Origin of the sequence: Amycolatopsis sp. NPDC004625 (assembly GCF_040609695.1) — a bacterium.
In the GTDB taxonomy this organism is placed as follows: Bacteria; Actinomycetota; Actinomycetes; order Mycobacteriales; family Pseudonocardiaceae; genus Amycolatopsis.
Map to the genome: position 1 here is coordinate 111,783 of NZ_JBEXKX010000001.1, position 55,245 is coordinate 167,027.

Annotated in this window: 55 protein-coding genes (1 of these 55 cut by a window edge); 34 read left to right on the plus strand and 21 right to left on the minus strand. The window is 70.9% G+C overall.

The window, feature by feature from the left end; genetic code table 11:
• Positions 1 to 13: 13 nt before the first annotated feature.
• A complete protein-coding gene (locus tag ABZW17_RS00525; protein ID WP_354808179.1) occupies positions 14 to 2,893 on the minus strand; it encodes a S8 family serine peptidase in 2,880 nt (959 codons plus the stop codon).
• A 140-nt stretch (positions 2,894 to 3,033) separates the two neighbouring features.
• On the opposite strand from ABZW17_RS00525, the gene ABZW17_RS00530 reads away from it, so the two are divergent.
• Both ABZW17_RS00530 and ABZW17_RS00535 read left to right on the plus strand, forming a co-directional pair.
• A complete protein-coding gene (locus ABZW17_RS00530; protein WP_354808180.1) occupies positions 3,034 to 3,525 on the plus strand; it encodes a SigE family RNA polymerase sigma factor in 492 nt (163 codons plus the stop codon).
• A 10-nt stretch (positions 3,526 to 3,535) separates the two neighbouring features.
• Positions 3,536 to 4,393, plus strand: coding sequence for a hypothetical protein (locus ABZW17_RS00535; RefSeq protein WP_354808181.1), 858 nt, complete (start codon positions 3,536 to 3,538; stop codon positions 4,391 to 4,393).
• Here ABZW17_RS00535 and ABZW17_RS00540 read toward each other — a convergent pair.
• Complete coding sequence (locus ABZW17_RS00540) at positions 4,384 to 4,917, minus strand: helix-turn-helix domain-containing protein (RefSeq protein ID WP_354808182.1); 534 nt, start codon at positions 4,915 to 4,917, stop codon at positions 4,384 to 4,386. The genes ABZW17_RS00535 and ABZW17_RS00540 overlap by 10 nt on opposite strands.
• Before the next feature lie 90 nt (positions 4,918 to 5,007).
• On the opposite strand from ABZW17_RS00540, the gene ABZW17_RS00545 reads away from it, so the two are divergent.
• The 3 genes from ABZW17_RS00545 to ABZW17_RS00555 all read left to right on the plus strand — a co-directional run bounded on the left by ABZW17_RS00545 (position 5,008) and on the right by ABZW17_RS00555 (position 6,551).
• On the plus strand, positions 5,008 to 5,466 hold the full coding sequence (locus ABZW17_RS00545) for a nuclear transport factor 2 family protein (protein WP_354808183.1): 459 nt from the start codon (positions 5,008 to 5,010) through the stop codon (positions 5,464 to 5,466).
• A 56-nt stretch (positions 5,467 to 5,522) separates the two neighbouring features.
• On the plus strand, positions 5,523 to 6,302 hold the full coding sequence (locus ABZW17_RS00550) for a class I SAM-dependent methyltransferase (RefSeq protein WP_354808184.1): 780 nt from the start codon (positions 5,523 to 5,525) through the stop codon (positions 6,300 to 6,302).
• A gap of 120 nt (positions 6,303 to 6,422) precedes the next feature.
• Complete coding sequence (locus ABZW17_RS00555; protein WP_354808185.1) at positions 6,423 to 6,551, plus strand: hypothetical protein; 129 nt, start codon at positions 6,423 to 6,425, stop codon at positions 6,549 to 6,551.
• A 13-nt stretch (positions 6,552 to 6,564) separates the two neighbouring features.
• On the opposite strand, the gene ABZW17_RS00560 is transcribed toward ABZW17_RS00555, so the two are convergent.
• Positions 6,565 to 7,842, minus strand: a complete 1,278-nt coding sequence (locus ABZW17_RS00560) for a glycosyltransferase family 4 protein (protein WP_354808186.1) — start codon at positions 7,840 to 7,842, stop codon at positions 6,565 to 6,567.
• A 104-nt stretch (positions 7,843 to 7,946) separates the two neighbouring features.
• Here ABZW17_RS00560 and ABZW17_RS00565 point away from each other — a divergent pair, with 104 nt between their 5' ends.
• Complete coding sequence (locus tag ABZW17_RS00565; RefSeq protein WP_354808187.1) at positions 7,947 to 9,698, plus strand: sugar-binding domain-containing protein; 1,752 nt, start codon at positions 7,947 to 7,949, stop codon at positions 9,696 to 9,698.
• A 58-nt stretch (positions 9,699 to 9,756) separates the two neighbouring features.
• Here ABZW17_RS00565 and ABZW17_RS00570 read toward each other — a convergent pair whose 3' ends face one another.
• From ABZW17_RS00570 to ABZW17_RS00580, 3 genes are read right to left on the minus strand one after another with little or no spacing between them, the layout of a single operon-like run.
• Complete coding sequence (locus ABZW17_RS00570; protein ID WP_354808188.1) at positions 9,757 to 10,245, minus strand: glutathione peroxidase; 489 nt, start codon at positions 10,243 to 10,245, stop codon at positions 9,757 to 9,759.
• A gap of 10 nt (positions 10,246 to 10,255) precedes the next feature.
• Positions 10,256 to 11,761: a glycoside hydrolase family 57 protein gene (locus ABZW17_RS00575; RefSeq protein WP_354808189.1), complete on the minus strand. Its 1,506-nt coding sequence runs from the start codon at positions 11,759 to 11,761 to the stop codon at positions 10,256 to 10,258.
• Complete coding sequence (locus tag ABZW17_RS00580; RefSeq protein WP_354808190.1) at positions 11,758 to 12,531, minus strand: methyltransferase domain-containing protein; 774 nt, start codon at positions 12,529 to 12,531, stop codon at positions 11,758 to 11,760. The genes ABZW17_RS00575 and ABZW17_RS00580 overlap by 4 nt, the downstream gene beginning before the upstream one ends.
• Positions 12,532 to 12,584: 53 nt before the next feature.
• On the opposite strand from ABZW17_RS00580, the gene ABZW17_RS00585 reads away from it, so the two are divergent.
• Positions 12,585 to 13,010 carry a hypothetical protein gene (locus ABZW17_RS00585; RefSeq protein ID WP_354808191.1) on the plus strand — a complete coding sequence of 142 codons (426 nt, stop codon included), beginning with the start codon at positions 12,585 to 12,587 and terminating at the stop codon, positions 13,008 to 13,010.
• Here the strand turns inward: ABZW17_RS00585 and ABZW17_RS00590 are convergent.
• Positions 12,988 to 13,833, minus strand: coding sequence for a DegV family protein (locus ABZW17_RS00590; protein WP_354808192.1), 846 nt, complete (start codon positions 13,831 to 13,833; stop codon positions 12,988 to 12,990). The genes ABZW17_RS00585 and ABZW17_RS00590 overlap by 23 nt on opposite strands.
• Before the next feature lie 243 nt (positions 13,834 to 14,076).
• Here ABZW17_RS00590 and ABZW17_RS00595 point away from each other — a divergent pair, with 243 nt between their 5' ends.
• From ABZW17_RS00595 to ABZW17_RS00610, 4 genes are all read left to right on the plus strand, one after another.
• Positions 14,077 to 14,862, plus strand: coding sequence for an electron transfer flavoprotein subunit beta/FixA family protein (locus ABZW17_RS00595; RefSeq protein WP_354808193.1), 786 nt, complete (start codon positions 14,077 to 14,079; stop codon positions 14,860 to 14,862).
• 28 nt (positions 14,863 to 14,890) lie between these two features.
• A complete protein-coding gene (locus ABZW17_RS00600; RefSeq protein WP_354808194.1) occupies positions 14,891 to 15,850 on the plus strand; it encodes an electron transfer flavoprotein subunit alpha/FixB family protein in 960 nt (319 codons plus the stop codon).
• Positions 15,851 to 16,007: 157 nt separating this feature from the next.
• Positions 16,008 to 16,790, plus strand: a complete 783-nt coding sequence (locus ABZW17_RS00605) for a GNAT family N-acyltransferase (RefSeq protein WP_354808195.1) — start codon at positions 16,008 to 16,010, stop codon at positions 16,788 to 16,790.
• A complete protein-coding gene (locus ABZW17_RS00610) occupies positions 16,787 to 17,671 on the plus strand; it encodes a lysophospholipid acyltransferase family protein (protein ID WP_354808196.1) in 885 nt (294 codons plus the stop codon). The genes ABZW17_RS00605 and ABZW17_RS00610 overlap by 4 nt, the downstream gene beginning before the upstream one ends.
• A gap of 197 nt (positions 17,672 to 17,868) precedes the next feature.
• Here the strand turns inward: ABZW17_RS00610 and ABZW17_RS00615 are convergent, their stop codons facing one another.
• Complete coding sequence (locus ABZW17_RS00615; protein WP_354808197.1) at positions 17,869 to 18,771, minus strand: NADP-dependent oxidoreductase; 903 nt, start codon at positions 18,769 to 18,771, stop codon at positions 17,869 to 17,871.
• A 151-nt stretch (positions 18,772 to 18,922) separates the two neighbouring features.
• On the opposite strand from ABZW17_RS00615, the gene ABZW17_RS00620 reads away from it, so the two are divergent.
• From ABZW17_RS00620 to mnmA, 4 genes are all read left to right on the plus strand, one after another.
• Positions 18,923 to 20,206: a LuxR C-terminal-related transcriptional regulator gene (locus tag ABZW17_RS00620; RefSeq protein WP_354808198.1), complete on the plus strand. Its 1,284-nt coding sequence runs from the start codon at positions 18,923 to 18,925 to the stop codon at positions 20,204 to 20,206.
• A 44-nt stretch (positions 20,207 to 20,250) separates the two neighbouring features.
• The gene (locus ABZW17_RS00625) at positions 20,251 to 21,618 is read left to right on the plus strand and encodes an MFS transporter (RefSeq protein ID WP_354808199.1); all 1,368 of its coding nucleotides are present in this window, start codon (positions 20,251 to 20,253) and stop codon (positions 21,616 to 21,618) included.
• A gap of 64 nt (positions 21,619 to 21,682) precedes the next feature.
• Positions 21,683 to 22,879 (plus strand): cysteine desulfurase family protein, encoded by a 1,197-nt coding sequence (locus ABZW17_RS00630; RefSeq protein ID WP_354808200.1) that lies wholly within the window; start codon positions 21,683 to 21,685, stop codon positions 22,877 to 22,879.
• 4 nt (positions 22,880 to 22,883) lie between these two features.
• Positions 22,884 to 23,975 (plus strand): tRNA 2-thiouridine(34) synthase MnmA, encoded by a 1,092-nt coding sequence (mnmA, locus tag ABZW17_RS00635; protein ID WP_354808201.1) that lies wholly within the window; start codon positions 22,884 to 22,886, stop codon positions 23,973 to 23,975.
• A gap of 7 nt (positions 23,976 to 23,982) precedes the next feature.
• Here mnmA and ABZW17_RS00640 read toward each other — a convergent pair whose 3' ends face one another.
• The 5 genes from ABZW17_RS00640 to ABZW17_RS00660 all read right to left on the minus strand — a co-directional run bounded on the left by ABZW17_RS00640 (position 23,983) and on the right by ABZW17_RS00660 (position 28,365).
• On the minus strand, positions 23,983 to 25,257 hold the full coding sequence (locus ABZW17_RS00640; protein WP_354808202.1) for a DUF222 domain-containing protein: 1,275 nt from the start codon (positions 25,255 to 25,257) through the stop codon (positions 23,983 to 23,985).
• Between the two features lie 192 nt (positions 25,258 to 25,449).
• Positions 25,450 to 25,902, minus strand: a complete 453-nt coding sequence (locus ABZW17_RS00645) for a GNAT family N-acetyltransferase (protein ID WP_354808203.1) — start codon at positions 25,900 to 25,902, stop codon at positions 25,450 to 25,452.
• Positions 25,903 to 25,912: 10 nt separating this feature from the next.
• Positions 25,913 to 26,314 (minus strand): GNAT family N-acetyltransferase, encoded by a 402-nt coding sequence (locus ABZW17_RS00650; RefSeq protein WP_354808204.1) that lies wholly within the window; start codon positions 26,312 to 26,314, stop codon positions 25,913 to 25,915.
• Positions 26,315 to 26,392: 78 nt separating this feature from the next.
• A complete protein-coding gene (locus ABZW17_RS00655) occupies positions 26,393 to 27,436 on the minus strand; it encodes an MBL fold metallo-hydrolase (protein WP_354808205.1) in 1,044 nt (347 codons plus the stop codon).
• Positions 27,437 to 27,540: 104 nt separating this feature from the next.
• On the minus strand, positions 27,541 to 28,365 hold the full coding sequence (locus ABZW17_RS00660; RefSeq protein ID WP_354808206.1) for a phospholipid scramblase-related protein: 825 nt from the start codon (positions 28,363 to 28,365) through the stop codon (positions 27,541 to 27,543).
• 134 nt (positions 28,366 to 28,499) lie between these two features.
• On the opposite strand from ABZW17_RS00660, the gene ABZW17_RS00665 reads away from it, so the two are divergent.
• From ABZW17_RS00665 to ABZW17_RS00680, 4 genes are all read left to right on the plus strand, one after another.
• Positions 28,500 to 29,537 (plus strand): methionine synthase, encoded by a 1,038-nt coding sequence (locus tag ABZW17_RS00665; protein ID WP_354808207.1) that lies wholly within the window; start codon positions 28,500 to 28,502, stop codon positions 29,535 to 29,537.
• A gap of 83 nt (positions 29,538 to 29,620) precedes the next feature.
• The gene (locus tag ABZW17_RS00670; protein WP_354808208.1) at positions 29,621 to 30,325 is read left to right on the plus strand and encodes a hypothetical protein; all 705 of its coding nucleotides are present in this window, start codon (positions 29,621 to 29,623) and stop codon (positions 30,323 to 30,325) included.
• Positions 30,326 to 30,336: 11 nt separating this feature from the next.
• Positions 30,337 to 32,493 (plus strand): NAD-dependent DNA ligase LigA, encoded by a 2,157-nt coding sequence (gene ligA, locus ABZW17_RS00675; protein ID WP_354808209.1) that lies wholly within the window; start codon positions 30,337 to 30,339, stop codon positions 32,491 to 32,493.
• Positions 32,486 to 32,980 carry a GNAT family N-acetyltransferase gene (locus tag ABZW17_RS00680; protein WP_354808210.1) on the plus strand — a complete coding sequence of 165 codons (495 nt, stop codon included), beginning with the start codon at positions 32,486 to 32,488 and terminating at the stop codon, positions 32,978 to 32,980. The genes ligA and ABZW17_RS00680 overlap by 8 nt, the downstream gene beginning before the upstream one ends.
• A gap of 71 nt (positions 32,981 to 33,051) precedes the next feature.
• Here ABZW17_RS00680 and ABZW17_RS00685 read toward each other — a convergent pair whose 3' ends face one another.
• Positions 33,052 to 33,705 (minus strand): amino acid-binding protein, encoded by a 654-nt coding sequence (locus ABZW17_RS00685; RefSeq protein WP_354808603.1) that lies wholly within the window; start codon positions 33,703 to 33,705, stop codon positions 33,052 to 33,054.
• Between the two features lie 236 nt (positions 33,706 to 33,941).
• On the opposite strand from ABZW17_RS00685, the gene gatC reads away from it, so the two are divergent.
• The 8 genes from gatC to ABZW17_RS00725 all read left to right on the plus strand — a co-directional run bounded on the left by gatC (position 33,942) and on the right by ABZW17_RS00725 (position 42,075).
• Positions 33,942 to 34,241, plus strand: a complete 300-nt coding sequence (gatC, locus tag ABZW17_RS00690) for an Asp-tRNA(Asn)/Glu-tRNA(Gln) amidotransferase subunit GatC (RefSeq protein ID WP_354808211.1) — start codon at positions 33,942 to 33,944, stop codon at positions 34,239 to 34,241.
• The gene (gatA, locus tag ABZW17_RS00695) at positions 34,238 to 35,755 is read left to right on the plus strand and encodes an Asp-tRNA(Asn)/Glu-tRNA(Gln) amidotransferase subunit GatA (protein ID WP_354808212.1); all 1,518 of its coding nucleotides are present in this window, start codon (positions 34,238 to 34,240) and stop codon (positions 35,753 to 35,755) included. The genes gatC and gatA overlap by 4 nt, the downstream gene beginning before the upstream one ends.
• On the plus strand, positions 35,752 to 37,257 hold the full coding sequence (gene gatB / locus ABZW17_RS00700) for an Asp-tRNA(Asn)/Glu-tRNA(Gln) amidotransferase subunit GatB (protein ID WP_354808213.1): 1,506 nt from the start codon (positions 35,752 to 35,754) through the stop codon (positions 37,255 to 37,257). Before gatA ends, gatB begins: the two co-directional genes overlap by 4 nt.
• Before the next feature lie 8 nt (positions 37,258 to 37,265).
• On the plus strand, positions 37,266 to 37,796 hold the full coding sequence (locus tag ABZW17_RS00705; RefSeq protein ID WP_354808214.1) for a hypothetical protein: 531 nt from the start codon (positions 37,266 to 37,268) through the stop codon (positions 37,794 to 37,796).
• Between the two features lie 421 nt (positions 37,797 to 38,217).
• Positions 38,218 to 39,300 carry a Gfo/Idh/MocA family oxidoreductase gene (locus ABZW17_RS00710; protein WP_354808215.1) on the plus strand — a complete coding sequence of 361 codons (1,083 nt, stop codon included), beginning with the start codon at positions 38,218 to 38,220 and terminating at the stop codon, positions 39,298 to 39,300.
• On the plus strand, positions 39,297 to 40,217 hold the full coding sequence (locus ABZW17_RS00715) for a PmoA family protein (protein WP_354808216.1): 921 nt from the start codon (positions 39,297 to 39,299) through the stop codon (positions 40,215 to 40,217). Before ABZW17_RS00710 ends, ABZW17_RS00715 begins: the two co-directional genes overlap by 4 nt.
• Positions 40,214 to 40,933 carry a cupin gene (locus tag ABZW17_RS00720; protein WP_354808217.1) on the plus strand — a complete coding sequence of 240 codons (720 nt, stop codon included), beginning with the start codon at positions 40,214 to 40,216 and terminating at the stop codon, positions 40,931 to 40,933. Before ABZW17_RS00715 ends, ABZW17_RS00720 begins: the two co-directional genes overlap by 4 nt.
• A complete protein-coding gene (locus ABZW17_RS00725) occupies positions 40,933 to 42,075 on the plus strand; it encodes a Gfo/Idh/MocA family oxidoreductase (RefSeq protein WP_354808218.1) in 1,143 nt (380 codons plus the stop codon). Before ABZW17_RS00720 ends, ABZW17_RS00725 begins: the two co-directional genes overlap by 1 nt.
• Before the next feature lie 231 nt (positions 42,076 to 42,306).
• Here ABZW17_RS00725 and ABZW17_RS00730 read toward each other — a convergent pair whose 3' ends face one another.
• Positions 42,307 to 43,515: a PQQ-dependent sugar dehydrogenase gene (locus ABZW17_RS00730; RefSeq protein WP_354808219.1), complete on the minus strand. Its 1,209-nt coding sequence runs from the start codon at positions 43,513 to 43,515 to the stop codon at positions 42,307 to 42,309.
• A gap of 65 nt (positions 43,516 to 43,580) precedes the next feature.
• On the opposite strand from ABZW17_RS00730, the gene ABZW17_RS00735 reads away from it, so the two are divergent.
• A complete protein-coding gene (locus ABZW17_RS00735) occupies positions 43,581 to 44,489 on the plus strand; it encodes a 2-hydroxyacid dehydrogenase (RefSeq protein WP_354808220.1) in 909 nt (302 codons plus the stop codon).
• A gap of 82 nt (positions 44,490 to 44,571) precedes the next feature.
• Positions 44,572 to 45,147, plus strand: a complete 576-nt coding sequence (locus ABZW17_RS00740) for a DoxX family membrane protein (RefSeq protein WP_354808221.1) — start codon at positions 44,572 to 44,574, stop codon at positions 45,145 to 45,147.
• A gap of 187 nt (positions 45,148 to 45,334) precedes the next feature.
• Here ABZW17_RS00740 and ABZW17_RS00745 read toward each other — a convergent pair whose 3' ends face one another.
• Positions 45,335 to 45,778: a MarR family transcriptional regulator gene (locus ABZW17_RS00745; protein ID WP_354808222.1), complete on the minus strand. Its 444-nt coding sequence runs from the start codon at positions 45,776 to 45,778 to the stop codon at positions 45,335 to 45,337.
• A 64-nt stretch (positions 45,779 to 45,842) separates the two neighbouring features.
• On the opposite strand from ABZW17_RS00745, the gene ABZW17_RS00750 reads away from it, so the two are divergent.
• The gene (locus ABZW17_RS00750) at positions 45,843 to 46,205 is read left to right on the plus strand and encodes a VOC family protein (protein WP_354808223.1); all 363 of its coding nucleotides are present in this window, start codon (positions 45,843 to 45,845) and stop codon (positions 46,203 to 46,205) included.
• Between the two features lie 59 nt (positions 46,206 to 46,264).
• On the opposite strand, the gene ilvD is transcribed toward ABZW17_RS00750, so the two are convergent.
• Both ilvD and ABZW17_RS00760 read right to left on the minus strand, forming a co-directional pair.
• Positions 46,265 to 48,109: a dihydroxy-acid dehydratase gene (gene ilvD, locus ABZW17_RS00755; protein ID WP_354808224.1), complete on the minus strand. Its 1,845-nt coding sequence runs from the start codon at positions 48,107 to 48,109 to the stop codon at positions 46,265 to 46,267.
• A gap of 47 nt (positions 48,110 to 48,156) precedes the next feature.
• Positions 48,157 to 48,606 carry a PH domain-containing protein gene (locus tag ABZW17_RS00760; RefSeq protein WP_354808225.1) on the minus strand — a complete coding sequence of 150 codons (450 nt, stop codon included), beginning with the start codon at positions 48,604 to 48,606 and terminating at the stop codon, positions 48,157 to 48,159.
• Positions 48,607 to 48,941: 335 nt separating this feature from the next.
• On the opposite strand from ABZW17_RS00760, the gene ABZW17_RS00765 reads away from it, so the two are divergent.
• The 4 genes from ABZW17_RS00765 (at position 48,942) to ABZW17_RS00780 (ending at position 52,752) form a co-directional block, all read left to right on the plus strand.
• Positions 48,942 to 50,834, plus strand: a complete 1,893-nt coding sequence (locus ABZW17_RS00765; protein ID WP_354808226.1) for an acetolactate synthase large subunit — start codon at positions 48,942 to 48,944, stop codon at positions 50,832 to 50,834.
• 1 nt (position 50,835) lies between these two features.
• The gene (gene ilvN, locus ABZW17_RS00770; RefSeq protein WP_003080760.1) at positions 50,836 to 51,342 is read left to right on the plus strand and encodes an acetolactate synthase small subunit; all 507 of its coding nucleotides are present in this window, start codon (positions 50,836 to 50,838) and stop codon (positions 51,340 to 51,342) included.
• Between the two features lie 35 nt (positions 51,343 to 51,377).
• The gene (gene ilvC, locus ABZW17_RS00775; RefSeq protein WP_026469083.1) at positions 51,378 to 52,391 is read left to right on the plus strand and encodes a ketol-acid reductoisomerase; all 1,014 of its coding nucleotides are present in this window, start codon (positions 51,378 to 51,380) and stop codon (positions 52,389 to 52,391) included.
• 82 nt (positions 52,392 to 52,473) lie between these two features.
• Entirely contained in the window at positions 52,474 to 52,752 is a 279-nt protein-coding gene (locus tag ABZW17_RS00780; protein ID WP_257925890.1) for a DUF397 domain-containing protein, read from the plus strand.
• On the opposite strand, the gene ABZW17_RS00785 is transcribed toward ABZW17_RS00780, so the two are convergent.
• The 3 genes from ABZW17_RS00785 to ABZW17_RS00795 all read right to left on the minus strand — a co-directional run.
• Positions 52,749 to 53,612, minus strand: coding sequence for a nuclear transport factor 2 family protein (locus ABZW17_RS00785; protein ID WP_354808227.1), 864 nt, complete (start codon positions 53,610 to 53,612; stop codon positions 52,749 to 52,751). The two genes, ABZW17_RS00780 and ABZW17_RS00785, sit on opposite strands and share 4 nt — an antisense overlap.
• 71 nt (positions 53,613 to 53,683) lie before the next feature.
• The gene (locus ABZW17_RS00790) at positions 53,684 to 54,991 is read right to left on the minus strand and encodes an ankyrin repeat domain-containing protein (protein WP_354808228.1); all 1,308 of its coding nucleotides are present in this window, start codon (positions 54,989 to 54,991) and stop codon (positions 53,684 to 53,686) included.
• 148 nt (positions 54,992 to 55,139) lie between these two features.
• Positions 55,140 to 55,245, minus strand: partial view of a TIGR03620 family F420-dependent LLM class oxidoreductase gene (locus ABZW17_RS00795; RefSeq protein WP_354808229.1) — the final stretch only. It continues 707 nt past the right edge of the window; only the last 106 of its 813 coding nucleotides appear in the window; its start codon lies off the right edge, out of view; its stop codon occupies positions 55,140 to 55,142.

Sequence of the window (55,245 nt, forward strand, 5' to 3'; positions counted from 1 at the left end):
TCGAGCTGCTCGCTCAGGTCGCCGAGCAAGCCGGCGGTCCACACGGTGTCCCACCGGCCCGGTGAGTAGTACTCGGTGCGTTCGTGCTGGTCAGGGGCGGCTTCGGTGTAGCCGTAGCCGACCAGCCGGCCGAAGAACTCGCGCCCGGCGACGTAGCGGACGTCCGCGGGAACGCCGTCGTGGTAGGCGGTCCGGACCTCGGCGAGGTCGCGGGTTTTCGGCCGCTGCACGCGGGCGGCCGTGACCGCCCGCTCGACGCCGTCGCCGAGTTCGTAGCGGAAGTCCGGCGACGGACGGCTGACCACCGTCGCCGTGCCGCCGGTCTTCGCCAGCTCCGCCAGCCGCCGGCCGTCACCGACACGCCGCTCCAGATCGTCGGCATGGTGAGCGCCGGGGCCCCGCCGCCGAGCACCGTGGTCGCGGCCGCGTCGCCGGCCAGGGAGACCAGGCCGAGCTTCGCCCCGGCGTGCTCGACGTTCGCGAGCCGCTGGTACGTCTCCGTGAACGACGTCCCCAGCGGCAGCCGGATGACGACGAGCTTGCCGCGGGCGTCGATCCCGGCCAGGTCCGCCGGGGTCCCGGCCCCGCCGGACACCACCGGCAGCGTGCTGCGGCCGGCCGGTGCGGGCGGGGTCAGCCAGGTGCCCCGGACCGCGAACGGCGTCCCGTCGTCCGCGGTCAGCTCCAGGTCCGGTTCGGTGGCCCGGCGCTGCTGGCTGAAGGCGAAGGCGGCCGACGACGTTCCCGGCACCGTCGCGGCGAAGGCATCGTGGAAGCGCGGGTCGAGGTCCGTGCCGTCCGCGAACACGCAGGAGCAGGCGGTGATCCGGCTCAGCCGCTCGATGCCGTGCGTGCCGCCGCGCGCCGCGGGGTTGTCCGGCTCGAGCGATACCGGCTTGCCGTCGCGCGCGTCGAGGGTCTGCGTGACGTCGTGGTCGAGCAGCAGCTCCGGCTGGCTGATGAAGCTGTACGACGGTTCCCGGCCCGGCCGCGGCGTCTCGATGACGCCGTTGACGACGTACCGGCCGCGCGGCAGCCGGTAGGTGCCCGGCTCGGCGTCGGTGACCGCGCCGGTGTCGAGGTCGAAGATCGCCACCGGCGCGTACCCGGTCGGCGCCCACGGATGGCCGTCGCGGTCGGCCAGGCCGACGGTGAGGTCGTACATCTCGCCCTCCTGCCGGACCGACAACGCGGTCCGGGTGCGCACGCCGTCGCCGTGCGCGGTGAGGATGCCGGCGTGGGTGCCCGGCGTGCCGTCCTGGGCGGTGAAGGTGAGTTCCACGGCGGTGCTGCCACCCGCGGGCACCGTCACGTTCGGCGGAAAGGTGACCAGGTCGCCGAGGTCGCTCGCGAGCGACAGTGTCACCGGCGCGGCGCCCGAGTTGTACCAGGTGACCGTCGCCTTCTTGGCCGTCCCGCGGTTGGGCCAGGGGAGGTACGCCGAAACGGCGCCGGTCGCGGTGACCGCCGTGGTCGTCGCGCGGGCGACGTCGACGCGGCCGGTGCCGACCGCGGCCGGCCCCGCGTCGACGGGGGTGGCGCTGCTGGTCAGCGCGGCCTTGAGCCGCTCGGCGGGCCAGTCAGGGTGCTGCTGGGCGAGGATCGCGGCCGAACCCGCGACGTGCGGCGTCGCCATCGACGTGCCGCTGAGTGTCTGGTAGCCGTCGCCGACGGGCTCGCCGAGGGGCGGGATCCCGGCCGGCCGCGCCGCGGTGATCGACTCGCCCGGCGCCGCGACGTCCGGCTTGGCCGCGCCGTCGCCGGGCCGCGGACCACGGCTGGAGAACGGGCTCAGAACGTCCTTTTTGGACACGCTGGCCACGGCGAGCGCGGCGTCGGCCGCGGCCGGGCTCTCGACGGATTCGTCCTGGCCGGAGTTGCCCGCGGCGACGACGAACAGCGTGCCGTACTGGCGGGACAGGCTGTTCACGGCCTCGGACACCGGATCGGTCCCGTCCGACGGCCCGCCACCGAGGCTCAGGTTGACGACGCGGGCGTGCGCCTCGGTGACGGCCCACTGCAGGCCGGCCAGCACGGCGTCGAACGTGCCCTGGCCGGAGTCGTCGAGAACCTTGCCGACGGCCAGGGTCGCGTCCGGCGCCACGCCCCGGTACCTGCCGCCGGACGCCGCGCCGGAGCCGGCGATCGTCGAGGCCACGTGCGTGCCGTGCCCCTGGGCGTCCTCGACGCTGCCCTTGCCGGTGAAGTCCCGGCTCGGGCCCACGCGGCCGGCGAAGTCCGGGTGGGCGGTGGCGATGCCGGTGTCGAGCACCGCGACGGCCACGCCCCGGCCGGTCAGGCCCGCCTGCCACGCCGCGGGCGCGCCGATCTGCGGCACGCTCTCGTCGAGGCTCGCGTGCACCTTCGCGTTCAGCCACACCTTCGCCCCGCCCGCGGCGAGCGTGGCGGGTGCCGTGGCGAGCCGGTTCCAGAACGCCGCCGCGTCGGACTTGGGCTCGTCGAGGGCGCTGTAGCCCAGCGCGCCCGGCCGGGTGGCCACGCCGGTCCGGGCCGCGACCGCCGGGCCCGCCTGCCGGACCAGCAGCGGCACGTGCGGCGTGCGGGCGTCGTCGTAACCCTGGCGCAGCAGGCCGGTGACGTTGAACAGCTGCTCGTCGAGCCGCCCGGCGCGGACCAGCCCGGCGGCGTCGCCGGGCACGACGTAGCTGTCGCCGTGCCGGGTGTACTGCCGGAAGGGCACCGGGCGGTCGCGGCGGGCGGGCAGCACCCGCACGTCGCCGCCACCGACCAGCACCTGGTCGCCGGTGACCAGCGTGATCCGGCTCGGCGCGTCCGGTGTCCGGCCGGGTGCCGGGGCCGCCGCGGCGGTGGGTGCGGTCAGCACGCCCGCGGCCAGGGTCACCGCGACGGCCGCGGTGATCGGTTTTCTCATGGAATGGTTCCTCCCAGTCGGTCCCCCGGTCCGTGGAACGGGTCCGCGCGGCGGCGGGTTGCCGCGGATTCCGATCTCCGGGCAACCCGGGGCGCCGCCCACCCCGTTCGACAGGTGTGGGGGCACGGAGGAGGAACCTGGTGAAACGGCCGGAAGAAGCGGGGTACCGCGACTACGTCACGACCCGGATGGACGTCATGCGCCGCACGGCGTACCTCCTGTGCCGGGACTGGCACCTCGCCGACGACCTGGTGTCGATCACCATCGGCAAGCTGTACCGGCACTGGCCGCGGGCCCGGCAGGTCGAGCACCTCGACGCCTACGTGCGCCGGATCCTGGTGCGGACTTGGCTGGACGAGAAGGCGCGGGCGTGGCGGCGCGAAGAGCCGGCGGAGACGCTGCCGGAGCCGCCGGTGCTGCCGTCCGACGACGTCGTGGAACGGATCGGCCTGCTGGAACTGCTCGACGCGCTGCCGCCGCGGCGCCGGGCCGCGGTGGTGCTGCGCTACTACTGCGACCTTTCGATCGAAGAGACGGCCGAGATCCTCGAGTGCTCGGCCGGGACCGTGAAGAGCCAGACCGCGCGCGGGCTCGAGTCGCTGCGCGCGCTCGTCGCCGCGAGCCGGAACTGACGGAGGGACCATGAGCAAGGACCAGTTCGACGCGGCGATCGGTGTCGTCCCGCCGTCCACAGTGGACATCGAGGCGGTGCTGCACCGCGAACACCGCCGGGCGCGCGTGCGCCGCGTGGCGAACCCGTGGACCGCGGCGGGCGCGTGCGTCGCGGCGGTGGCCGCCGGCGCGGTGCTCGTCCTCACCCCGGGCGATCCCGCACCGGCCGTGGTGACGCCCGCCGCGGCCCCGCCGCCTTCGCCGGCCGATGCCTGCAAGGACGCCCCGCGGCCGACCACTCCGCCGCTGCGGGAGAAGGCGTCGGTGGTGGCGGGCCGGTTGACGACGGTGCTCACCGACGCCGTCCGGCAGCGCGTCGCCGCGGGGACGACGCTGGGCGTCCACACGATGGGCCAGTACCCCAAGGGCACCCAGCACGGGCCGCTGGCCTTCTTCCACGTCTTCTCCGCGTTCGTGTCGCACGAAGGCGGCGAGTGCAGCGGCGGCGAGGACTACTTCATGGCCGCGGCCTCGACGACGGAAAAGGCGCACCGGGGCAACGTCTGGGCCATCGTCACCCGGCTCGGCGGCAACGCCGGCCCCGCGGCCGAATGCGTCCCGGCGCCCCAGGACACGCAGGGGACGTGCGACCGCCGGACCGGCCCCCACGGCGAAACGATCGTCGAGGAGGTGTTGACCATGCCGGGCGGCCCGACGGTCAACCGGGTGAACGTCACCAAGCCCGATGGCACCGGCATCATCGTCGAGGCCCAGAACACGGCCCGGGACGCGAAGCTGGGTGACGCGCCGGACATGCCGGCACCGCCGTTGAGCCTGGCCCAGCTGGCGGAGGTCGGCCTCGACCCGGGGCTGACGCTCTACCCCTGAGCGGCCAGCAGCACCTTCGCGGCTTCGCGAGCCGTGTCCGCTTCGCCCGGGTCGCCGGTGATCGCGGCGAGTACGGTCGCGCCTTCGACGAGGGCGAAGAGCTGGTCGGCCGTGTCCCGCCCGGGCAGGAGGCTGCGCAGGTAGGCCCGGACCTCGTCCTTGTGCTTGCGGATGGCGGCGGCGATGCCCGGCGCGGGCTCGCCGAACTCGCCGAAGGAGTTGATGAACGCGCAGCCGCGGAAGCCCGGCTCGGCGAACCAGTTCTTCAGCCACGCGAAGACGGCCAGGGGGTCGTCGCCGCGGGCGTGGACGAATTCGCGCAACGAGCCGCGCCAGCGTTCGTCGCGGCGGAGCAGGTACGCCTCGACCAGGTCGTTCTTCGCCGGGAAGCACTGGTAGAGCCGCTTGAGCGAGACGCCGGAGCGTTCGCGGACGGCGTCCATCCCGACCGCCTGCACGCCGTGGGCGTAGAAGAGGTCTTCGGCGGCCTCCAGCAGCCGCCCGGTCGCCTCCGTGGAATCCATGTCACCTGCCCCTGGCGCTGAGAATGAACGTTCTCTAGTCTAGCGGCAGCCTTGGAGAACGCACGTTCTCCGCCGTGGAAGGAGCCCGTCATGACCCCGCGCCCGCCGTTCCCGCCGTTCGACGAAGACACCGCCCGCCAGAAGGTCCAGGCCGCCGAGGACGCGTGGAACACCCGCGATCCCGAGCGGGTGTCGCTGGCGTACACGGCGGATTCGGTGTGGCGCAACCGCGACCGGTACGTCGTCGGGCGCGCGCAGATCGTCGGGTTCCTGACCGAAAAGTGGACGCGCGAGCTGGACTACGCGCTGCGCAAGGAACTGTGGGGGTTCCGCGGCAACCGCATCGGCGTCCGGTTCCAGTACGAGTCGCGCACCTCCGGCGGCCAGTGGTTCCGCAGCTACGGCAACGAGCTGTGGGAGTTCAGCGACGAGGGCCTGATGCGCCGGCGCGAAGCGAGCATCAACGACGTCCCGATCGCGGAAACCGACCGCCGCATCTTCGGCCCGCGGCCGGAATCGGACCACGGCGTCCTGCTGCCGGTCTTCTGAGTCCGCTCTCGGCGGAACGGTCCCTGGCCGTCCTCGGGCGTGGTCATGCTGCGGTCATGACGACATCGGGGTTCGGCGGGGAAGTGAGCGAGTACTACCAGCGGTTCCGCCGCGGCTACCCGCCCGAGGTGGCGGACGCGCTGGCCGCGGCGTTCGCCCTGACCCGCGACGACGTCGTCCTCGACCTCGGCTGCGGCACCGGCCAGCTCACCCGCGTCCTGGCGCCCCGGGCCGGCGCGGTCCTCGGCATGGACCCGGAACCGGCGATGCTCGCCCAGGCCCGGCGGGCGACGGCCGAGTCGAACGTCACCTGGCTGCTCGGCGAGGACTCCGACGTCGGCGCGCTGACGCCGCTGCTCGGTCGGGGCCGGCTGGCCGCGGTGTCGGTGGCGCAGGCGTTGCACTGGATGGACCACGAGCGGCTCTTCGCGGCGGTCCGCCCGCTGCTGCGGCCCGGCGGCGGGATCGCGGTGGTGACCAACGGCGAGCCGCTGTGGCTGCAGGACACGGCGTGGTCGGCGGCGCTGCGGGAGGTCGTGTCGGCCTACCTCGGGACCCCGGTGCACCGGACGTGCGGCACGGACGACGCGAGCCAGCAGCGGTACGCGGCGGCCCTGGCGGCCGCCGGGTACGCCGTGACCTCGGCGGTCGTCGAGTACTCCGCGCCGCTGAGCGTCGAGGAGATCACCGGTGGCGTTTTTTCGGCGATGAGCCCGGAGCAGCTGCCCGGCCCGGACGCGAGGCCGGCGTTCACCGAGCGCGTCCGGGAGGCGGTGGCCCCGCACGGACCGTTGCGGGAACGCGTCCGGGTCCGGCTGCTGACCGGAACCCGGTGAACCGGACACGGAAGGCGAATACGTACCGGCCCGTGGTGTTCCGCTTATTGTTTCCCGGCGGCGCGGCGCGGATGCTCGCTGCGAGGCGCCGATCGCGCCGCCGTCCCCCGAGGAGTCCCCATGACCAGCCGGTTGAGAGCTGCCGTCGCCACCCTCTTCGTCGTGCTTTCGCTCGCCTTCGTCGTCGACGCGACCACGGCCACGCCCACCGCGGCGCGCCCGGACTGCATGCGGCCCTGCCGGTTCTGAAACCGGCGGCTACCTACAGTTCCGGGATCCCGGCCGGCACCGGCTCGAAGGCGTTGCCGGTGGCGATCTTGGGCCGGGGTAACTCGACCGGCTCGCCCGGCTTCGCCCGCCGGTAGACCTCGGCGGTCGCTTCGGCGATGCGGCCCCAGTCGAAGTCCGCGGCCAGCCGCGACTGCGCGGCCCGCGCCCGCGCGGCGGCGGCGTCCGCGTCGGAGAGCACGGCTGTCACGGCGTTGGCCAGTTCCGCGACATCGCCGGGGCTGAACGCCAGCCCGGTCTCGCCGTGCACGACGACCTCGCCGAGCCCGCCGGCCGTCGACGCGACCAGCGGCGCCTTCGCGGCCGCGGCCTCCAGCGCGACGATGCCGAACGGCTCATACCGGCTGGGCAGCACCACGGCGTCGGCCGCGGCCAGCGCCGCGCGCAGGTCGCGGTCGGAGAGGTGCCCGACGAAGTCGACCGCGCGCCGCACCCGCAGCTTCCGCGACTGCTCGACCAGCTCGTCGAAGTGTCGTCCTTTTCCGGCCACGACCACGCGCGTGCCGGGGTGGCGTCGCCGGATGCGGGGGAGAGCGGCGAGCAGGTCCTGCACGCCCTTCTCCCACTCGAGCCGTCCGAAATAGAGCAACAGCGGCGCCCCGGCCGGGCTGTAGACCTCCCGGGCGCGCGCGATCTCGCCGGCCGGCACCTGCCAACCGCGCTCCTCGATGCCGTTGTGGATGACGGTGACGTCGGCCGCCTCGACCTCGAAGAGGTGCGCGACCTCGCGGCGCATGGCCTGCGAGCAGGTGATCAGCGCGTCGGCGCGGTTCGCCAGCCACCACTCGACCGAGTGGACCTGCTGGTTCAGCGGGTGCGAAAGCCAGCCGGAGTGCCGCCCCGCCTCGGTGGCGTGGATGGTGCCGACCAACGGCACCCGCGCGGCCTCGGCGATCGCGATGGCCGGGTGCGCGACGAGCCAGTCGTGCGCGTGGACGACCTGGGGCTGCCAGGTGCGCAGCAGGTCCTGGGCGGCGCGGATCATGGCGTGCCCCATGGCCAGCGTCCAGGCGACGAGGTCGCGTTCGAAGGTCACGTGCATCGGGTCCTCGGCGACCCGGACGACCCGCACGCCCTCGACGACGCGGTCGGTGCGCGGGTGCGTCCCGGCGTCGGTGCCGGCGGCGTGCCGGCAGAGCACCACGACGTCGTGGCCCTGGCGGGCGAGGTGCGTGGCGAGCGCGTGGACGTGCCGGGCCAGGCCCCCGATGGCCACGGGCGGGTACTCCCAGGACAGCATCAGCACACGCATGCGCAGAGGTTACTCGCGAGTCGGAAAGCCCCGGCGGGCCCGTGGTGGCGGACCGTCCACATGTGACGTCGATCACTGATGCCGGTCTGTCACCATGGGCCGGGATGACTTCCCACTGGCGCCGGCTCGACCCGCCCCTGTCCACACCGTGGAGCGGCGAGGTCGCCCCGGACAACGCGCTGCCCGAATACCCGCGGCCCCAGCTGACCCGCCCGCGCTGGCTGAACCTCAACGGCGTCTGGGAGTACGCGGGCTGGCCTTCGTCACCGGACGAGCCACGCCCGTCGGGCTACGCCGAGCGGATCCTGGTCCCGTTCCCACCGGAGTCGGCGTTGTCGGGAATCGGCCGGCGCGACGAGGTCCTCTGGTACCGGCGCCTGTTCGAGGTCCCGGACGACTGGCGCGGCTCGCGCGTGCTGCTGCACTTCGGCGCGGTCGACCAGACGGCGAAGGTCTGGGTGAACAACCAGCTCGTCGCCACGCACGAAGGCGGCTACACGGCGTTCAGCGCGGACGTCACCGACGTCCTGCGCGCGGAGGGGCCGCAGGAGCTGACGGTGCGGGCCGAGGACCGCACCGACATCGAGCCGTTCCCGGTGGGCAAGCAGCGCAACACGCCCGGCGGGATCTGGTACACGGCGTCGTCGGGGATCTGGCAGACGGTGTGGCTGGAGCCGGTCCCGGAGACCCGCATCGAACGCCTGACCCTCACGCCGGACCTGACCGGAGTGACGGTGTTCCCGCAGGTCACCGGCGGTGTCGAAGTCGTGGTCGTCGTTTCGACGAAAGACGGCGAGGTGGCCCGCGCGTCAGCCGCGGCCGGCGATCCGGTGCGCGTGGACGTTCCGTCGCCACGCCTCTGGACGCCCTCGGACCCGCACCTGTACAAGCTGCGCGTCGAGCTCCGTGACGGGCGTGGCGCGGTTTCGGACGACGTCGGCAGCTACGCGGGCCTGCGGACGATCGGCCTGCTCCCGGACTCGAACGGCCGTCCGCGGATCGCGCTCAACGGCCGCGTGACGTTCCTGCACGGCCCGCTCGACCAGGGCTACTGGCCGGACGGCATCTCGACCGCGCCGACGGACGACGCCCTGCGTTCCGACCTCGAAAGGACGAAGGAGTTCGGCTTCAACTTCGTCCGCAAGCACGTCAAGGTGGAGCCGGCCCGCTGGTACTTCTGGGCGGACACGCTGGGCTTGGTCGTCTGGCAGGACATGCCGTCCCTGACGGCGTCGTTCGACGGCCCGCCGGGGGTGGCCCCGGACCCGGTCCCGCGGGCCCGCGAGCGGTTCGAGGCGGAGCTGGCCGAGATGGTGACGCAGCTGCAGGGGGTCCCGTCGATCGTGGGCTGGGTCCCGTTCAACGAGGGCTGGGGCGAGTTCGACACGGCCCGTGTCGCGGAACTGGTCAAAACCCTGGACCCGACGCGCCTGGTGATCGCGAACAGCGGCGTGAACTGCTGTTTTTCCCGCCCGGACACCGGCGCCGGTGACGTCTACGACGACCACACGTACGTAGGCCCGGGAACACCGTCGCCGACGGACGCCCGCGCGATCGTCGACGGCGAGTACGGCGGCCTCGGCTTGGTGCTGGACGACCACCGCTGGCCGGGCCCGCCGAACGCGTACGAAATGACGCCGAACCGCGAGCGCCTCACCGAGCGCTACGCGGAGGTGAGCGCGGCCCTGGCCCGGGTGGTGCGGGAGAGCGGCCTGTCCGCGGCGGTGTACACGCAGACGACGGACGTCGAGAACGAGGTCAACGGCCTGCTGACGTACGACCGCCGCGTGGTCAAGGCGGACCCGGCGGTGATCGCGAGGTGCGCGCAAGCGGTGATCGAGGCCGGCTCGTCTTGAGCGCATCCCGCGGGTAACGGGCCGCGCCGGGCGCAGAGCCCGGCGCGACACGCTCGTCTCAGGCCGGCAGCGCGGCCTCGATGGCCTTGACGACCTTCTCGTCCTCGGGCTCGGTCCGCGGCCGGAACCGGGCGAGGACCTCGCCGTCCGCGCCGATCAGGAACTTCTCGAAGTTCCACTGGACGTCACCGGTCTCACCGTCGGCGTCGGCCGTCTTGGTCAGTTCCGCGTACAAGGGGTGCCGGCCCTCGCCGTTGACGTCGATCTTCTCGAACAGCGGGAAGGTCACGCCGTAGGTCGTCGAGCAGAACGTCTGGATCTCCTCCGCGCTGCCCGGCTCCTGCCCGGCGAACTGGTTGCACGGAAAACCGACCACGGAGAAGCCCTGGCCGCCGAAGCGTTCCTGGAGCCGCTCGAGGCCGGAGTACTGCGGGGTCAGGCCGCATTTCGACGCGACGTTGACCACGAGCAGCGCCTGCCCGGCGAGTGAGCCCAGCGAACTGTTCTGCCCGTCGAGGGTCTTGACCGGAATTTCGTGGATCCCCATGAAGGTCCCTTCAGTCGTGCTTCAGCGCCCGGGCGTCGAGGTGCCCGAACGGTCCGTCGTCGGCGCGGTAGGTCGCGGCCAGCTCCGCGGCCCGCGCGCGGTCGCCGCGTCGCAGCAAATCGGCCAACGCGTCGAAGCGCTCGGTGTGGACCGCCGCGCGACGACGCGCGTAGTCCGCGGCCGAGTCCTTCGTGACCATGAACGCCCAGTCGCTCTCCAGCGCCAGCATCGCTTCGGCGACGGCCTGGTCGGCGACGGTGTCGCGGGCCGTGGTCGCCAAACCGGCAACGAGGTCGAGCAGCCGCTCCTGCAGGGCCGCGTTGGCGGCGACCATGTCCTTGACCTGCTCGCCGTCCCAGACGCGCCAGTCCTTGCCCGAACCCCACGACGACGACGGCAGCTCGATCGGCTCGCCGACGTGCCCGGCTTCCAGCGCGCCCTTCAGCGTCGTCACCCGCACGCCGGCCTCGGGCAGCGCGCGCAGCACACCTTCGAGCCACGCCGGTCCTTCGTGCCACCAGTGCCCGAACAGCTCCGTGTCGTACGCGGCGACCACGAGCGCCTCACGCCCGTGTCGCTGCTTCAGCGAGCGAAGGCGCATCACGACCGTCTCGACGAAGTCCTTGACGTGCGTCCCCAGGACGTCCGCGGCGAGCGCCGGGTCGTAGGGCGCCTTGTCCTGCGGCTCGACCGTCTTGCCGGTGACGCGCGCGGCCTTGAGCCCGACCTCGTGCTGCCAGGTGTGGAAGTCGCGGTAGGCGGCGTGACCGGGGTAGCCGGCCTTCGGCGACCAGACGCGGTAGGTGACTTCGAGGTCTCGTCCGAAAGCGACCACGTCGCTGTCGCCGACCGGGCGCGCCGCCCACGTCTCGCCGCGCAGCGACGGCCCGTCGACCATGAACCGCCGCACGCCCGCCGCCGCGTAGTCGTTTTCCATCCCAGGCGCGTAGCCGCACTCCGGCGCCCAGATTCCCTCGGGTCGTGTCCCGAGCCGCAACGCCGTGTCGGCGAGACCGGCGTTCAGCGCGAACTCCCGCACCCGCGGGTCCAGCAGCGGCTGGAACGGGTGGGCCAGCGGGCCGCCGAGCAGCTCGATCGTCGAGTTGTCGACCAACGAACGAAGGATCGGCGAGAACCCGTGCCGCCAGCGCGAACCGAGTTCTTCGGCCGCGCGGACCGCGGTCCGGTGTTCGGCCGCGGCGAGTTCGCGCAGCAGCGGGTCGCCGCCCCAGAGCGTCGACGCGTGCTGGGCGCGCAGCTGCCAGTGGCCGAGCCAGTCGTGGAACGCGCGGATGCTGTACGGATCGTCGAGCTGCGCGGCGAGCACCGGCGTCACCCCGAGCGTCAGGACGTCTCGGCGGCCTTCGTCGGCGAAGCGCTCCAGCAGCTCCACCATCGGCAGGTAAGAATGTGCCCACGCCTGGTACAGCCATTCCTCGCCGACCGGCCAGGTCCCGTGGTGCGGCAGCCACGGCAGGTGGCTGTGCACGACCAGGCAGAAAGTGCCTTCGCTCATCGGCGCACCGCCACGGCGATCAGGTCGAGGCTCGCGTCGAGGGCGTCGCCGTGGATGTCGAAGCCCGTGGCCTCGATCGCGGCGACGTCGGCGAGCAGCGCCTCCGGCCACACCGCCTGTCCCGGCAGCTTGCCCATGACCACGTCGAGCTGGGCGTCGATGATCGAACCGCCGTACCGCTCGTCGAGCGCGCGCACGGCCTCGCCGTGGTGCAGCCCGTGTAGTGATTCGACGGCGAAACCGGCGTCGGCGAGCAGTCCGTGGAGCTCGGCCGGCGCCAGCTCACGCGTGTGGAACGGGTTCAGCGGCGTGTCGCTGTCCGGGGTGAACGTGAGCCGGTTCGGGGTCGTGACCAGCAGTTTGCCGCCCGGCGACAACACCCGCAGGCACTCGGCGAGGAACCCGGCCTGGTCCCACAGGTGCTCGATGACCTGGAAATTGGCCACGACGTCGACAACAGCGTCCCGCACCGGCAGGAACGCCAGGTTCGCCCGCGCGACGCCGACCTCGGGGTAGCGGCGGGCGACGTGCTCGGTGGTCGGCACGTCGTAGTCGAGCGCGAGCACCCGGCGGGCCGTGGTGGCGATGAGCCCGGCACCGTAGCCCTCGCCGCAACCGGCTTCGAGCACCGTCGCGTCCGCGCAGTGGGGGAGCAGGGCGGCGTACGCGGCTTCGTGGCGGCGGAACCAGTAGTTCTCCGCGGCGATGCCGGGGACGGTCCGCTCGCCGGTCAGGTGCAGCGCCTCGGCCCGGGTGGCTGGGGTGGTCACCTCCGCGACCCTAGCGGGTGTCACGTCCGGCCCCGCCGTCTCGTTCCGTCGTCATGCAACAGACCGTCACCCGCGTTCTGCTCGTCTTCTTCGGCCTCGTCGAGGCCGTGGCCGGAACTTGGCCACTGATCTCGCCGACCGGCTTCTACCAGGACTTTCCCGGCTTCCGCACGGGCTGGGTCGCGATGGACGGCCCCTTCAACGAGCACCTCCTGCGCGACTTCGGCGGCCTCAACCTGACCCTCGCCGCGCTCCTGGTCGGCGCCGCCGTGATCGGCACCACAGCCGTGGCGCGGCTCGCCGGCGTGGCCGGGCTGCTGTTCGGCCTGCCGCACTTCCTCTACCACCTCGGCCACGTCGCGCACTTCGACCGGATCGACCAGGTGCTGATCATCGCGACGACCGGCCTGGGCGTCGTGGTCCCGCTCGCGGTGCTGGCGATCCCGGGCCGCTGGGTCAGCCCACCGGCGACACCGTGATCCCGAGCGCACCGGGCCCGAGGTGCGCGCCGATGACCGTGCTCGCCTCGACGACCATGCTTTCGACCATCGCCGGAACGCGACGCTCGATCTGCCGGCCGATCTCCAGCTCGTGGTCGCTGGCGCCGAACCGGGTCACGGCGATGTCGGCGCGGAACCCGCCGGACTTCTTCACCGCGAGGTCGACCATCTTCGCCAGCGCGCGCCGCGTGCCGGGGATCCGGGCCAGCGGCGCGACCTCGCCGTCCTTGACCGTCAGCAGCGGCTTGATCGAGAACGCGCTGCCGAGCATGGCCTGCGCGGCGCCGATCCGCCCGCCGCGGCGCAGGTACTCGAGCGTGTCGACGTAGATGAACTCGGTGCTCGTGGTGCACCGGCGCTCGGCGGCTTCGATGACCCGGGTGGCGTCCGCGCCGGCCGCCGCGGCCCGGGCGGCGGACACGACGGCGAAGCCGAGGCTCATGCCGGTGGTCCGGCTGTCGAGGACGTGCACCGGGATGCGGACCTGCTGGGCGGCCTCCCGCGCCGCGCGGACGGTGTCGGACATGCGGCCGGAGATGTGGATGCTGACGATGGCGGTCGCGCCCGAGGCCGCCGCTTCCTGGTAGGTCCAGAAGAACGCCCCCGGATCCGGGGGCGCGGTCGTGATCACGTGCCCGGCTCTCATCGCGTCGATCACTTCGCCGCGGTCGAAGCGGTTTTCGTCGTCGTACTGGTTTCCCAGGCTCATCTGGATCTGGACGACCCCGATGGCCCAGCGAGCGGCGACCAGGTCGGGCAGGCAGGAACTCGAGTCGGTGATGACGGCGATGCGCGCGGGCATGCTGGGGAAGATTAGTGCCTGGCACCCACCGCTAGTAGGCCGTGGTTGGTCCGATCGGACGAACGGCGGTTCGGGTGGGGTAGCCGGTCAACTACCGGGACAATCGTCCCAATAGATTGCGCATCCAGGTGAATGGCGTCACCTCGACGGGCTCTGGCGGCGGAATGGCCCTAATCTACCGGCCAGTAGAGCACTGTCCCGTGGTCGACCGCGGGCCACGAACCGGGAGGTCGAAGCAGACCCATGACCAACATCGTCGTCCTGGTCAAGCAGGTACCGGACACCTACTCGGAGCGGAAGCTCAACGGGTCCGACCACACCCTTGACCGCGAATCCGCCGACGCCGTGCTCGACGAGATCAACGAGAAGGCCGTCGAAGAAGCGCTGAAGATCAAGGAAGCCGGCGAGGGCGAGGTCACCGTGATCTCGGTGGGCCCGGACCGCGCGACCGACGCCATCCGCAAGGCCCTGTCCATGGGCGCCGACAAGGCCATCCACGTCTCCGACGAGGCGCTGCACGGCTCCGACGCGATCGCGACCGCGAAGGTCCTCGCCGCCGCCATCGGCAAGGTCGAGGGCTTCGACCTGGTCATCGCCGGCAACGAGTCGTCCGACGGCCGCGGTGGCGCCATCCCGGCCATCCTCGCCGAGCTGCTGGGCCTGCCGCAGGTCACCTACGTGCGTGAGCTGACCGTCGACGGTTCGACGATCAAGGCCACCCGCGAGACCGAGGACGGCCTGACCCACCTCGAGGCGAGCCTGCCCGCGATCGTGAGCGTCGGCGAGAAGATCAACGAGCCGCGCTACCCGTCCTTCAAGGGCATCATGGCCGCGAAGAAGAAGCCGGTCGAAAAGTTCACCATCGCCGACCTGGGCGTCGACGCGGGCGAGGTCGGCCTCGGCAACGCGTGGTCCGCCGTGACCGAATCCTCGCCGAAGCCGCCGCGCACCGCCGGCGAAAAGGTCGAGGACGAGGGCGACGGCGGCACCAAGGTCGCCGAGTACCTGGTCGGCCAGAAGCTCATCTGACAACGGCTCTTCGAGGAGGAACAAGAACATGGCTGAAGTACTCGTCCTCGTCGACCACGTCGACGGTGAGGTCAAGAAGGTCACGCTCGAGCTGCTGACCGCCGCCCGCGCGCTCGGTGAGCCGTCGGCCGTCGTCGTCGGCCCGACCGGGACCGCCGCCAAGGCGAAGCAGGCGCTGGCGTCGCACGGCGCCGCCAAGGTGTATGTCGCGGAAGGCGACGACGCCGCGAACTACCTGGTCACGCCCAAGGTGGACGTGCTCGCCGCGCTCGCGCAGCAGGCGTCCCCGGCCGCCGTGCTCGTCACCGCCAGCGGTGAGGGCAAGGAGGTCGCCGCCCGCCTGGCCGTGCGCCTGGGCTCCGGCCTGATCTACGACGCCGTGGGCGTCAACGGCGACGGCGTCATCGACCAGTCCATCTTCGGTGGCGCGTTCTCGGTCAAGTCCAAGTCCGCGAAGGGCGCGCCGGTCGTCTCCATCCGCCCGGGCGCGGTCGAGGCGGAGCCGGCCGAGGGCGCGGCGGCCGAGGAGACCGTCGAGCTCCCCGCCTTCGACGCGGCGAAGGCGACCAAGATCACCGGCGTCGAGCCGGTGACGGGCGGTGACCGTCCCGAGCTGACCGAGGCCTCGATCGTGGTCTCCGGTGGCCGCGGTGTCGGCTCGGCGGAGAAGTTCGACGTCGTCGAGAAGCTGGCCGACTCCCTCGGCGCGGCTGTCGGCGCGTCGCGTGCGGCGGTCGACTCCGGCTACTACCCGGCGCAGTTCCAGGTGGGCCAGACCGGCAAGACCGTGTCCCCGCAGCTGTACATCGCGCTCGGCATCTCCGGCGCGATTCAGCACCGCGCCGGCATGCAGACGTCGAAGACGATCATCGCCGTCAACAAGGACGCCGAGGCGCCGATCTTCGAGATCGCCGACTTCGGCATCGTCGGCGACCTGTTCAACGTCGCGCCGCAGCTGACCGAGGCGGTCGAGAAGCGCAAGGGCTGAGCCCTCGTCCGAAGGGCCTTCCGGGAGCTCCCGGAAGGCCCTTCGCGCGTTTCCGGGACCTGAGAAGAGCCTGAGAACCCGCCATTAACTGAACGTGCACTAATCGGTCATCGGATCGCACTCTCCGCGGCTTCCAACGCGCAGGTACACCTTGACCATGACGACGTCACAGCTCCTCGTCAGCACTGATCAGGCGGGTGCTGCGCTCCCCGCCGACGCCCCCCGGTACTCGCTTCTCGTCGCGCACGCGAACGACGAAGTGGTCGCCGCGCAGAAACTGCGGCACCGGGTTTTCGCCGAGGAAATGGGGGCGCGCCTCCACTCCCTGCGGCCCGGTCTCGACGTCGACGAGTTCGACGAGTTCTGCGACCACCTCGTGGTCCGCGACGACAACACGGGCGAGATCGTCGGCTGCTACCGCATGCTGCCGCCGGAACGCGCCGTCCAGGCCGGGAAGCTGTACGCAGACAGCGAATTCGACCTGAGCGCCCTCGACAACCTGCGGCCGTCGCTGGTCGAGACGGGCCGGTCGTGCGTCCACCCGGACCACCGCAGCGGCGCCGTCGTCAGCCTGGTCTGGGCCGGGATCGCCCGCTACATGCTGCTTTCCGGCCACCGTTACCTCGCCGGCTGCGCCTCGGTCCCGCTGGTCGAGGGCGGCTCCTTCGCCGCCGGCGTGGGGGACGTCCTGCGCGCCAAGCACTACTCCGACGAGGCCACGCGCGTCACGCCGCTGATCCCGTGGGACGCCTCGGGCATCGAGCGCCCGGCTCGGTCCACGCTGCCGCCGCTGATCAAAGGCTACGTCCGGCTCGGCGCCAAGGTCTGCGGGCCGCCCGCGCTCGACGCCGACTTCGGCGTCGCGGACTTCTTCGTCCTGCTGGACCTGCACAACGTCGACGAGCGCTACCTGAAGTTCTTCCTCGGGGTCCAGGCATGAGCCACGCCTGGATGCCGGCGTCGCCGTGCGGCGACGGCTGCCTCACCGCCGACGACCCGGTGGTCGGCCTACCGCGCCGCGTCCTGCGCTTCGCGGCGGCCACCTCGGTCGTCCTCGCGGCCCTGCTGTCCGCGCCGCTGCTCCTGGTCGCCCCGGGCCGCGAACGCCTCCTGCAGCTGATCTTCCGGGGCGTGCTCCGGGCGTTCGGCGTCCGGCTGGACATCCGGGGCGGCGCCGACTTCCTGACCGCGCCGGCCGGCCGTGGCGCGCTGGTGGTCAACAACCACATTTCGTGGCTGGACATCGTCGCGATCAACGCGTTGCGCCCGATGCGCGCGCTGGCCAAGAAGGAGATCGCGGGCTGGCCGGTCCTCGGCGGCCTGGTCCGCCGCGGCGGCAGCATCTTCCTCGACCGCGAGCGCCTGACGACCCTGCCGGCCACGATGGCGTCGCTGGCCGACGCACTCCGGACGGGCTCGCTGGTGAGCGTGACCCCGGAGGGCACAACGTGGTGCGGTCTGGCCTCGGGCCACTTCACGACGGCGACGTTCCAGGCCGCCATCGACGGCGGCGTCCCGGTCCGCCCGATCGCGTTGCGCTACCGCCTCGCCGACGGCCGCGAGACCAGCCGTCCGGCGTTCATCGGCCCGGAGTCCCTGATCGCGTCCCTGCGCCGGGTCGCCGCCCTGCGCGGTCTGGTGCTCGAAATCCACATCTGCCCGGAAATCGCCCCGGGCCGCGCGGAGACCCGCCGCGAACTGGCCGCCCTCGCCGAGGCCGCGGTCCATTCCGCGCTGGGCACGGTGCAGATCCCGGCCCAGCGGAAGCGCCGCACGCCGAGCCGCCCGCCGGCACCGTTGGCTTCGCCTCCCGCGAAGTGATCCGGGCCCTGTCGCCGCGATCCGGCGGCAGGCCCGGATTGGGAGGTGGTCGTTCTTCGGACGAGCCCGCCGCCGAGATCCGGCGTCAGGCTCGAATCCGCTGCGCTCCCGCCGTCAGCCTTCCGGCCCGAGAGCGCTCGCCGTGAACAGGCCCGGCACCGGAATCCGGTGCCGGGCCCGTGCACGATGTCGCCGATTCAGCCGACGGCGAGCGTGAGCTTCCCGCCGGGGTGCCCACCCTCGCTCTCGGCCTGCGCGGCGGCCGCCTCGGCCAGCGGGTAGCTGGTGCCCTGCGCGATCCCGACGCCGCGGCCGGTCACCCAGCCGGCGATCCCGGTCAGCACCTCACGCGACTGCTCACCGCCGCTCGAGAACGGAATGCCCAGCTCGAAGGCCGCACTGTCGGCGATGGTGATGACCCGGTCCTTCGTGCCCCGCAACTCGACCGAACCGGGCAGCACACCGTGCCCGGCGGCATCGAACACGGCGTCCACCGGCCCGGACGCGGCCTCCCGGACCCGCTCCAGCCAGCCGTCGCCGTAAAGCACCGGAACGACGCCGAGCGACTTCAGGTCGTCGAGGTTTCGGCTGCCGGCGGTGCCGATGACGGTCACCCCCTGCGCCACGGCCACCTGCGCGGCGAACCGGCCGACCGTGCCGCTGGCGCCGTGGATCAGCAGCGTCTCGCCTTCGCGGACCTCGAGCAGCCCGAGGATGCGAAGCGCCGTCTCACCGGCGACCGGCAGGGCTGCCGCGTCCGCCCACGAGATGCTCGCGGGCTTCGGCGCGATGGTCTTCGCCAGCGCGTACTCGGCGTAGCCACCGGTCTCGGACCAGCCGAACACCTCGTCACCGACGGCGAAGTCCGCGCCCTCGCCGACGGCGTCGACCACCCCGGCGACCTCGAGACCGGGGGTGTGCGGGAAGGAGACCTGGAAGTTCTGCTGCATGAAGCCGGCGCGGATCTTCCAGTCGATCGGGTTGATCCCGGCGGCCCGGACGGCCAGCCGCACCTGCCCCGGGCCGGGCTCCGGCACCGGCACCTCGGACAGCTGCAGAACGTCCGGCCCGCCGTACGCGGAGAAGGTGATCGCTCGCATGGTGGTTTCTCGCTCCTTGGTCGGTGACCCTTCGAATGTCCTCCCCGGCAAGTCAACCCGCCCGGCGGAACCGGCGAACCGCCCGGACGAGCAGTGTTCACTAGCCGGACGAGCAGGTCGCCCGATCGTGGACGCGCCTACCTTGGACGGCATGGACGCTTCCTGGTCGGATCCGCGACACGTGCTGGACGTCGTCGAGCAGGTGCTGTCGGCACCCCGGCCCCAGCTGCTGAGCCGGTTCTCCGCCGAGCTGGGCAAACTGGTCCCGCACCGCGCGGTCGCGATGCAGACGGGCGACTGCCCTCGTAGCCCGCTGAAGGTCCTCGGCGACGAAGCGATCACCCAGGCCGTGACGAGCGTCGAGCTGCAGCGGCTGGCCGACCGCAGCGAGCCGGGCAAGGCCCTGGTGATCGACGGCGTACTCGGCGGCGTCGAACGCCGGCTCGTCCTCCTCGCCGCGACACCGGCCATCGGCCAGGGCGCGGTCCTCGCCGTGGTGCCGGAGGCCGCCGAGCCGCCGGCCGCGGAGCTGGAGCTGGCGGCCCGGTTGTGGCACATCGTCAGCACCGACGCGGGCCAGCGCGCAGCGGACCCGGGCCCGGACGTCCTGGCCGGCAGCCTCGCCGCCGCGTCAGCCCGCGCCCACGCGATCACCGACCTCGGCCAGACGCACGCGGCCACCCTGGTCACCATTTTGACGGTGCTCCGCTCGGGCCGCCTCTCCGACGTCGTCGCCCGCCGCACCGCGATCGACCTGGCCGCCGCCGCGCTGCTCGAGCTCAAGAGCGTCGTCGACCGCGACGAAGTCCTGTCCGCGGAGCAGGTGGACGCGGCATTCGAGGGCCTCAGAGCGCAGCTGGCCGACCTGGTGCGGCACACGGAAGTCGACGTCGACCTGCCCGCCCCCGTCGGCGACGCGTCCCTCCCGCAGGACATCGCCCACACGGCCCGCACGCTGACCCGCGGCCTCGTCCTCGGCGCCTTGGACCGTTCCACGACCACGCGCCTGCGGGCGTCCTGGCGCGTGGACGGCTCGCTGCTGCGGATCACCGTCCGCGACGACGCCCCGGACGTCGCGGACGCGGTCCCGCCCCGCCGCCTGACCGAGCGCCTCACCGCCCTCGGCGGCCACTGGGAGATCGACGCGGTACCGGGCTGGGGCACGACGGTCACGGCCGTCCTCCCACTCGGCGTGGCTGAGCCACCGGACCTGCGCCCGCTCGACCGGCTCAACCCGCGCGAACTCGAGGTGCTGTCGGGCATCTCGCAGGGCCTGCGCAACCGGCAGATCGCCGGGCAGCTGCAGCTCAGCGAGCACACGGTCAAGTTCCACGTCCGCAACATCCTCGACAAGCTGGACGTGACCTCCCGCGGCGAGGCGGCCGCGCTCGCCCGCGACCTGCCCCTGGAACCGGTGGCGCACCGGTCCGCCTGAACCACCTTGACCTCCAGCGTGCTGGAGGTTGCACGCTGCCGATCATGGCCTCGACGATCGATTCGACCCCCCGTCGCCGAAGCGTGCTCTGGAGCGTGGAACACCGGCTGACCACGGTCGCGCTGCTGCTCGTGGTGACCTTGGTCGCGTTCGAGAACATGGGCGTGGCGACGGCGATGCCGACTCTGGTCGCGGACCTCCACGGGCTGTCCCTTTATTCGTGGCCGTTCACGATCTTCCTGATTTCCAGCGTGGTCGCCACGGTGTTGTCCGGCCGAATCGGCGACCGCCGCGGCCCGGCGCCGGCCCTGCTCGCGGGACCCTTGCTGTTCGCCGCCGGCCTCGTGGTCGCGGGAACGGCAACGGGAATGCCGGCGTTCCTCCTCGGCCGCGCGCTGCAGGGCTTCGGCTCGGGACTGCTCCTGGTCTCGGTCTCCCTGCTGATCGCGTTGACGTTCACCGACCACGAGCGCCCGGTGATCTACGCCGCAAACGCGGCAGCCTGGGTCCTGCCGGCGGTCATCGGCCCTTCGGTGGCCGGGGTGGTGACGGTCGGCATCGGCTGGCGCTGGGTCTTCCTCGGCCTGGTCCCGCTGGTGGCCATCGGCGTCCTCATGCTGGCAGTGGTCGTCCGACGCCTACCGGCCCACGCACCGGCACCAGACGGCCGACGGGCAAGTGTGCCCCAAGCGATCATCGCCGCCCTCGGCGTCGCAGCGCTGACGTGGGCGGCCCAGCACCAGTCGTTCGTCGCGCTGGGCTACGGCACCGTCGGCCTCATCGCGCTGGGCTACGCCCTCCGCACACTGCTCCCGGTCGGAACGCTGACGTCTCGCCCCGGCCTCCCGACGATCGTCGCCTCCCGCGCCCTGATCGCCGGCGCGTACGCGGGCATGGAGGCGTACCTGCCCCTGACGATGAGCGCAGTCCACGGCTACAGCCCGGCCCTCGCCGGCCTCCCGCTGACGATCACGGCCTTGGGCTGGTCCGCAGCATCGGCGGCGCAGGGCCGGTACCTCAACTGGTCGAGGGAGGCATCCCTGCGCACGGGATTCTGGCTGGTCGCGGCCGGGCTCGTCGGCTTCGGCCTGGTTTCGCAACCGTGGTTCCCCGCCTGGGTGGCGTTCGTGGCCTGCGCAGTCGGCGGTGCGGGCATGGGAATCGCAATGCCGGCCATCTCGGTCCTCCTGCTCCGCTACTCACCCGAAGGCGAGCGCGGGTTCAATACGTCGGCGATGCAGCTCGCGGACTGGGTCGGCTCGGCGCTGCTCATCGGCCTGGGCGGCGTCCTGCTCGGCCTGGTCGGCTCGGTGCTCGACCCGTCCCCGGCAATGGCCCTGCTCACAGTGGCCTTGGTGGCGCTCGCGCTGATGGGTGTCCGCTTGACCGGGCGGTGGCCGTCGAAGGTGTGACAGGCCACTTCGAGAGCCAGGGTGGGCTTCGTCACGCGCTGGAGCGGACTACCCTGAAGGGGCGATGACCTATCTCGACCACGCGGCGACCACTCCGATGTTGCCCGAAGCCATAGCGGCGATGACCGAGGCGCTGTCCACCGTGGGCAACGCCTCGGCGCTGCATTCTTCGGGCCGCCGAGCCCGGCGCATGGTCGAGGAAGCCCGCGAAACCATCGCGGAGGCGCTGGGCGCCCGCCCCTCCGAGGTGATCTTCACCGGCGGCGGCACCGAGAGCGACAACCTCGCGATCAAGGGCATCTACTGGGCCCGCCGCGACGAGCACGAGCAGCGTCGCCGAATCCTGTGCGGCGCCGCGGAGCACCACGCCGTCCTGGACACCGTCGAATGGCTCGAAGCCCACAGCGGCGCCGAGGTCGTCCTCCTGGACGTGGACAGCCAAGGACGAGTGTCGCCCGAGGTCCTCCGCGCAGCCATCGCTGCGGACCCCGAATCGGTGGCGCTGGCCACGGTGATGTGGGCGAACAACGAGGTCGGCACGATCAACCCGATCGCCGAGCTCGCAGCAGTCTGCACCGAATACGGCATCCCATTCCACACGGACGCGGTCCAAGCCGTCGGCGCGGTCCCGGTCGACTTCGCAGCCAGCGGCGCCGCTGCTCTCACCCTGACCGGACACAAACTCGGCGGCCCCTTCGGAGTCGGAGCACTTCTCCTCGGCCGCGACACACCATGCGTGCCCCTCCTGCACGGCGGTGGCCAGGAACGCAGCGTCCGTTCCGGCACCCTGGACGTCCCGGCGATCGTCGGCTTCGCGACTGCAGTCCGAATCAGCGTCGCGACCCGAGCCGAGTACGCGAAGCGTGTCGAGGAACTCCGGGACGGGCTCGTCGAGGTCATTCGTCGCGAGGTACCCGACGTCCTCCTCAACGGTGGCGACGGCGAGAGGCTGCCCAGCCACGCCCACTTCACCTTCCCGGGGTGCGCCGGTGACAGTCTCCTGATGTTGCTCGATGCCAAGGGCATCGAATGTTCGACGGGCTCCGCGTGCACGGCCGGCGTCGCCCAGCCCAGCCACGTCCTGCTCGCCATGGGAGCCGATCCGGCGGCAGCCCGCGGTTCGCTCCGTTTCTCCCTTGGCCACACATCCACTGCCGGGGACGTCGAGGCGGTCGCCGCGGAGATCGGCGGCGTCGTCATGCGCGCCCGGCAGGCCGGCCTCGCCGGTATGCGCAAGCAGACCCAGAAGCAAGAGGTGTAAGGCAATGCGGGTTTTGGCCGCGATGAGCGGAGGAGTGGATTCGGCGGTCGCCGCGGCGCGCGCGGTCGAGGCCGGGCACGACGTCGTCGGCGTGCACCTGGCCCTGTCGGCCAAACCGGGAACGTTGCGGACCGGCTCGCGCGGTTGCTGCACGATCGAAGACTCCCACGACGCCCGACGGGCCGCGGACATCCTCGGGATTCCCTTCTACATCTGGGATTTTGCCGAGCGCTTCACCGAAGAGGTCGTTGAGACCTTCGTCGGCGAATACGCCGCCGGGCGTACCCCCAATCCGTGCGTCACCTGCAACGAGAAGATCAAGTTCGAAGCTCTGCTCGAGAAGGCGATGGCGCTCGGCTTCGACGCGGTCGCGACCGGCCACTATGCGCGGCTTTCCGTGGAAGACGGTGTGCCGGAGTTGCGCCGTAGCGCGGACAGCGGCAAGGACCAGTCGTACGTCCTCGCCTCGCTGACCGCGGAGCAGCTGAGCCACGCCATGTTCCCCCTCGGCGACTCCTGGAAGACGGACGTGCGGGCCGAAGCCGAGCGACGAGGTCTGTCCGTTGCCAACAAGCCGGACAGCCACGACATTTGCTTCATCCCGGACGGCGACACCAAGAAGTTCCTGGAGAACCGCCTGGGGCAGCGTCCCGGAGAGCTCGTGGACGCCGAGACAGGTGCGGTCCTCGGTCGGCACACGGGCGTGCACGGATTCACGGTCGGGCAGCGTAAGGGGCTCGGGATCGACGCCCCCGCGCCGGACGGTCGGCCCCGGTATGTCCTGTCGCTCGAACCGGTGTCCGGATCCGTCAAGGTCGGCTCCGTAGCCGAACTCGGCGTCAAGGTGATCGAGGCTGACCGGGCGATCTGGCCCAGTGGCCGGCCGTTGACCGAACCGACCGAGTGTGTGATCCAGGTGCGGGCCCACGGAGGCATCGTCGACGCGGTTGCCGACGTGGACGCCGGCACCATGACACTGCACTTGCGTGAGCCACTGCGGGGAGTAGCCCCCGGCCAGGTCGTCGTCCTCTATCGCCCCGATCCCCAAGGCGGGGACGTCGTCCTGGGCAGCGCCAAGATCTCCGGCACTCGCTGACGGTCACTCACTTCCCTGGCCGCTTCCAGAACCGGTGCGCACGCTGGCGAACTGGGTGCACCGATGGCGGCGTTGTCGAATGGACATTTCCGGCTGGAGTCTCGACGTTCACGGTGCCGTCCGAGGTGACCTCGAAGTTCCAGCCAGGCTGTTCCTTCAACCTTCGGTGCCGCGCGCAGTACGTAACCGGCTGGCTGGCATCGCCTTCGGTAGTGCCCTTCGTACGAGTCCTTTCGACGCCGCAATTCTGCGCGGGGCGAGTGCATCCGGGCTGACGGCACTCCTGGTCGCGGACGCGGATGAACTCGTCTTGCTGGACCGGGTAGCGGGTCGGGGACAGTTCGGTCGCGTGACCCGTTCGCGGGTCCGTGAGAACGCGTCGCAGTGTCGTGTCGGCTCCGCTGATGATGTGGCGCGCCACCGCGGCCGCGATAGGCCCACGGCCGGCCAACGTCGCCGGAGACTGGCCGAGACCGAGGTAGGTCGCCAGGTCGATGTGCAGGAAGACTTCGGTGCGCGCGCCCGGACCGCCGGTGCCGCTGAGCAGCAGATCGATGGCGACATCTGCTCGGAGCTGATCCAGCGTTCGCGGCTCGTCTGCGGTCTTCAAAGCTCGGGCTGCCTGGTCGATGCGGGCGTAGGCGGCGGTTGCCTTCTCAGCCGGGATGTTGTTGACCGACACATTGGTCACGCCGGTGTCCTGGTGATGCAGGGTTAACCGCCGCTCGACGAGCTTCCGTTCGGTCCGGAGCGCTGCACCCTCGGGATCGACTTTCGCTGCTGCGTAGGCCGCGGCCCGGCGCACCTGAGTCGCGTTCCGCCCCGCGACCCGGTCCTCGAGCGTCGCGTCGACGACCCGCACGTGATCTCCCGAAAGCCATGACGTCGCATCGGTGACCTTCATGGCGCGATAGAGGTCAAGCCGGCCGTCGTCCATGAGGCTGAGCATGCGGGGAAGCCGGGCGATCAGCGCCTTGGCCGCGGAAACTATGGCACTGGCGCGGTGTTCCGTGATGGACAAGGCCAACGCTACTTCAGACGACGCGCTCTGCGCCTGTCTCCGGCGCACACTCAGATCTGCGATCGCTCTCAGCTGAAGTGCCTGCAGCTTCGAGATTTCCGCTTCGGCGTCGCGAATCAGATCGACGACGTGGTCGTCTTCCATCTGCTGCAACGAGTTCGGGTCGGCGCGGAAGGTTCGCAGGCTCAACGGAAGTTCGTCGTCGGCGCCCTGAGTGGTCGTCGAAGGAACGAGTTGGCGGACTGGCTGTGAAGACGTCATAGCTCCGACCGTACGACGGCGGACGATGAAAGTCATCAAAAGGGCGCGAACGGTCCATTCGCGCCCTTTGCTTGACTTATCGCGATTGTTTCGGGATCCTCGCGTGCGAGGACGTCGGCGTTGTTCACTCGAAAGGATTATGTATCCGAAAAGGACAGTTGAAGACTTGTCGCCTTTCGTTGGCGTTGCAGCTCAGAACTTGAGCTTGAATCCCGTGTGGCTGGGGGTGAATCCGAGGCGCTCGTAGAATCGGTGCGCATCCGTTCTGGAGACGTCCGACGTGAGCTGCACGAGTGCGCACCCGCGCCGCCTCGACTCGTCGATCGCCCAGCGCACGAGGTCGGCGCCCAGTCCCGAGCCGCGATGGCCGGCGTGGATCCGCACGGCTTCGATCTGACCACGCAGCGCGCCGCGCCGAGCCAAACCGGGGATGATCGTCAGCTGCAAGGTGCCGACCGGCTCGTCGCCGGACGCGACTACCACCAAGAGCTGATTCGGATCGACGTCGATGTCGTCGAAGGCGTGCAGGTAAGGCTCGAGGTCGCTGGGGTCGTCCCGGGTGGCGCCGAGCTGGTCGTCCGCCAGCATCCGCACGATCGCGCCAACGTCGTCACGCTGTGCCCTGCGGATGGTGTAGTCGGTCACGGCGCCAGTATCACAGGACGCGGGTGAATCCTTGGTAGCTGTACTCGAATCCGAAGCGTGCGTAGAAATCCCGCAGGTCGCCGCGGTTGAGGCCGGAGTCGAGGTGGATGCGTGTGCATCCGCGTCGGCGAGCTTCGTCAATTCCCCAGGTCAGGAGTGCACTTGTCACTCCGCGCCGGGCGGCGCGGACGCCTTCGAGCAGGCCGCGAGGCGCGCCTTCCCAAGCGAGACCGCGCAGCATCGTCAGCTGTGCGGTGCCGGCAACGCCGTTGTCGTCCTCTGCGACGACCAGCGTGACGTTCGGGTCGTTCGAGAGCTCCCGTAGGGCGGCTGCCAGCGGTTCGCCCGGAGCGCCGAACAGGCGCACGAGCGCCTCGATGTCGGTGGGCCGAGCGCGTCTGATGACATCCATTTAATCCAGTATGCAGGAGGCTCGCCGGCGGACATAACTGCTACGACGTGGCTACCCGCCGTGCTGGGTGCATGCTCGTCAGGGCAGTGTGTAGCGCCGAACCCCGTCGACGACTTGGGCGTTCAGTTTGCTTTGAGAGACCAGGAGGTCGAGGTGCGCCGCTGTCTCGAGCACTGCGAGCATCCGATTGAACGAGTCCATTTCGGACAGTTTGCGGTTGCGGCGGGTCCAGCCGATCCGGTGTGCCGCTTCGTACGCGCTGGTCGCGCCGGCCGCAATTTGGACGCCGATCGTCTCGAGGCGCTGTCGATGGTGTTCCAGCAGTTCGTCGACGCGCGTGTGCACGCTTTCGGACACGGGGCCGTGCGCGGGAAGCATGCGGCGGTCCGGCATCGCGCGCACCAGGCGGAGCGAGTCGATGAAGTCGTTGAGCGGCAACTCGGCGGGGACGGGCTGGAACCCGATCGAGGGCGTGATGTGCGGCAGTACGTGGTCGCCGGAGAACAGCAGGTCGGCGGTGTCGTCGACGAAGACGACGTGCCCGGCGGTGTGTCCCGGAGTGGCGACGACGTCGAACTCGCGGCCGGGCAAGATCGGCCGCGGGCCCGGTGTCAGCCATTCGTCGGGAGCTTCCCAGAGGTCGGCTTCGGTATGCCGGCGGTCCGTGCCGAACTCCCGAGCCAGAGCTTCCACGACCTCGCCCGCTCCGGCCTGGAACAAGAGGTCGACCTGGGCCTCCATCGGCAGCCGGTCGGGGTTGTTCGATGCCTTGAGCGATGGCTCTTCGTCCTGGCCGAGGGCGATCTTCGAGCCGAAATCGCGACGCAGGACCACCGCCTGCGAGTAGTGGTCGCGATGCACGTGGGTGACCAGGAACTCGCTGACGTCGGCCAGTTCGGCGCCGATCCCGCCGAGAGCGGACGCGAGCTGTTGGCGGGCCACGGTCAGCGCCCAGCCCGAGTCGACCATGACCAGCTTCTCGCCGTCGGTGACCGCGTAGACGTTGACCGCGCGCAGCGCGTCGTTGGGCAGGGGCAATGGGATCCGGTAGACGCCGGTCGAGACCTCGTAGATTCCGGGCTCGGTCCAGTTCCTGTCGCTGCTTTCCGGCAACGGTTCCACGGTGACCTCCGTCCCGGCGAGACTGCGGCGTCCCGGCCTTCATTCACCCTGAGCCGTGCCGGGCCCGCTGTCCACCTGGCGAAGCTGAGACGCCGGTCACTCGATCAGTCGGTGTCCTGCTTCAGAGCGGTGTCGATCGTCAGGGCCGCAGCGACAACCATGCTGGCGAGCGGGTCCGCCAGCGGGTTCGGGATCTCTACGACGTAGTTGTCGGCCGTGGTGAAGGCGGCTTTGAGGAATCCGCCCCAGGTCTTGGTCACCCGGGCGACCTCGGTGCCGGCGTGGTCGCGGATCGAGAAGTTCCAGGCGCGCCAGTTCTCCGCGAAGATCCCGCCGACCGACCGGCCGTCGACGACGAAGCCGAACCGGATCTTCCCGAACACGTTCTCCTGGACGATCTCGCCGATCGGGGTCTCGTCGGCCCTGGTGACGAGGAACCGCGACTTGAACACCTTCGCCGGCCGGGTCACCTTGAGCACGGTGCTGTGGTTGGCGTCGCGGACCTCGAACTTGTGCGTCAGGAACTGGTCGTAGTTGGTCAGCAGCCGGATCGCCTTCTTGAGCGTGCTCTGGCCCACCTCGACGACCCCGCCGAGCCGGTTGCCGTTCTGGTCGAAGACACCGAACTCGTTGGCCATCTCGATGAGCTTCGCGCGCTGGTTGACCACCAGGACCGGCTCGCTGAACAGCGTCCCGCCCCCGCTGCGCGCGCTGCCTCGGCCGCGTGTCGCCCGATTGACCTGGTTCTGGATCCGGGCCGGGTCGTGGGCGCGCTCGATGTCCAGCTCGATCGGCTCGGAATCGCTCGGCGGCGGGGCGTGGTAGGCGGGCCGGGTGTCGGCGGTCCAGGCCTGGCCGTCCCACCAACGATGCAGACGGGGGTCCCGCGCGTCGGGGTACCAGCCCGGCTGCGGTGGCGAACTCGTCATGGCCGGTCAGCCTATCGTTGCGAACCCGCTCATGGCGTCGATCAGCGGATATGCGGTGAATGTCCGCATCCTGGCCATTCGGTACGCCAGCCCGGTCGGCGCAGGCGGTCGGTGGTCGGCGAGAATCGGTCGTCGTGAGCGAGCGAATCTGGCCCGTCGGGGCCGCGACGGCGATCGGCTCGATGCCGGGCACCGACCCCGCCGAAGCGGCGGCGGTCGTGTTCGGCGAGCTGCCCGACTTCCCGCACCTGCCCGAGCTGCCGGGCCGCGGCGTCGGGGCGGACATGCTCGGCCGGACCGCCGCGCTGCTCGTCGACCTGGCCGTCGACGTCGTGCCGAGCGGCTACCGCGTCGCATCCCGGCCCGGACACGAGCACCGCCGGGCCGTCGACCTGCTTCGCTGGGACCTCGACGCCGTGCAGGAAGCGCGGGAGAAGGCCGGGGTGACGCCGCCGGTTTTCAAGATCCAGCTGGCGGGACCGTGGACGCTCGGCGCCGGGATCGAGCTTCCGCGGGGCCATCGGGTGCTCACCGACCACGACGCCTTGCGAGACTTCACGTCGTCCCTGCTGGACGGCCTCGCCGACCACGTCGCGGAAGTCCAGGCCAGGACCGGCGCGCCGGTGGTCGTCCAATTCGACGAGCCGTCGTTGCCCGCGGTGCTGGCCGGTGGCCTGTCGACGCCGTCCGGCTACGGGAACGTCTCGGCCGTGCCGGCACCCGAGGTGCGCCAGCTGCTCACCACCGTGATCGACGGCGCCCGGCGGATCACCGGCCAGGCGGTGGTCCTGCACTGCTGCGCCGCGAAACCGCCGCTTGGCCTGCTGCGTGAGGCCGGCGCGGACGCGCTGGCCTTCGACCTGGCCGCCCTCGACGGTGCCTCTGCTGCGTTCCTCGACGAGATCGGCGAAGTGTGGGACGGGGGCGCGACACTGTTCCTCGGCGCGGTTCCGACAACGGCTCCCGGCGCTTCGCCGAGCCTGAAGGACGTCGGCGAGCCGGCCTTCCGCCTGGCCGATCGGCTCGGCTTCAACCGCAGCGTCCTCGCCGAACGGGCGGTGCCGACTCCCGCCTGCGGCCTTGCCGGCGCGACGCCGGAGTGGATGCGCCGGGCCCTCTCGCTGACGCGTGATCTCGGCAAAGCCTTCGTCGAGCCGCCCGAAGGCTGGTGACGGATTCCGGCAACTCGCCGACGTCCGTTCCGGGCGCCCAGTAGCGTGTCGAGAAGCCGACCAAACGAGGATCACCCGTAGCCATGCGCCTGTTCCGCCGCAAGAACACCACCGCCGATCCGCCCGACCCGCGTACCTCGTGGCCCGAGCAGCCCGTGCCGGAGGACCCGGCGGCGGCCGCCGAGGCGTTCTGGCACGGCTGGTTCGAACTGCTGCCGATGGTCAGCGCGGCGCTGGGCGAGGGGGAGCTGCACCGGGTCGAGCACGAGCTCTGCCAGCTGGTCGAAGCGCTCCACCCGCGGCTGCACTTCTCCCTCGAGCGTGGTCGTCAAGCGATCTACGCCCTGGTCGTGACCGGTCAGGAGGACCCGGCGGTGCGGCCGTTCACCGATGCCTGGCGCGCCGCCGCGCCGCCGGACGACGCGATCTGGGAGTACCACGACTCGGTTCCGCCCGTGCCCGATCCGACCGAGGTCACGGTGAACCTTGGGGAGTGCCGGATCGCGCTGGCCGATGTCCGCGTCGTCGCGCAGGTGGACGACGACGAGCAGGTGGTCGACGTCGCCGTCTTCCACCCCGGGTTCGGTGACCTCGACGACGTCACCCGGCAGACCATGACCTTCCTGCCCCTCGATGCGACATTGGGTGAACGGCTGGCCGCCGAACGGTTACGCCGCGTCGAGACCGCGGAGGCCGAGCCGGCCGGGGCGATCACCCTTCTGGAGTTCCGTGAACTGGTCCGCGGACTGGGCAGCGACCACGGCGAAAATGTCGGTACCGCCGACTAGGGTTACCACCCGTGAGCAGCACCGAACTCCCCCAGGACCAGAACGCCGAGGACGTGACCGACGTCCCGGCCGGCGTGCGTGAGCGGCACGGCGCTCTCGCCGAGGAACTGCGCAACCACCAGTTCCGCTACTACGTCCTGGACTCGCCGATCGTCTCCGACGGGCAGTTCGACGAGCTGCTGGGCGAACTGCAGCAACTCGAGGACGAATACCCCGGGCTGGTCACGCCCGATTCGCCGACCCAGCGGGTCGGGGGCACGTTCTCGACCGAGTTCACCGCGTACGACCACCTCGAGCGCATGTTGAGCCTGGACAACGTGTTCGATCCCGAGGAGTTCCTGACCTGGGTGGAGCGCGTCGAAAAGGAGGTCGGGCATACCGAGTTTCTGGCCGAGCTGAAGATCGACGGCCTGGCGATCAACCTCTTGTACGAAAACGGCCACCTCACCCGGGCCCTCACCCGCGGCGACGGCCGGACGGGCGAGGACGTCACGCTCAACGTCCGCACGCTCGACCAGGTCCCGGAGATCCTGACCGCAACCGACCAGTTCCCGGTGCCCGCCCTCGTCGAGGTGCGCGGCGAGGTCTACTTCCGCGTCGAGGACTTCCTTGAGCTGAACGCGAAGATGGTCGAGGCGGGGAAGCCGCCGTACGCGAATCCGCGCAACACCGCGGCCGGCTCGTTGCGGCAGAAGGACCCGAAGATCACGCGCGAGCGGCGGCTGCGGCTCATTTGCCACGGATTGGGCAAGCGCGACGGCTTCGAACCCCAGCGTCAGTCGGAGGCGTATGACGCGCTGGCGGCGTGGGGTCTGCCGGTGTCGCCGCACAGCAAGGTCCTGACTTCGGCGGACGAGCTCACCGCACACATCACCTACTGGGGTGAACATCGGCACGACGCCGAGCACGAGATCGACGGCGTGGTCATCAAGGTCGACAGGGTGGCGTTGCAGCGCCGGCTCGGCACGACGTCGCGCGCGCCGCGGTGGGCGATCGCGTACAAGTACCCGCCCGAAGAAGCCATCACGACGCTGCTGGACATCCAGGTGAACGTCGGGCGGACCGGGCGGGTGACCCCGTTCGCCGTCACCGAGCCGGTCAAGGTCGCGGGGTCGACCGTCGCGCGGGCCACCCTGCACAACCAGGAAGAGGTCAAGCGCAAGGGCGTGCTGATCGGCGACCGGATCGTCATCCGGAAGGCCGGCGACGTCATCCCCGAGGTGCTCGGGCCGGTGGTGGACGCCCGGACGGGGGACGAGCGCGAGTTCGTCATGCCCAGCCATTGCCCGGCCTGCGGGACAGAGCTCGCCTACCAGAAGGAAGGCGACAAGGATATCCGCTGCCCGAACAGCCGTTTCTGCCCCGCGCAGCTGCGGGAGCGTCTGTTCAGCCTGGCCGGTCGCGGTGCCTTCGACATCGAGGTCCTCGGGTACGAGGCGGCGGCCGCGTTGCTCGACGCGCGGGTGATCGCCGACGAGGGGGACGTCTTCGACCTCGACGAGGACAGCCTCGCCGAGGTCGAGCTCTTCCGCACCAAAGCCGGCGAGTTGTCGGCAAACGCACGAAAGCTGCTCGCCAATCTGGACGTGGCGAAGGACCGGCCGCTGTGGAAGGTGCTGGTCGCTTTGTCGATCCGGCACGTCGGGCCGACCGCGGCGCAGGCGCTGGCGCGGGAGTTCGGCTCGATCGAGCGCATTGAGCAGGCGACCGAGGAAGAGCTCGCGGATGTGGACGGCGTCGGCCCGACCATTGCCCGCGCGACGCAGGAGTGGTTCGAGGTCGGCTGGCACCGGGAGATCGTCGAAAAGTGGCGACGCGCCGGGGTGCGGATGGAGGAGGAGCGCGACAACTCGATCCCACGCAACCTCGAAGGCCTGTCGATCGTCGTGACCGGCTCGCTCGACGGGTTCTCCCGCGACGAGGCCAAGGAAGTCATCATGGCTCGCGGCGGGAAGGCCGCCGGGTCGGTGTCGAAGAAGACCGCGTTCGTCGTCGTCGGGGATTCGCCTGGTTCGAAATACGACAAGGCGGTGCAGCTGAAGGTGCCGGTGCTGGACGAAGCCGGTTTCCGCGTCCTACTGGAGCAGGGGCCCGAGGCGGCGCAGGAGGTGGCGCTGCCGGCCGGCGACGAGACCGCCGAGGGGGAATCCGGGGAGACGGATGGGTGACGTCGAGATCCGGCCGCCGCGGCCCGAGGAGTATGCCGCGGCGGGAGAGGTCACGGTGCTGGCGTACCAAGCCGATGGTCACCTGGCCGACGACGTCGGTTACGACGCGATGCTGCGCGATGTCGCGCGGCGGGTCGAAGCGGCTGAGGTCCTTGTCGCCGTGGACCGGGCGGGAGACGTGGTCGGCACGGTGACCATCGTGCAGCCGGGGTCCGAATACGCCGAGATCTCGCGGCCGGGCGAGCTTGAGTTCCGGATGCTGGCGGTGGCGCCGTCGGCGCGCGGGCGTGGGGTCGGCGACGCCTTGGTCGGGGCGGTGTTCGACCGTGCCCGAGCGCTCGGGCTCGGCAAGGTCGTGCTGAGCAGTCTCGACCGGATGCACAGCGCGCACCGGCTCTACGAGCGTCTCGGGTTCGCACGCCTGGCCGAAAGGGACTGGCGACCGTTCCCGCACGTGACGCTGATCGCCTACCAGATCGACGTCTGACCTGGGCGTGGTCGAAAAGGGACGAGCCCGCGCAGGGCCGTCCCTTTTCCGACCACGTGTCGCGGCTCGCGCTAGCCGTCGAGGACGACCGCGACGATGCCGGCTAGGTGGGCCAGGCGGGCGACCTCGGCAGCGCGGAAGTTCGGCCCGCCCGGGCGGGCGACGAGCAGGGCCTTGCCCGGTTTGCCGAGCGGGGTCGCCGCCAGCTCGGTGCCGAGTTCCTTCCACGTCTCCGGGATCCAGGCGTCCTCGCTGTCGAGGACGGTCGCGCGCTCGAGCGGCAGCCAGGGCAGGTCCGTGATCGGGGTCTCCGGGGCTGCGCTCGACGAAGCCAGGCGGACCGCGCCCGTCTCGGAGTGCTCGACGATCATCGCCCAGCCCGCGCGCACGATGCGTGGGACGCCCTCGGCGAGGATGTCGAGGCCGGACTTCGGCTGCGCCGCGATTTCTTCGACCAGTTCGAGCTCACGGTGCGTGTCGAGGACGCCCGCGTAGGGACGGACGGCGTCCACTTCGACGCCTTCGACGCTCTCCGCCGCCGTGATGAGCGCGTCGGGCAGGCGGCCCGATGGCAGCTCGACCACCAGGTCGTCGACGGCGACTCCGCTGCCGCGCTCGACGACGTCCACGCTGAGGATGTCGGCGCCTACCGTGCCGAGCGCCGTGGCGACCGCGCCGAGGGTCCCCGGGCTGTCCGGAAGGAGGACCCGGATCAGGAACGACACCACGCGCCCCTCTCACCTCTGGCGTCCCAGCCTTGCCGTGGGACGCTCGATGCCGGTCGCCGATTGTGACAGACCCACCCGGCCCGCGGGACCTGCTGTCCGCCGGGCGGGATGCGAGCGTCGCCGGACGGCAGCCTGCCTGCGCCGGGCGTAACCCAGTCGAGTCCGCCCGCGCCGCCACCATAGACTTGCAGCTTCCGAGACAACCCGCACAGCACAACCCGGGAGTCACCCGCGTGCCCAACATTTCCCGAGACGAGGTCGCGCACCTCGCGAAGCTGGCCAGGCTGGCCGTGACCGATGACGAGCTCAACGTCTTCGCCGGCCAGCTCGACCAGATCCTGGACTCGGTGGCCAAGGTGAGCGAGGTCGCCGCCGACGACGTGCCGCCCACCTCGCACGCCGTGCCGCTGACGAACGTCTTCCGACAGGACGCCGTCGTCCCCGGGCTCTCGCAGCAGCAGGCGCTGGCCGGTGCGCCGGCCGCCGAGGACGGGCGTTTCCGGGTGCCGCGGATTCTGGGGGAAGAGCAGTGACCGAGATCGTCAAGCTGACCGCCGCGGAGCTGGCGGAGAAGATCCACGCGCGCGAGGTGTCCGCGGTCGAGGTCACACAGGCCCACCTGGACCGGATCGCCGAGGTCGACGACCACATCCACGCGTTCCTGCACGTCGACACCGAGGGCGCGCTGGCCGCGGCCAAGGCCGTCGACGAGGGCCTCGCCGACGGCAACGCGCCCGCGTCGCCGCTGGCCGGCGTGCCGCTCGCGCTCAAGGACGTCCTCACCACCGAGGGCGTGCCGACGACCTGTGGTTCGAAAACGCTCGAAGGCTGGATCCCGCCGTACGACGCGACGGTGACCCGCAAGCTGCGCGAAGCCGGTGTCGTGATTCTCGGCAAGACGAACATGGACGAGTTCGCCATGGGGTCCTCGACCGAGAACTCGGCGTACGGCCCGACGCACAACCCGTGGGACCACGCCCGCATCCCGGGCGGCTCGGGCGGCGGTTCGTCGGCGTCGATCGCGGCCTTCGAAGCGGCCATCGCCATCGGCACCGACACCGGTGGGTCGATCCGGCAGCCCGGGTCCGTCACCGGGACCGTCGGGGTGAAGCCGACCTACGGTGGCGTCTCCCGCTACGGCCTTGTCGCTTTTTCGTCCTCGCTCGACCAGGCCGGGCCCTGCGCGCGGACGGTGCTCGACGCCGCCCTGCTGCACGAGGTCATCGCCGGGTACGACCCGCGGGACTCGACGTCCATCGACGCGCCGGTGCCGCCGGTGGTCGCCGCCGCCCGGCAGGGCATGACCGGTGACCTCAAGGGCGTCAAGGTCGGCGTCGTGAAGGAGTTCGGCGGCGACGGCTACCAGCCGGGCGTGGAGCGGTCGTTCCAGGCCGCGGTCGAGCAGCTGCGCGCGCTCGGTGCCGAAGTGGTCGAAGTGTCGTGTCCGCATTTCGTCTACGCGCTGCCCGCGTACTACTTGATCGCGCCGAGCGAGTGTTCGTCGAACCTCGCGCGGTTCGACGCCATGCGCTACGGCCTGCGCGTCGCCGACGACGGCACGCACAGCGCCGAAGAGGTCATGTCGCTCACCCGCGAGAAGGGCTTCGGCGCCGAGGTCAAGCGGCGCATCATGCTGGGCACCTACGCGTTGTCGTCCGGCTACTACGACGCCTACTACGGCTCGGCGCAGAAGGTGCGCACGCTGATCACGCGTGACTTCGACGCCGCTTTCGAAAAGGTCGATGTCCTCGTTTCGCCCACGACGCCGACCACGGCGTTCAAGATCGGCGAGCGCGTGGACGACCCGATGGCGATGTACCTCGCCGACCTGTGCACGATCCCGTCGAACCTCGCCGGCAACGCCGCCATGAGCGTGCCGAGTGGTCTTTCCGAGGACGACGGCCTGCCGGTCGGGCTGCAGATCATGGCCCCTGCGCTCGCCGACGACCGGCTCTACCGCGTCGGCGCCGCCTACGAAGCCGCCCGTGACGCCGCCGCCGGCGGGGCGCTCATCCACAAGGTCCCGGAGCTGGGAGGAACGAAGTGACTGCCGTGGCCGAGTTGATGGACTACGCCGACGTCATCGAACGCTTCAACCCCGTCCTCGGGCTCGAAGTGCACGTCGAGCTGAACACGAACACGAAGATGTTCTGCGGCTGCCCGAACGAGTTCGGCGGCGAGCCGAACACGAAGGTCTGCCCGACCTGCCTCGGCCTGCCCGGGGCGCTGCCGGCGGTCAACGGCAAGGCCGTCGAGGGCGCCATCCGGATCGGGCTCGCGCTGAACTGCGACATCGCCGAGTGGTGCCGGTTCGCCCGGAAGAACTACTTCTACCCGGACATGCCGAAGAACTTCCAGACGTCGCAGTACGACGAGCCGATCGCCTTCAACGGCTACCTCGACGTCACGCTCGACGACGGTGAGGTCGTGCGCGTCGAGATCGAGCGGGCGCACATGGAGGAGGACACCGGCAAGTCGCTGCACGTCGGTGGCGCGACCGGCCGGATCCACGGCGCCGAGCACTCGCTGCTCGACTACAACCGCGCCGGCGTGCCGTTGATCGAAATTGTGACGAAGCCGATCGAGGGCACCGGCGAGCGTGCGCCCGAGGTCGCGCGGGCGTACGTGAGCGCGTTGCGTGACCTGCTTCGCGCGCTCGACGTGTCCGACGTCCGGATGGACCAGGGCTCGCTGCGGTGCGACGCGAACGTCTCGCTGATGACGAAGGACGCGACCGAATTCGGGACACGCACCGAGACGAAGAACGTCAACTCGCTGCGCAGCGTCGAGCGCGCCGTCCGCTACGAGATGACGCGGCAGGCGGCGATCCTCGCCGAGGGCGGTTCGATCAAGCAGGAGACGCGGCATTTCCAGGAGGCCGACGGCACCACGTCGGCCGGCCGGACGAAGGAGACCGCCGAGGATTACCGGTACTTCCCGGAGCCCGATCTGGTCCCGATCGCGCCGTCGCGCGAATGGGTCGAGGAGCTGCGCGGCACTCTGCCCGAGATGCCGTCGGAGCGGCGGAAGCGGATTCAGCAGGAGTGGTCGCTTTCCGACGAAGCCCTGCGTGACCTGCTGAACGTCGGTGCCGTCGACCTCGTCGCGGCCACGGTCGAAGCCGGGGCCACCCCGGACGAGGCGCGCGGCTGGTGGGTCAACACCCTCGCCCAGGAGGCGAACACGCGCGAGGTCGAGCTGACCGACCTGGCCATCACGCCGAAGCAGGTCGCCGAGGTCATCGGGCTCGTGACGTCCGGTGAGCTGACGAACAAGCTCGCCAAGGAGGTCGTCCAGGGCGTCCTCGCCGGTGAGGGCGAGCCGCGGGAGGTTGTCGAGAAGCGCGGGCTGAAGGTCGTCTCGGACGACTCGGCGCTGTTGTCGGCGATCGACGAAGCGCTGGCGGCGCAGCCGGACGTCGCGGACAAGATCCGCGGCGGGAAGGTCGCCGCGGCCGGGGCGATCGTTGGCGCGGTCATGAAGGCGACCAAGGGGCAGGCCGACGCCAAGCGGGTCCGGGAGCTGATCATCGAGCGCGTCGGTTCCTGACCGTTTTCATGACACAGCCGTTTTCCGTCAAGAGCGTCACCTGGCGCGAGTGGCTCGGCCTGGCGGCCGGGCTGCTCGCGCTGGGTTCGACGTTCCTGCCGTGGACGACCCTCAGCGCCGGTAAGCCGGACATCGAGACCATCCTCGACCAGCTGCCGCACGGTGACGTCGTCCGCAACGCCTGGGACTCGAGCTTCTTCGCCTGGTGCCCGCCGCTGCCGTTGCTGCTGGCCGGTCTGGTCGTGGTCGTTTTCGGGCGGATCCGGAACCTGCGGGTCAGCGGCCTGCCGCACCTGTGGCTGGTGGTCGCGGCGGCGTCGCTGCTGTTGATGGTGATCGGCTGGCTGACCCTCGACTGGGAGTTCGATGCCGACCAGCGTGGCATCTTCGACGCGGCCGGGATCACCATCGGGGCCGGCCTCGGGCGGTTCCTCGGGCTGTTCGCCGGGCTCGTGTCCGTCGTGGTCGCTTTTCTGGACGTGCGGGCGATGCGCGCCGAAGGTCGGCAGCCGCGGAAGGCTCGGAGCAAGAGCCGCTGATCCTCCGCCGGTGGTGGGTGGGGTGTCGCTCGCCGCCCGGGCGCCGGCGTAGCAAGGGGAGTCGGCCAGCTCGGCGCTCGTCTGGGCCGGAAGCCCGGCCAAGCACGGCGCTCGTCTGGGCCGGAAGTCGCCCAGCCCGTCTTCCGGAGCGGGGAGTCGCCCAGCGCGGTGCTCGTCGCGACCTTGCGCGGTTCGGCAAGGTTCTTGACTTTGGTGAATTCCCGACGGGGTGCCGGAGTCGTCCGTCCGGTTGATCGGCGCTGCTGACAACGTTGTCATCAGTGGCGGCCGTTGCGTGAGAAAGCGCTTTCTGGAACGGTCGGAGAGGTGCGGGCCAGTACCAGGGGGCCGCGCGCCCGTTGGCATGCGGATGGCGTCTGCCGGCGCCGGACGGGCGCCGAAGCCGAGGAAGGAGATCTTGTTGGCCGAGGGAAAGCGCTTACGGGTCGCCGTCGTCGGAACCGGGGCCATCGCGGACAGCCACCGCGCTGCCTACCGGGCCCATCGCGAGGACGTCGACGTCGTGGCCGCCGTCGACGTCGATGAGGCCCGGGTCGCCGCGTTCTGTGCGGGAACCGAACACGCCCGGCCTTATCGCGACTTTGGCACCCTCCTCGCCGAACAGCAGCCCGACCTCGTCTCGATCTGCACGCCGCCGAGCCTGCACGTCGAGCAGACGAAGCAGGCCCTCGAGAGCGGCGCCTGGGTGTGGTGCGAGAAGCCGCCATGTCGGTCCCTCGCCGAATACGACGAAATGACCGATGCCGAACGGGACGGTGGTCCGTACGCGGCCTTCGTCTACCAGCAGCGGTCCGGCTCGGCCGCCGCGCACTTCCGGCGCCTGCTCGCGGATGGGGAGCTCGGCCGTCCGCTCGTCGCGCACTGCCAGACCACCTGGTACCGCGATGCCGCCTACTACGCCGTGCCGTGGCGTGGGCGCTGGGAGACCGAGGGTGGTGGGCCGGCCATGGGGCACGGCATCCACCAGATGGATCTGCTGCTCCACCTGCTCGGCGACTGGGCCGAGGTGCGCGCCATGACCGCGCGGCTCGTGCACGACGTCGAGACCGAAGACGTCTCCACCGCGCTCGTCCGGTTCGAGTCCGGGGCCTTGGCCACCGTCGTCAACAGCGTCCTCTCGCCGGACGAGGTCAGCCGGGTCCGGATCGACTGCGAACGTGCCACCGTGGAGCTCACTCACCTCTACGGCTACGGCGTCAAGGACTGGCACTACACGCCGGCGCCGCACGTAGACGGGGAGACCGTCGAACGCTGGCTCACCCCGGCCGCCGACGTCGACAGCTCGCACGCTGCCGCCTTCACGCCGATCCTCGACGCCTACCGGGCCGGGCGGCGGCCGCCGTGCAGCGGGGATGACGGGCGGCAGGTGCTGGAACTCGTCGCCGCTCTGTACAAGTCGGCGTCCACCGGGGTCGGCGTGCGGCGTGGGGAGATCGGGCCCGGCGACGCCTTCTACCTTTCGATGGCCGGGACCCCCGCGTGAGCGCCGCGATCACGGTGACCCACCGGCACGGCGAACGCGTCTCCGTCGAGGCCGGCGGGGTCCAGCTGATGTCCTATGTGTACAAGCCCGACCCGGTCGCCTTCGAGGCGCGCAAGCCCTACGCCCACCCGCTGCGCACCCTCGGCGGGCGGCACGTCAGCGGGTACCGGCCGGCCGACCACCGGTGGCACAAGGGCCTGCAGATGACGTCCAGCCACCTGTCCGGCCAGAACTTCTGGGGCGGCCACACCTACGTCCCCGGCGACTGGTACCAGGACCTGCCCGACCGCATCGGCTCGATGCGGCACGACGGGTTCACCGCCTTCACCGTCGAGCCCGATCGGCTGAGTTTCACCGAAGCGCTCACCTGGGTCGCCAACGGTGGCGACGAGTGGGCGCGGGAGCGGCGCGACATCGTCGTCCACTCGGTCGAGCCGGCCGAGGGGGCCTGGGCGCTCGACTGGGGGATCGAGCTGACCAACATCCGCGACGAGCCGCTCGTGTTCGGCAGCCCGACCACGGCCGGCCGCGAACTGGCCGGGTACACCGGCCTGCACTGGCGGGGTCCGCGGGACTTCGGCGGCGGCCGGGTCCTCGGGCCCGGTGACCTCGAAGGCGACGGAATGATGGGCGCGCAGGCGCCGTGGCTCGCGTTCGTCGGCGAGCACGACGACGTCGACGCGCATTCGACGCTCCTGTTCGCCCATGCTCCCGAAAACGACAAGGCCATCCACGAGTCGCACTGGTTCGTCCGTTCCCAGGACACGCCCATGGTGGCCTTCTCGTGGGCGTTCTTCGAGGAATTCGCCCTGCCGCCGGACGAAAGCTTCACCTACCGCTACCGGATCGTCGTCGCTGACGGCGCCTGGGACCGCGACCGGGTGACGCGCTACATGGACGGGCACGGATGGTCATGAACGAATTTCCGCTACCGGGTGGCATCGGCGTCTCGCACCTGCGCGCCTACGACTGGACGGCCGAGGACGGCGTCTGCGGTGGCAGTCCGCACATTCACCTCGCCTGCACGGAGGCCTACGTCGTCACCGGGGGGCGCGGGGCCGTCCAGACCCTGAGCGTCGGCGGCTATGTCGAGACGCCGCTGGAGGCCGGGGTGATCGCGTGGTTCGCGCCCGGCACCGTGCACCGGATGGTGCAGGACGACGACCTGCGCGTCACGGTCCTCATGCAGAACAGCGGGCTGCCGGAGGCGGGGGACGCCGTGTTCACTTTTCCGCCCGAGGTGCTCGCCGATGCGGCGGCGTACGCCGAGGCCGCGGCACCGCCGAAAACCGACCACGGCGCGCGGCGACGCCGTGACCTGGCCGTTCGCGGGTACCTGCCGCTGCGCGACGCGCTGCTGGACGGCGACCCCGAGCCGCTGCGGACTTTTCACCGGGTGGCCGTCGCGCTCGTCGCGCCGAAGGTCGCAGAGTGGGTACCGCGCTGGCGCGCCGGGGCGCTTAAGGCCGCCGAGCTGACCGGTGCGCACCTCCAGGCCCTCGCCGACGGCGACGGGAGCCACCTCGACCAGTCCGGCGTCCGGGTGGCGACGCCGTCGAACCCGGACGGCTACGGCATGTGCGGCCGTCGCGCCGAATACGACATCCCGCTCGACCAGGAAGGCTTGCCGTGATGAACCAGTCCAGCATCGGAGTGCTGCTCAACGGGGTGACGGGCCGGATGGGCTACCGGCAGCACCTGCTCCGGTCGGTCCTGGCGATCCGCGACCAGGGCGGCGTCACCCTGCCGGACGGCAGCCGCGTGCAGCTCGAGCCGATCCTCGCCGGGCGCAACGCCGCGAAGCTCAAGGACCTCGCCGACCGGCACGGCCTGACGGCGTGGACCACCGACGCCGGCTCGGCGCTGCAGGACGTCGACATCTACTTCGACGCGCAGCTGACGTCGGCGCGGGAACCGTCGGTGCGCGCGGCGATCGCCGCGGGCAAGCACGTCTACGCCGAGAAGCCCCTTGCCGAAAAACTGACGTCGGCGCTGGAGTTGGCCGCGCTCGCGCACGACGCCGGGATTTGTCACGGCGTCGTCCACGACAAGCTGTTCCTGCCCGGGCTGCTCAAGCTCCGGCGACTGGTCGACGGCGGGTTCTTCGGCCGGGTCCTGTCGGTGCGCGGCGAGTTCGGCTACTGGGTGTTCGAGGGCGACTGGCAGGAGGCACAGCGCCCGAGCTGGAACTACCGCGCCGAGGACGGCGGCGGGATCGTGCTCGACATGTTCTGCCACTGGAACTACGTGCTGGAGAACCTCTTCGGCCGCGTTTCGGCGGTGACGGCCAGGGCGGTGACGCACATCCCTCGCCGCTGGGACGAGCAAGGTGAGGCGTACGCGGCTACGGCGGACGACGCCGCGTACGGGATCTTCGAGCTGGAGTCGGGAGCGATCGCGCAGATCAACTCGTCGTGGTCGACGCGGGTCTTCCGCGACGAACTGGTCGAGTTCCAGGTCGACGGCACCGAGGGCAGCGCGGTCGCCGGGCTGCGGCGCTGCCGCGTCCAGCACCGCTCGGCGACGCCGAAGCCGGTGTGGAACCCGGACCTGCCCGCGACCGAGCCGTTCCGCGACCAGTGGCAGGAAGTGCCGGACAACGCCGAGTTCGACAACGGCTTCAAGGCGCAGTGGGAGGAGTTCGTGCGGGACGTGGTCGCGGGGCGGCAACACCGGTACGACTTCTTCTCGGCCGCGCGGGGGCTGCAGCTCGCCGAGGCCGGGTTGACGTCGTCGGCGGAGGGGCGCCGGGTGGAGCTGAAGCCGCTGAGCTGAGTGGCTGCGGGTGGGGCGGCCGGGGCCGGTGTCGAGTGTGGTCGATCAGGCGACACTGGGCGCGGTGATCAGGCGTGGCGGTCGGGGCTGACGTGGGCGTGGTCGCTCGGACGACATCGGCCGCGGTGGTCAGGCGTGGCGGCGAGGCCGGCCTCGGTGTGGTCGATCGAACGACACGGGCCGCCGGACCGAGCCGGACTGCAGCGTGGTCGGAAAACAGCGACCGCGTGCTCAGTCCTTGCCGTTGCCGCCGCCGGAGGTGGCTGGGGTGATCAGGACCACCCGGTCGTCGCTGGAGACCGGGGTGCCGCCGTCCTTGTTGACCGTTCCCGCCACCGCCAGCTGCGGGTTGATCATGCTCATGCCCGCGAGCCGCCCGTACGTCACCGGGGGTTTGCCCGTCTTGCCGTCGAGGCTCACCGTCGGCTTGCCGCTGATCGCGCCCTCGGCGGTCACCGGGAGGTTCTGCAGGTTCCCGGCCAAGGACGTGCCGACCGACAGGGAGCCGTTGGCGTCGACGAAGTCGGCGCAGCCCGCGACGCCCGGTTTGTCCGGCCACGTCCACGCCGGCGTCGTCAGCGGCTGGCCGGCCTGGACGCGGTAGAGCGCGTCCTTGTCAGCCAGCCGGTCGGTGACCCAGACACGGCTGCCGTCGGCCGACGCGCACACCCCGCCCGGGGCGTGCAGGCCCGCCGCCACCGCCAGGGCGCCGTTCGGGTTGCCCGCCGCGGCCTTGCCCGACGTGTCGATGCGCAGCAGCTTGCCGGCGAGGGAGTTCGCGTCGGCCGCCGCGTTCGGGTTGCCCGCGTCGCCGGTTGCGACCAGGAGGGCGCCCTTGTTGTCCGTGCCGATCGTGCCGCGGTTGCCGGACGCGCCCTTCGGGATGCCGGTGAGCACCGGCTTCGGCGCCTGGCCCTTGGCGAACCGGACGACACGGTTGTCGGTCGCCGTCGTGATGTAGGCGAACACCAGCTGGTCTTCGACGTACGACGGCGACAGCGCGAGCCCGGTCAGGCCACCGTCGCCGGCTGCCTGGACGTCGAGCTTCGCGAAGTCCGTCGCGTCCTTGCCGCCCGTCGCCAGCAGGACGCGGCCGCTCTTGCGCTCGCCCGCCAGCGCGCTCGGCGTGGAGCCGTCGCCCGGCAGGCCGGCCACCGCGGCCACCGTGTCCAGGCAGGTCGCGATCACCGACGAATCGAAGTCCTTGCAGCCCTGGGGCGGGGGCACCGGCGCGGCCGACTGGCCCGGCCGCGGCTGCTTGCCCTCACTGCCGGAGTCCGCCCCGGGACCCTGGACCTCGGGCGGCGACTCGGGGCTCGGCACCGGCGCTGGACTGAACGTCTGGCCCGCCGCGGTGTCGTCGAACCGCGCGCAGCCGGCGGGCAGCAGGACGCCGCAGGCCACGATCGCCAGCAGGGCCGAGCGGTACCGGGTGCGCATGATCCCCCAGCCTAGGGGCCGGTGCGTGAACCATGGGTGAGTACTCCTCGATTACGTTGGGGATCATGACGCTGACCGTGCTGGTGCCCGACGACGAGGGCATGACCGTGCTCGCCGAGGTTCCGCGGGTCCTGCCCGTGCGCTACCAGTGGGGCGAGCCGGTGCCGCCCGAGGCCGCGAAGGCCGAGGTGCTCATCCCCGGCAAGCACCCGCCGGGGGAGCCGCTGTGGCGCACCGTGCCGAACCTGAAGCTGATCCAGCTGCTGTCCGCCGGCGCCGAGGACTGGGTCGGCAAGGTGCCCGACGGCGTCCTCCTCTCGACCTGCCGCGGCGCGCACGGCGGGAGCACCGCCGAGTGGGTCGTCGCCGCGCTGTTGTCGATGTACCGGCAACTGGACGTCTTCGCCGCGGCGCGGCGCGAGGGCCGGTGGGCGCGGCAGACGACCGACACGCTGCAGGGCAAGCGGGTGCTCGTCATCGGCGCCGGCGACCTCGGGCAGCACCTGCGGCGCCGGCTGGAGCCGTTCGACGCGCGCTGCACGATGGTCGGGATGACCGCGCGGGAGGGCGTGCACGGCGTGCGCGAGCTGCCGGGCTTGCTCGAGCTGCACGACGTCGTGGTGCTGATGGTGCCGCTGACGTCCCGCACCCGCGGGATGGCCGGCGCGGACTTCTTGTCGCGGATGCGCGACGGCGCTGTGCTGGTCAACGCCTCGCGCGGCGCCGTCGTGGACACCGGCGCCCTGGTCGCCGAACTGACCACGGGCCGGCTGCGGGCGGCGCTCGACGTCACCGACCCTGAGCCGCCGCCGGCCGGGCACCCGCTGTGGACGGTGCCGGGGCTGCTGCTGACGCCGCACGTCGGCGGGGCGGTGCGCGGGGTTCGTGGCCGGTCGTACGCCGTCGCCGCGGCCGAGATCGCGCGGTACGCCGGTGGGGAGCTGCCGGACAACCTCGTCCACGGGGAATACTGAGGCTTGTTCTGGTCAGGCGGCCGACGGCTGAACAAGCCTCATTGAGCTCGCCAGGGGCGCGGGATTCCCCTAACCTGCGCGGGTGAGCAGTGGAGACGACTTTTCGCAGCAGCCCACCAGCGTCCTGTCGGGTGTCGAGGACGATCGGTCGGACGACACGCCACGGCAGGGCGGTCTCGGTCTCGGCCTGCTGATCCTGCGGCTGGCGCTGGGCCTGACCATGGGGGCGCACGGCCTGCAGCACCTGTTCGGCCTGTTCGGCGGGCCGGGCATCGGCGGGTTCGCGCGGATGCTGGAGACGTTCGGCTACCACAAGCAGACGACGCTGCTGTCGTGGATCACCGGCATCACGGAGGTCGGCGGCGGGGTGCTGGTGATCGTCGGGCTGTTCACGCCGCTGGCGGCGGCCGGCCTGCTGGGTGTCGCGGCCAACGCCGTGTACGCGAAGTTCCACGGCGGGTTCTTCGAGGGACAGGGCCAGGGTTTCGAGCTGGAGCTCCTGCTCGGGGCGGCGGCACTGAGCCTGCTGTTCACCGGGGCCGGGCCGATCTCGCTGGAGCGGAACACACCGTGGCGGAAGCGGCCGCTGCCGCTGGGCCTGGTGTCGCTGCTGCTGTCGGCGGCCGCGGCGGTCGTGGTCATCGTTTTGACGCGGTAGCTGTGGACAATTCGGCGGGGGTGTGGACAACTCGGCTTCGGTGGGCCGGAACTGTCGGTGGCTGCCGGTAACGTTGAAATCGGGGGTCCCCCGAGCGGCGGGGGCTTCGGTGGCTTGTCGCGAAAGCGGATGTAGCTGGGTTTTCGCTGGCACGGCGGCCAAGCGAGGGCGCGGTGCCGGGGACGGGCTAGGCGTCGTCGCGCAGGGAGTGGATCATTTTCTGCAGAACCTCGAACGCGCCTGACCGCTCGGCCTCGGTCAACCTCGCCAGCATCCGCACCTCGACCGACCGGACCGCAGCCGTCGCCTTCTCCAGGCTGCGGCGGCCTCGAGGCGTGAGCCGCGTCGGCAGCGCCTTTCCGACGGGTGCCTCCGCCGGCCTTGTCACGTAGCCGTCTCGCTCCAATGCCTGGAGCAGGACGTTCATCGTCTGCCGCGTCACGAACGCCCCTCGGGCCAGCTCGGAATTCGACAAGCCCGGGCGCTGGGCCAGCAGCTCGAGGCACGAGTAGTGCGTCACGCTCATCCCCAGCGGCCGCAGCACCTCCTCCATCGCCACGCGCAGCGCGCTCGATGCCTCCTTCAGCAGGTACCCCAGTGACGTCTTGAGGTCGACCCCGTCTTGACTCATGTCAGCATTCTGACATAGGTTGGGTCGTGTCAGGAAGCTGACACGCAACCCGAGGAGTGTTCCCATGCCCGTCACCGGCCCCGACTTCGTCTCGCTGCAAGCGCGCGACCTCGACGCCTCTCAGGCGTTCTACGAGCAGTACCTCGGCCTCGTCCGCTCGCCGGCCGGGCCGCCGCACGCCGTCGTCTTCGAGACCAAACCCATCGCCTTCGCCCTCCGGGATGTCGTTCCCGGTACCGAGCTGACCGGCCGCCCCGGTGTTGGGGCCGCGATCTGGCTGCACGCCACCGACGTCCAGGCCATCCACGACGCGCTGGTCGCTGACGGGCACACCATCGTCTCCGCGCCGATCGACGGGCCCTTCGGGCGGACGTTCACCTTCGCCGATCCCGACGGCTACCACGTCACGCTGCACGATCGCGCCTGATGACGAAAAACGGCAAAGGCCGCCCCGGGGGACCGGGACGGCCTTTGCGGTCGGAGAACCTACTTGTTCACGTCACGGACCGCGCCGGTGTCCGCCGACGTCGCCATGCGGGCGTACGCGCGCAGGGCCGCCGTCACCGGGCGCTGGCGGTCCTTCGGCTGCCACGGCCGCTCCGACGCCTCCATCTTCGCGCGGCGCTCCGCCAGGACGTCCGGGGAAACCAGCAGCTCCAGCCGACGCTCATGGATGTCCAGGAGGATGCGGTCGCCGTTCTCGACCAGGCCGATCAGGCCGCCCGCCGCCGCCTCCGGGGAGATGTGGCCCACCGAAATGCCCGACGAACCGCCCGAGAAGCGGCCGTCGGTGATCAGGGCGCACTTCTTGCCCAGGCCCGAGCCCTTGAGGAACGCCGTCGGGTGCAGCATCTCCTGCATGCCCGGGCCGCCCGCCGGACCCTCGTAGCGGATCACCAGCACCTCGCCCGGCTGGATCTCCTTCTTGAGGATCGCCGACACCGCCTCCTCCTGGCTCTCCAGCACCCGCGCCGGGCCCTCGAAGTGCCACAGGTCCTCGTCGATGCCCGCGGCCTTGATCACCGCGCCGTTCTCCGCGAGGTTGCCGCGCAGGATCGCGAGGCCGCCGTCCTTCGTGTACGCGTGCTCGACGTTGCGGATGCAGCCGCCGGCCGCGTCGGTGTCCAGGGACGACCAGCGGTTCGAGGTCGAGAACGCCTGCGTCGTGCGGACGCCGCCCGGCGCCGCGTGGAACAGCTCGACCGCCGAGGAAGAAGGCGAAGCGGCGCGGATGTCCCACGCCGAAAGCCAGGAATCGATGTCGCGCGAGTGCACCGACCACACGTCGGTGTTCAGCAGGCCGCCGCGGTAGAGCTCGCCCAGGATCGCCGGGATGCCGCCGGCGCGGTGGACGTCCTCCATGTGGTAGTCCGAGTTCGGCGCCACCTTCGACAGGCACGGCACGCGGCGGCCGATCGCGTCGATGTCGGCGATCGTGAAGTCGACCTCGCCCTCCTGCGCGGCGGCGAGGATGTGCAGCACCGTGTTCGTCGAGCCGCCCATCGCCATGTCGAGGGCCATCGCGTTCTCGAACGCCGCCTTCGACGCGATCGAACGCGGCAGGACCGAGGCGTCGTCGTTTTCGTACCAGCGCTTGCACAGCTCGACGACCGTGCGCCCGGCCTCCTCGAACAGCGCGCGGCGCGCCGCGTGGGTCGCCAGCGTCGAGCCGTTGCCGGGAAGCGACAAACCGAGCGCCTCGGTGAGGCAGTTCATCGAGTTCGCGGTGAACATGCCGGAGCACGAACCGCAGGTCGGACAGGCCGACCGCTCGACGGCCGCGAGCCCGTCCTCGTCGACCTCGGGGCTCGCCGACGCCGCGATCGCGGTGATCAGGTCGGTCGGGGCCTGCGCGACGCCGCCCACGACCACGGCCTTGCCGGCCTCCATCGGGCCGCCGGAGACGAACACGACCGGGATGTTCAGGCGCATCGCCGCGTTGAGCATGCCCGGCGTGATCTTGTCGCAGTTGGAGATGCACACGAGCGCGTCGGCCTGGTGCGCGTTGACCATGTACTCCACCGAGTCGGCGATGATCTCGCGCGAGGGCAGCGAGTAGAGCATGCCGGAGTGGCCCATGGCGATGCCGTCGTCGACGGCGATGGTGTGGAACTCGCGCGCGACGCCGCCCGCTTCCTTGACCGCGTCCGCGACGATCTCGCCGAGGTCCTTGAGGTGCACGTGCCCCGGCACGAACTGCGTGTAGGAGTTCGCGATGGCGACGATCGGCTTGCCGAAGTCGCTGTCGGTCATGCCCGTGGCGCGCCAGAGCGAGCGCGCGCCCGCCGCGTTGCGGCCGTGGGTGGTGGTCCGGGAACGAAGAGGCGGCACGGAAACTCCCAGGTCAAAGGGTGGCCGGCGAAACTGGTAGGACCAATTTACTCTTTGGTCGACGACTCCGGCGTCCCGGGCTTGATGTCCTCGGCGTCGAGCACCCCGCTCGGGTCCGCGATCAGGCCCTCGCTGACCAGCGACAGCACCGGCAGGTGCCGGGTCCGCACCGTCGGCAGCGGCACCTTCGTGTCGTCCTTCAGCACGGCCTGCACGCGCGCCCTCTTCGTGATCGACAGGCCCTTCAGCGCCGACCACGGGATGTCCCGGTGGCCGAACACCGTGCGCACGGCCAGCCCCGAGCGTGTCGCGACCGTGCGGTGGCGGACCACGAACACCGCCAGCGCGATCGGGAAGACGTAGAGCCACTGCAGGTACGGGATCTCCCCGAGCGCGATCGGCGTCACGCAGATCGTCAGGAGAGCGATCGCCATGAAGGACGTGCGGGGGATCCGGAAGACGGCCTTCCGACCTTCTTCCTGCTCTTTTTCGGCCACCCGGAAATGGTGCACCGCGCCGTTCACCGGCTCGGACCCGGGTCGCGCCGGTGTGACCCACGTCCACGATGCGGACACGTCGTCCCGCAGAGTTGACACCCGCGGGGCGTTCGGTCTAGCGTCGTCGCCGTGACACCGCTGACCGGCCTCGTACTTCCCAAGCGCGTCGACGCTTAGGGAAGACTTTCCGCTGCGTCGACGCGCGAACCCTCGTGCGACCTTACGGTCGGCGAGGGTTTTTTGTTGCCCGAGGGAAGAGATTCCCGGCCCCACCGCACAAAACGAGCCCCAAACAGACCCGAACGAGTGACACCGAGACCCACGAGGCAGATCCGATGACCAGTGCCACGTCGCGCAGCGACGCGAAACCCGGGCCGACGCCCGGAACGCCCGGAGCACGTCCGAAGCCGGCACCACCGGCGGGAACGCCGGTGCGCGTCACCGGCGCCCAGTCCCTCGTGCGCTCGCTCGAGGCCGTCGGCGCCGAGGTGGTCTTCGGGATTCCGGGCGGCACCATCCTGCCCGCCTACGACCCGCTGCTGGACTCGACGAAGGTCCGCCACGTCCTGGTCCGTCACGAGCAGGGCGCCGGCCACGCGGCCACCGGCTACGCGCAGGCCACCGGCAAGGTCGGCGTCTGCATGGCGACGTCGGGCCCGGGCGCGACCAACCTGGTCACCCCGCTGGCCGACGCGAACATGGACTCCGTCCCGGTCGTCGCCATCACCGGGCAGCAGTCCCGCGCGCTGATCGGCACGGACGCGTTCCAGGAAGCCGACATCTGCGGCATCACCATGCCGATCACCAAGCACAACTTCCTCGTCACCGACCCCGCGGACATCCCGCGGACCATCGCCGAGGCGTTCCACCTGGCCGCGACGGGCCGACCCGGCCCCGTCCTGGTGGACATCCCCAAGGACGTGCTGCAGGAGATGACCTCGTTCTCCTGGCCGACCGAGCTGCGGCTGCCGGGCTACCGCCCCACGCTGCGCCCGCACGGCAAGCAGGTCCGCGAAGCCGCGAAGCTGATCGCCAAGTCGCGACGGCCGGTGCTCTACGTCGGCGGTGGCGTCATCAAGGCCGAGGCGCACGAGCAGCTGAAGCAGCTCGCCGAGCTGACGAACATCCCGGTCGTCACCACGCTGATGGCGCGCGGCGCGTTCCCCGACTCGCACCCGCAGCACCTCGGCATGCCGGGCATGCACGGCTCGGTCGCCGCGGTCGCCGCGATGCAGCGGGCCGACCTGCTGATCGCGCTCGGGGCCCGGTTCGACGACCGGGTCACCGGCCAGCTGTCCTCGTTCGCGCCGGACGCCGCGATCGTGCACGCCGACATCGACCCGGCCGAGATCTCCAAGAACCGCAAGGCCGACGTCCCGATCGTGGGCGACTGCAAGGAGATCATCGGCGAGCTGATCACCGCCGTGCAGACGGAGTTCGACCACGGCGGCCGGCCCGACCTGGCCGACTGGTGGACCCAGGCCGACGACTGGCGCAGGACCTACCCGGCCGGGTACGAGTGGCCCGACGACGGTTCGCTGTCGCCGCAGTACGTCATCGAGCGGATCGGCCAGATCGTCGGCCCGGACGCGGTGTACGCCGCGGGTGTCGGCCAGCACCAGATGTGGGCCGCGCAGTTCGTCAAGTACGAGAACCCGCGCACCTGGATCAACTCCGGCGGCCTCGGCACCATGGGCTACGCGGTGCCCGCCGCGATGGGCGCGCAGTTCGGCGTCCCGGGCACACAGGTCTGGGCGATCGACGGCGACGGCTGCTTCCAGATGACCAACCAGGAGCTGGCCACCTGCGCCATCGAGGGCGCGCCGATCAAGGTCGCCGTGATCAACAACGGCAACCTGGGCATGGTCCGGCAGTGGCAGAACCTCTTCTACTCGGAGCGGTACTCCAACACCGACCTCGGCACGCACAAGCACCGCATCCCGGACTTCGTGCTGCTGGCCGAGGCCCTGGGCTGCGCGGGCCTGCGGTGCGAGACGAAGGAAGACGTCGACGTGACCATCCGCCGCGCGATGGAAATCAACGACCGCCCCGTCGTGATCGACTTCGTCGTGGGGAAGGATGCCCAGGTGTGGCCGATGGTCGCGGCTGGCACCGGCAACGACGAGATCATGGCGGTCCGGGGCATCCGGCCGCTGTTCGACGACGACGAGGTGTCGGTCGAGACGACCGAGGCTGCCGCGGAAGCCGCCGGAGAGGGTGAGCGCTGAGATGAGCGTCCACACGCTGAGTGTCCTGGTCGAGAACAAGCCCGGTGTGCTCGCGCGCGTCTCGGGCCTGTTCTCCCGCCGCGGGTTCAACATCGAGTCCCTCGCCGTCGGGCCCACGGAAAACCCCGAGGTGTCCCGCATGACGATCGTGGTCGCCGTGGAAGAGCTACCGCTCGAACAGGTGACGAAGCAGCTCAACAAGCTGGTCAACGTGATCAAGATCGTCGAGCTGGAGCAGTCGACCGCCGTGCAGCGCGAACTGCTGCTGGTGAAGGTGCGCGCCGACAACACCGTGCGCAGCCAGGTCCTCGAAACCGTCCAGCTCTTCCGGGCCAAGGTGGTGGACGTCTCTCCCGAGGCGCTCACCGTCGAGGCCACCGGGACGTCCGACAAGATCGGTGCGCTGCTGCGGATGCTGGAGCCGTATGGCATCCGCGAGCTGGTGCAGTCCGGCATGGTCGCGGTGGGCCGAGGCGCCCGTTCGATCACCGCCACCTCCCCGCGCTAGAAGCAAGTCAGTCAGGAAAGGAAGCAGTAACCCCCATGGCAGTGGAAATCTTCTACGACGACGACGCCGACCTCTCGATCATCCAGGGGCGCAAGGTCGCTGTCATCGGCTACGGCAGCCAGGGCCACGCCCACTCGCTGAGCCTGCGCGACTCCGGCGTCGACGTCCGCATCGGCCTGCCCGAGGGGTCCAAGTCGCGGGCGAAGGCCGAGGAGCAGGGCCTGCGCGTGCTCACCCCGGCCGAGGCGTCGGCCGAGGCCGACCTGATCATGATCCTGGCGCCGGACACCAAGCAGCGCCACATCTACGAGCAGGACATCGCGCCGAACCTCAAGGACGGCGACGCCCTCTTCTTCGGGCACGGCTTCAACATCCGCTACGACCTGATCAAGCCGCCGGCGAACGTCGACGTCGCGATGGTCGCCCCGAAGGGCCCGGGCCACCTGGTCCGCCGCCAGTTCGTCGACGGCAAGGGCGTCCCGGCGCTCATCGCGGTCGAGCAGGACGCGTCCGGCAACGCCCAGGCGCTCGCGCTGTCCTACGCGGCCGCCATCGGTGGCGCCCGCGCGGGTGTCATCAAGACGACGTTCACCGAGGAGACCGAGACCGACCTCTTCGGCGAGCAGGCCGTGCTCTGCGGTGGCGCGTCCGCGCTGGTGCAGACCGGGTTCGAGGTGCTCACCGAGGCCGGCTACGCCCCGGAGATCGCCTACTTCGAGGTGCTGCACGAGCTGAAGCTGATCGTCGACCTGATGTACGAGGGCGGCATCGCGCGCCAGCGCTACTCGATCTCCGACACCGCCGAGTACGGCGACCTGACCCGCGGCCCGCGCGTCATCTCGCCGGCGGTCAAGGAAGAGATGAAGAAGATCCTCGGCGAGATCCAGGACGGCACGTTCGCGCGTGAGTGGGTCGCCGAGGACGAGGCCGGCCGGCCGAACTTCACCAAGCTCGAGGAGCAGGGCAACCAGCACCCGATCGAGGCGACCGGCAAGAAGCTGCGCGACCTGATGTCGTGGGTGGACCGGCCGATCACCGAGACCGCCTGATCTTCCTCCAAGACCCGAAGGGGACGCCCGCGCCGGGCGTCCCCTTCGGTGCGTTCGGTGGCCGGGTCGCTACGCTGGAGACATGAGTGAGCAGCCGGTCGACGACAAGGCGCACATCCGGCACCACCTCGACTTCACGAAGGCCGAGTGGATCCGGGCCGAGCCCGAGGGCGTCACCCTCGACGACTGCGTCGAGTACGCCTTCATCGAGCACACCGACGGCGTCACCTACACGGCGATGCGGCAGTCGGCGAAGCCGGACGGCGTGATCCTCGTCTTCACGCCGGGGGAGTGGGACGCGTTCGTCAAGGGCGTCCGCGACGGCGAGTTCGACCTGCCCGAGGACCTCGCCGAGGCTTAAAGCTTCGCCGCGAGCGCGGGGATCTGGCCGAGGTCGCCGGCGACGCCGAGGTGGTCGCCGTAGTCGCGGGATTCGACGATCAGGCCGTCGCGGATGCGCATGGCGAAGATGTTGGCGATGCGAACCGGGCGGCCGCCGTGCTCGCCCTGGTAGGCGAACTCGCCGATCAGCACTTCCGGGTCGGTGGCCTGGTGGACCACCAGGTCCGCGACGGCGAACCCCGGGTTCAGCGCCTTGCCCGCCGCGAAGTGCGCCCGCAGTTCGTCGCGGGAACGCAGGGTTTCCGAGCCCGGCAGGAACGGGTGCGTGACGTGCGTTTCCTCGGCGTACAGCTCCGGTAGCTCGTCCCAGCGGCCGCCGGCGACGCCGTGGACGAGCCGCTCGAACACCGTGCCGCCGCTCTCCGGCGTGCTGGGCGACAACTCGCGCGGCGGCGCCTCTTCGTAAGCCTTGGCGAGCTGGCCGACGCCGTCGCGGATGACGGCGAGCCGCAGGTAGTCGTGGTAGTCGCGGGAATGGACGATCAGGCCGTCGCGGACGCGCAGCACCTGGATGTTGGCCGCCGCGATCGTCCGGCCGGTTTCCGCCGACTCGGCGTCGTAGTCGTATTCGGCGACGATCACCTCGGGGTCGGTCGTCTCGTGGACGACGACGTTCTTGCGCTTGAGCCGCAGCGCCCCGGCGAGGACGCCGGTGAACCGTTCGTGGACCGCGTCGCGGCCGACCAGGCGCGTCGGTCTCGGGACCGCTTGGGGGTGTTCGACGACGGTGTCCTCGGCGTAGAGCGCGGAGAGTTCGCCGAAGCGTCCTTCACTGATGCCGTCGGACAACGCGGTGAAGACGTCGCGCGGTGTGGTCATGAATCCTCCCAGTGAGCAAAACGGAGTCTGTAGTCCGCCTCTCGAAGATACGGACTACAGACTCCGTTTGTCTACTTCAGCAGGTCCCGCGCGGCCGGCTGCTCGCACACCTCCGCCCACTTCTCCGGGGTGCTGTCGAAGATCGCGTCCCGCGCGGTGGGGTCCGCGCCGTTTTCGACGAGGGTGCGGATGACGTCGAGGTGGCCGGACTGCGCGGCCAGGTGCAGGGCCGTGACGCCTTCGCCGTGGTTCGGGCCGCCGAACGTGCCGCGGTGGTTCACGTCGGCGCCGAGGTCGAGAAGCGCTCGGACGGCGGCGAGCCTGCCCTGTGCCGCCGCCCAGGCCAGCGCGGTCCCGCGGTAGACGTCGGCGTTCACGTCGGCTCCGCGCGCGACGAGCGCTTCGAGCGCGTCGACGCGGTTGTTGCGGGCCGCCCAGGCGAGAGCTTCGTTCCTGACTTCGGCCGGGTCGTCCGTCGGCTGCCAGTGCGGGAAACCGCTGTGGGGACGGTAAAAGCCGCGGTGCGCACCGGGGTTCCCGGACGTCAGGAGCTCGTCGACGGCGTCGAGGTGGCCGAGGCCGGCCGCGACGCGCAGGTTGCCCGGCGCCCGGCTGTGCTGCGCGAGGATCTCCGCGGCTTCGCGGTGACCCCAGAACAGGGCGACGACCAGGGGGGTGCCGCCGTCGCCGCGGGCGGAGACGGCGGTGGGTGCGCCGTGCCGCAGCAGCAGGTCGAGCAGGAGGGGCAGGTTGCTGTACGCGGCTTGGTGCAGGGGTGTCCAGCCGTGGACGTTGCCGCGGGCCGGATCGGCGCCGTGGTCGAGGAGGATGCGGCTGAGCCGCTCGTCGTGGGTCGCGCCCGCCATGCCGAGCAGGTCGTTGCCGTTGGTGCCGCGGGCGTCGACGAGGCCGGGGAACTCGCCGAGCAGCGTGTCGAGTTGCTCGGGATTGCGCGCCTCGATCGCCCGGTAGGCGCGGGCGAACGGCTCGCCACTGTCCACAAGAGACTTGACGTGGTCGCGGAGTGCTCTCCAGGAAACGAAACCGTGCTCCCGGGCGACGACCGCCCGGGCGCCGTCCCGGGTGAGCGGCTGGTTCCGGCGTTCGAACGGTTCCCTGGCGCCGGGTGTGCCGTCCTCGGCCGAGGCGAGCAGGCCGAGCGCGCGTTCGGCGTAGTACTCGACGTCCTGGTGGTACGGGTGCTGCAGGGTTTCCCCGTGTTCGGCGACGCGCCGCAGGTACGCCTGCAGTTTCGGCCAGCTCGGGAACCCGTGGTCCCGCGCGATGCGGAACTGCGCTTCGGCGAGTTTGACGCCTTCGGCGCGCGCGAGTTCCTTCGCGCGCTTGCGGAGTTGTTCGAGGTTGAGTCCACCGGGCACCGTCGTGCCTCCTTTCCTCGTCGCCCGTGGTCCGCCGGCACCGGGCAGGAAAGAAGGTGCGGAGCTGGTGGTGCGGTGCAGCAGGGGTGGGCTCGGCCCTTTCCGCGGACGGGACGCGGCCCGTACCGCGCCCCGCCAGCGTACCCGGTCAGGGCCGCAGATCGGCCAGCCTGCGGTAGGACCCGGCCGTGCGGTTCAGGACCTGGATGCAGACGTGGTCGGCGCCCGCGTCGAGGTGGGCGCGGATCCGGTCC

Coding starts and splice junctions, on each gene's coding strand:
- ABZW17_RS00705 (WP_354808214.1), top strand. CDS start 37,266: ATGACACAGCCGTTTTCCGTCAAGAGCGTCACCTGGCGCGAGTGGCTC.
- ABZW17_RS00605 (WP_354808195.1), top strand. CDS start 16,008: ATGACGACGTCACAGCTCCTCGTCAGCACTGATCAGGCGGGTGCTGCG.
- ABZW17_RS00585 (WP_354808191.1), top strand. CDS start 12,585: ATGCAACAGACCGTCACCCGCGTTCTGCTCGTCTTCTTCGGCCTCGTC.
- ABZW17_RS00660 (WP_354808206.1), bottom strand. CDS start 28,365: ATGACGAGTTCGCCACCGCAGCCGGGCTGGTACCCCGACGCGCGGGAC.
- ABZW17_RS00730 (WP_354808219.1), bottom strand. CDS start 43,515: ATGCGCACCCGGTACCGCTCGGCCCTGCTGGCGATCGTGGCCTGCGGC.
- ABZW17_RS00545 (WP_354808183.1), top strand. CDS start 5,008: ATGACCCCGCGCCCGCCGTTCCCGCCGTTCGACGAAGACACCGCCCGC.
- ABZW17_RS00595 (WP_354808193.1), top strand. CDS start 14,077: ATGACCAACATCGTCGTCCTGGTCAAGCAGGTACCGGACACCTACTCG.
- ABZW17_RS00735 (WP_354808220.1), top strand. CDS start 43,581: ATGACGCTGACCGTGCTGGTGCCCGACGACGAGGGCATGACCGTGCTC.
- ABZW17_RS00540 (WP_354808182.1), bottom strand. CDS start 4,917: ATGGATTCCACGGAGGCGACCGGGCGGCTGCTGGAGGCCGCCGAAGAC.
- ABZW17_RS00720 (WP_354808217.1), top strand. CDS start 40,214: ATGAACGAATTTCCGCTACCGGGTGGCATCGGCGTCTCGCACCTGCGC.
- ABZW17_RS00590 (WP_354808192.1), bottom strand. CDS start 13,833: ATGCCCGCGCGCATCGCCGTCATCACCGACTCGAGTTCCTGCCTGCCC.
- ABZW17_RS00550 (WP_354808184.1), top strand. CDS start 5,523: ATGACGACATCGGGGTTCGGCGGGGAAGTGAGCGAGTACTACCAGCGG.
- ABZW17_RS00535 (WP_354808181.1), top strand. CDS start 3,536: ATGAGCAAGGACCAGTTCGACGCGGCGATCGGTGTCGTCCCGCCGTCC.
- ABZW17_RS00650 (WP_354808204.1), bottom strand. CDS start 26,314: ATGGATGTCATCAGACGCGCTCGGCCCACCGACATCGAGGCGCTCGTG.
- ABZW17_RS00640 (WP_354808202.1), bottom strand. CDS start 25,257: ATGACGTCTTCACAGCCAGTCCGCCAACTCGTTCCTTCGACGACCACT.
- ABZW17_RS00610 (WP_354808196.1), top strand. CDS start 16,787: ATGAGCCACGCCTGGATGCCGGCGTCGCCGTGCGGCGACGGCTGCCTC.
- ABZW17_RS00615 (WP_354808197.1), bottom strand. CDS start 18,771: ATGCGAGCGATCACCTTCTCCGCGTACGGCGGGCCGGACGTTCTGCAG.
- ABZW17_RS00745 (WP_354808222.1), bottom strand. CDS start 45,778: ATGAGTCAAGACGGGGTCGACCTCAAGACGTCACTGGGGTACCTGCTG.
- ABZW17_RS00785 (WP_354808227.1), bottom strand. CDS start 53,612: ATGACCACACCGCGCGACGTCTTCACCGCGTTGTCCGACGGCATCAGT.
- ABZW17_RS00620 (WP_354808198.1), top strand. CDS start 18,923: ATGGACGCTTCCTGGTCGGATCCGCGACACGTGCTGGACGTCGTCGAG.
- ABZW17_RS00555 (WP_354808185.1), top strand. CDS start 6,423: ATGACCAGCCGGTTGAGAGCTGCCGTCGCCACCCTCTTCGTCGTGCTT.
- ABZW17_RS00725 (WP_354808218.1), top strand. CDS start 40,933: ATGAACCAGTCCAGCATCGGAGTGCTGCTCAACGGGGTGACGGGCCGG.
- ABZW17_RS00575 (WP_354808189.1), bottom strand. CDS start 11,761: ATGAGCGAAGGCACTTTCTGCCTGGTCGTGCACAGCCACCTGCCGTGG.
- ABZW17_RS00750 (WP_354808223.1), top strand. CDS start 45,843: ATGCCCGTCACCGGCCCCGACTTCGTCTCGCTGCAAGCGCGCGACCTC.
- ABZW17_RS00680 (WP_354808210.1), top strand. CDS start 32,486: ATGGGTGACGTCGAGATCCGGCCGCCGCGGCCCGAGGAGTATGCCGCG.
- ilvC (WP_026469083.1), top strand. CDS start 51,378: ATGGCAGTGGAAATCTTCTACGACGACGACGCCGACCTCTCGATCATC.
- ABZW17_RS00525 (WP_354808179.1), bottom strand. CDS start 2,893: ATGAGAAAACCGATCACCGCGGCCGTCGCGGTGACCCTGGCCGCGGGC.
- ABZW17_RS00600 (WP_354808194.1), top strand. CDS start 14,891: ATGGCTGAAGTACTCGTCCTCGTCGACCACGTCGACGGTGAGGTCAAG.
- ABZW17_RS00630 (WP_354808200.1), top strand. CDS start 21,683: ATGACCTATCTCGACCACGCGGCGACCACTCCGATGTTGCCCGAAGCC.
- ABZW17_RS00780 (WP_257925890.1), top strand. CDS start 52,474: ATGAGTGAGCAGCCGGTCGACGACAAGGCGCACATCCGGCACCACCTC.
- ABZW17_RS00765 (WP_354808226.1), top strand. CDS start 48,942: ATGACCAGTGCCACGTCGCGCAGCGACGCGAAACCCGGGCCGACGCCC.
- ABZW17_RS00670 (WP_354808208.1), top strand. CDS start 29,621: ATGCGCCTGTTCCGCCGCAAGAACACCACCGCCGATCCGCCCGACCCG.
- ilvN (WP_003080760.1), top strand. CDS start 50,836: ATGAGCGTCCACACGCTGAGTGTCCTGGTCGAGAACAAGCCCGGTGTG.
- ABZW17_RS00560 (WP_354808186.1), bottom strand. CDS start 7,842: ATGCGTGTGCTGATGCTGTCCTGGGAGTACCCGCCCGTGGCCATCGGG.
- ABZW17_RS00570 (WP_354808188.1), bottom strand. CDS start 10,245: ATGGGGATCCACGAAATTCCGGTCAAGACCCTCGACGGGCAGAACAGT.
- ABZW17_RS00565 (WP_354808187.1), top strand. CDS start 7,947: ATGACTTCCCACTGGCGCCGGCTCGACCCGCCCCTGTCCACACCGTGG.
- ABZW17_RS00625 (WP_354808199.1), top strand. CDS start 20,251: ATGGCCTCGACGATCGATTCGACCCCCCGTCGCCGAAGCGTGCTCTGG.
- mnmA (WP_354808201.1), top strand. CDS start 22,884: ATGCGGGTTTTGGCCGCGATGAGCGGAGGAGTGGATTCGGCGGTCGCC.